The sequence below is a fragment of the Candidatus Methylomirabilota bacterium genome (assembly GCA_036001065.1).
GTDB lineage: Bacteria > Methylomirabilota > Methylomirabilia > Rokubacteriales > CSP1-6 > MNEF01.
This window is the reverse complement of sequence record DASYUQ010000033.1, coordinates 1-57,671: the sequence shown is the minus strand read 5'-3', so window position 1 is coordinate 57,671 and position 57,671 is coordinate 1. Positions and strand designations below refer to the sequence as shown.

General features: G+C 70.0%; 49 protein-coding genes (1 of these 49 running past the window's edge). 10 read left to right on the top strand and 39 right to left on the bottom strand.

What is annotated here, in order from left to right:
* Positions 1-818, bottom strand: the 5' end (the start) of a protein-coding gene (locus tag VGV13_02920) for a valine--tRNA ligase (protein HEV8640031.1). The gene continues 1,831 nt to the left of window position 1, outside the view; 818 of the gene's 2,649 nt are visible here — the first part of the coding sequence; it begins with the start codon at positions 816-818; the stop codon falls past the left edge of the window.
* A gap of 10 nt (positions 819-828) precedes the next feature.
* Positions 829-1,878: a hypothetical protein gene (locus VGV13_02915; protein HEV8640030.1), complete on the bottom strand. Its 1,050-nt coding sequence runs from the start codon at positions 1,876-1,878 to the stop codon at positions 829-831.
* Positions 1,879-1,900: 22 nt separating this feature from the next.
* Here VGV13_02915 and VGV13_02910 point away from each other — a divergent pair, with 22 nt between their 5' ends.
* Positions 1,901-4,267: an LptF/LptG family permease gene (locus VGV13_02910; GenBank protein HEV8640029.1), complete on the top strand. Its 2,367-nt coding sequence runs from the start codon at positions 1,901-1,903 to the stop codon at positions 4,265-4,267.
* A 216-nt stretch (positions 4,268-4,483) separates the two neighbouring features.
* On the opposite strand, the gene VGV13_02905 is transcribed toward VGV13_02910, so the two are convergent.
* The 17 genes from VGV13_02905 to murJ form a co-directional block, all read right to left on the bottom strand.
* Positions 4,484-7,198 carry a UPF0182 family protein gene (locus tag VGV13_02905; GenBank protein HEV8640028.1) on the bottom strand — a complete coding sequence of 905 codons (2,715 nt, stop codon included), beginning with the start codon at positions 7,196-7,198 and terminating at the stop codon, positions 4,484-4,486.
* A gap of 17 nt (positions 7,199-7,215) precedes the next feature.
* The gene (ahcY, locus tag VGV13_02900; GenBank protein ID HEV8640027.1) at positions 7,216-8,478 is read right to left on the bottom strand and encodes an adenosylhomocysteinase; all 1,263 of its coding nucleotides are present in this window, start codon (positions 8,476-8,478) and stop codon (positions 7,216-7,218) included.
* A gap of 182 nt (positions 8,479-8,660) precedes the next feature.
* Positions 8,661-9,812, bottom strand: a complete 1,152-nt coding sequence (metK, locus tag VGV13_02895; GenBank protein HEV8640026.1) for a methionine adenosyltransferase — start codon at positions 9,810-9,812, stop codon at positions 8,661-8,663.
* An 86-nt stretch (positions 9,813-9,898) separates the two neighbouring features.
* Positions 9,899-10,951 (bottom strand): bifunctional phosphoglucose/phosphomannose isomerase, encoded by a 1,053-nt coding sequence (locus VGV13_02890; GenBank protein HEV8640025.1) that lies wholly within the window; start codon positions 10,949-10,951, stop codon positions 9,899-9,901.
* Positions 10,948-13,047, bottom strand: coding sequence for an alpha-amylase/4-alpha-glucanotransferase domain-containing protein (locus VGV13_02885; GenBank protein HEV8640024.1), 2,100 nt, complete (start codon positions 13,045-13,047; stop codon positions 10,948-10,950). The genes VGV13_02890 and VGV13_02885 overlap by 4 nt, the downstream gene beginning before the upstream one ends.
* Positions 13,048-13,052: 5 nt before the next feature.
* Positions 13,053-13,928, bottom strand: a complete 876-nt coding sequence (gene rapZ, locus VGV13_02880; protein ID HEV8640023.1) for an RNase adapter RapZ — start codon at positions 13,926-13,928, stop codon at positions 13,053-13,055.
* Positions 13,925-14,449 (bottom strand): ribosome-associated translation inhibitor RaiA, encoded by a 525-nt coding sequence (raiA, locus tag VGV13_02875; GenBank protein ID HEV8640022.1) that lies wholly within the window; start codon positions 14,447-14,449, stop codon positions 13,925-13,927. The genes rapZ and raiA overlap by 4 nt, the downstream gene beginning before the upstream one ends.
* A gap of 14 nt (positions 14,450-14,463) precedes the next feature.
* Complete coding sequence (rpoN, locus tag VGV13_02870; GenBank protein HEV8640021.1) at positions 14,464-15,921, bottom strand: RNA polymerase factor sigma-54; 1,458 nt, start codon at positions 15,919-15,921, stop codon at positions 14,464-14,466.
* A 17-nt stretch (positions 15,922-15,938) separates the two neighbouring features.
* The gene (gene lptB / locus VGV13_02865; GenBank protein HEV8640020.1) at positions 15,939-16,661 is read right to left on the bottom strand and encodes an LPS export ABC transporter ATP-binding protein; all 723 of its coding nucleotides are present in this window, start codon (positions 16,659-16,661) and stop codon (positions 15,939-15,941) included.
* Between the two features lie 4 nt (positions 16,662-16,665).
* Complete coding sequence (gene lptA, locus VGV13_02860; GenBank protein ID HEV8640019.1) at positions 16,666-17,250, bottom strand: lipopolysaccharide transport periplasmic protein LptA; 585 nt, start codon at positions 17,248-17,250, stop codon at positions 16,666-16,668.
* Complete coding sequence (gene lptC / locus VGV13_02855; protein HEV8640018.1) at positions 17,247-17,801, bottom strand: LPS export ABC transporter periplasmic protein LptC; 555 nt, start codon at positions 17,799-17,801, stop codon at positions 17,247-17,249. Before lptC ends, lptA begins: the two co-directional genes overlap by 4 nt.
* A 77-nt stretch (positions 17,802-17,878) precedes the next feature.
* Positions 17,879-18,847 carry a KpsF/GutQ family sugar-phosphate isomerase gene (locus VGV13_02850; GenBank protein HEV8640017.1) on the bottom strand — a complete coding sequence of 323 codons (969 nt, stop codon included), beginning with the start codon at positions 18,845-18,847 and terminating at the stop codon, positions 17,879-17,881.
* Positions 18,844-19,689, bottom strand: coding sequence for a 3-deoxy-8-phosphooctulonate synthase (gene kdsA / locus VGV13_02845; protein ID HEV8640016.1), 846 nt, complete (start codon positions 19,687-19,689; stop codon positions 18,844-18,846). The genes VGV13_02850 and kdsA overlap by 4 nt, the downstream gene beginning before the upstream one ends.
* A gap of 181 nt (positions 19,690-19,870) precedes the next feature.
* Positions 19,871-21,475, bottom strand: coding sequence for a CTP synthase (locus VGV13_02840; protein HEV8640015.1), 1,605 nt, complete (start codon positions 21,473-21,475; stop codon positions 19,871-19,873).
* On the bottom strand, positions 21,451-23,175 hold the full coding sequence (locus VGV13_02835) for a hypothetical protein (GenBank protein HEV8640014.1): 1,725 nt from the start codon (positions 23,173-23,175) through the stop codon (positions 21,451-21,453). Before VGV13_02835 ends, VGV13_02840 begins: the two co-directional genes overlap by 25 nt.
* A 2-nt stretch (positions 23,176-23,177) precedes the next feature.
* Positions 23,178-24,344: a site-specific tyrosine recombinase XerD gene (xerD, locus tag VGV13_02830; GenBank protein HEV8640013.1), complete on the bottom strand. Its 1,167-nt coding sequence runs from the start codon at positions 24,342-24,344 to the stop codon at positions 23,178-23,180.
* Positions 24,345-24,355: 11 nt separating this feature from the next.
* Positions 24,356-25,915, bottom strand: coding sequence for a murein biosynthesis integral membrane protein MurJ (gene murJ, locus VGV13_02825; GenBank protein ID HEV8640012.1), 1,560 nt, complete (start codon positions 25,913-25,915; stop codon positions 24,356-24,358).
* Positions 25,916-26,007: 92 nt separating this feature from the next.
* Here murJ and rpsT point away from each other — a divergent pair, with 92 nt between their 5' ends.
* Positions 26,008-26,268 carry a 30S ribosomal protein S20 gene (rpsT, locus tag VGV13_02820; protein HEV8640011.1) on the top strand — a complete coding sequence of 87 codons (261 nt, stop codon included), beginning with the start codon at positions 26,008-26,010 and terminating at the stop codon, positions 26,266-26,268.
* Positions 26,269-26,270: 2 nt separating this feature from the next.
* On the opposite strand, the gene VGV13_02815 is transcribed toward rpsT, so the two are convergent.
* From VGV13_02815 to VGV13_02740, 16 genes are all read right to left on the bottom strand, one after another.
* The gene (locus tag VGV13_02815; GenBank protein ID HEV8640010.1) at positions 26,271-27,572 is read right to left on the bottom strand and encodes a neutral/alkaline non-lysosomal ceramidase N-terminal domain-containing protein; all 1,302 of its coding nucleotides are present in this window, start codon (positions 27,570-27,572) and stop codon (positions 26,271-26,273) included.
* 40 nt (positions 27,573-27,612) lie between these two features.
* Positions 27,613-28,626 (bottom strand): DNA polymerase III subunit delta, encoded by a 1,014-nt coding sequence (gene holA, locus VGV13_02810; GenBank protein HEV8640009.1) that lies wholly within the window; start codon positions 28,624-28,626, stop codon positions 27,613-27,615.
* 20 nt (positions 28,627-28,646) lie between these two features.
* Positions 28,647-29,171, bottom strand: coding sequence for an LptE family protein (locus VGV13_02805; GenBank protein HEV8640008.1), 525 nt, complete (start codon positions 29,169-29,171; stop codon positions 28,647-28,649).
* Positions 29,168-31,654: a leucine--tRNA ligase gene (gene leuS, locus VGV13_02800; protein HEV8640007.1), complete on the bottom strand. Its 2,487-nt coding sequence runs from the start codon at positions 31,652-31,654 to the stop codon at positions 29,168-29,170. Before leuS ends, VGV13_02805 begins: the two co-directional genes overlap by 4 nt.
* A gap of 92 nt (positions 31,655-31,746) precedes the next feature.
* The gene (locus VGV13_02795) at positions 31,747-32,010 is read right to left on the bottom strand and encodes a hypothetical protein (GenBank protein HEV8640006.1); all 264 of its coding nucleotides are present in this window, start codon (positions 32,008-32,010) and stop codon (positions 31,747-31,749) included.
* Between the two features lie 55 nt (positions 32,011-32,065).
* Entirely contained in the window at positions 32,066-33,901 is a 1,836-nt protein-coding gene (gene uvrC / locus VGV13_02790; GenBank protein HEV8640005.1) for an excinuclease ABC subunit UvrC, read from the bottom strand.
* A 29-nt stretch (positions 33,902-33,930) separates the two neighbouring features.
* Entirely contained in the window at positions 33,931-35,913 is a 1,983-nt protein-coding gene (gene uvrB, locus VGV13_02785; GenBank protein HEV8640004.1) for an excinuclease ABC subunit UvrB, read from the bottom strand.
* Between the two features lie 17 nt (positions 35,914-35,930).
* A complete protein-coding gene (locus VGV13_02780; GenBank protein HEV8640003.1) occupies positions 35,931-36,461 on the bottom strand; it encodes an HNH endonuclease in 531 nt (176 codons plus the stop codon).
* Between the two features lie 52 nt (positions 36,462-36,513).
* A complete protein-coding gene (locus VGV13_02775; protein HEV8640002.1) occupies positions 36,514-37,386 on the bottom strand; it encodes a proline dehydrogenase family protein in 873 nt (290 codons plus the stop codon).
* Positions 37,387-37,471: 85 nt separating this feature from the next.
* Positions 37,472-38,410 carry a Ppx/GppA phosphatase family protein gene (locus tag VGV13_02770; GenBank protein ID HEV8640001.1) on the bottom strand — a complete coding sequence of 313 codons (939 nt, stop codon included), beginning with the start codon at positions 38,408-38,410 and terminating at the stop codon, positions 37,472-37,474.
* A gap of 91 nt (positions 38,411-38,501) precedes the next feature.
* The gene (locus VGV13_02765) at positions 38,502-38,900 is read right to left on the bottom strand and encodes a cytochrome c (protein HEV8640000.1); all 399 of its coding nucleotides are present in this window, start codon (positions 38,898-38,900) and stop codon (positions 38,502-38,504) included.
* A gap of 87 nt (positions 38,901-38,987) precedes the next feature.
* Positions 38,988-40,391 (bottom strand): FAD-dependent oxidoreductase, encoded by a 1,404-nt coding sequence (locus VGV13_02760; GenBank protein ID HEV8639999.1) that lies wholly within the window; start codon positions 40,389-40,391, stop codon positions 38,988-38,990.
* Positions 40,388-40,822 (bottom strand): CBS domain-containing protein, encoded by a 435-nt coding sequence (locus tag VGV13_02755; GenBank protein HEV8639998.1) that lies wholly within the window; start codon positions 40,820-40,822, stop codon positions 40,388-40,390. The genes VGV13_02760 and VGV13_02755 overlap by 4 nt, the downstream gene beginning before the upstream one ends.
* 43 nt (positions 40,823-40,865) lie before the next feature.
* Entirely contained in the window at positions 40,866-42,458 is a 1,593-nt protein-coding gene (locus tag VGV13_02750; protein ID HEV8639997.1) for an MFS transporter, read from the bottom strand.
* Positions 42,383-42,676: a hypothetical protein gene (locus VGV13_02745; protein ID HEV8639996.1), complete on the bottom strand. Its 294-nt coding sequence runs from the start codon at positions 42,674-42,676 to the stop codon at positions 42,383-42,385. Before VGV13_02745 ends, VGV13_02750 begins: the two co-directional genes overlap by 76 nt.
* Positions 42,677-42,776: 100 nt before the next feature.
* Positions 42,777-46,748, bottom strand: coding sequence for a ribonucleotide reductase N-terminal alpha domain-containing protein (locus VGV13_02740; GenBank protein HEV8639995.1), 3,972 nt, complete (start codon positions 46,746-46,748; stop codon positions 42,777-42,779).
* 280 nt (positions 46,749-47,028) lie between these two features.
* Between VGV13_02740 and VGV13_02735 the strand changes: the two genes are divergently transcribed.
* Genes VGV13_02735 through VGV13_02720 form a run of 4 tightly spaced genes read left to right on the top strand, consistent with a single transcriptional unit; the run spans position 47,029 to position 52,023 of the window.
* A complete protein-coding gene (locus tag VGV13_02735) occupies positions 47,029-48,366 on the top strand; it encodes a TolC family protein (GenBank protein HEV8639994.1) in 1,338 nt (445 codons plus the stop codon).
* A 48-nt stretch (positions 48,367-48,414) separates the two neighbouring features.
* Positions 48,415-50,055 carry an efflux RND transporter periplasmic adaptor subunit gene (locus tag VGV13_02730; protein ID HEV8639993.1) on the top strand — a complete coding sequence of 547 codons (1,641 nt, stop codon included), beginning with the start codon at positions 48,415-48,417 and terminating at the stop codon, positions 50,053-50,055.
* A gap of 1 nt (position 50,056) precedes the next feature.
* A complete protein-coding gene (locus VGV13_02725; GenBank protein HEV8639992.1) occupies positions 50,057-50,794 on the top strand; it encodes an ABC transporter ATP-binding protein in 738 nt (245 codons plus the stop codon).
* Positions 50,791-52,023: an ABC transporter permease gene (locus VGV13_02720; protein HEV8639991.1), complete on the top strand. Its 1,233-nt coding sequence runs from the start codon at positions 50,791-50,793 to the stop codon at positions 52,021-52,023. Before VGV13_02725 ends, VGV13_02720 begins: the two co-directional genes overlap by 4 nt.
* A 108-nt stretch (positions 52,024-52,131) precedes the next feature.
* Here VGV13_02720 and VGV13_02715 read toward each other — a convergent pair whose 3' ends face one another.
* Positions 52,132-52,803, bottom strand: coding sequence for a hypothetical protein (locus tag VGV13_02715; protein HEV8639990.1), 672 nt, complete (start codon positions 52,801-52,803; stop codon positions 52,132-52,134).
* A gap of 218 nt (positions 52,804-53,021) precedes the next feature.
* Here VGV13_02715 and VGV13_02710 point away from each other — a divergent pair, with 218 nt between their 5' ends.
* Positions 53,022-53,393 carry a hypothetical protein gene (locus tag VGV13_02710; GenBank protein HEV8639989.1) on the top strand — a complete coding sequence of 124 codons (372 nt, stop codon included), beginning with the start codon at positions 53,022-53,024 and terminating at the stop codon, positions 53,391-53,393.
* Here the strand turns inward: VGV13_02710 and VGV13_02705 are convergent.
* A complete protein-coding gene (locus VGV13_02705) occupies positions 53,365-53,820 on the bottom strand; it encodes a DUF4149 domain-containing protein (GenBank protein HEV8639988.1) in 456 nt (151 codons plus the stop codon). The two genes, VGV13_02710 and VGV13_02705, sit on opposite strands and share 29 nt — an antisense overlap.
* Positions 53,821-54,014: 194 nt before the next feature.
* Here VGV13_02705 and VGV13_02700 point away from each other — a divergent pair, with 194 nt between their 5' ends.
* Together VGV13_02700 and nth are read left to right on the top strand one after the other, a co-directional pair.
* On the top strand, positions 54,015-54,749 hold the full coding sequence (locus VGV13_02700; GenBank protein ID HEV8639987.1) for a tetratricopeptide repeat protein: 735 nt from the start codon (positions 54,015-54,017) through the stop codon (positions 54,747-54,749).
* A gap of 2 nt (positions 54,750-54,751) precedes the next feature.
* Positions 54,752-55,393, top strand: coding sequence for an endonuclease III (gene nth, locus VGV13_02695; protein HEV8639986.1), 642 nt, complete (start codon positions 54,752-54,754; stop codon positions 55,391-55,393).
* On the opposite strand, the gene VGV13_02690 is transcribed toward nth, so the two are convergent.
* Both VGV13_02690 and VGV13_02685 read right to left on the bottom strand, forming a co-directional pair.
* Positions 55,293-56,216, bottom strand: coding sequence for a deoxyribonuclease IV (locus tag VGV13_02690; GenBank protein HEV8639985.1), 924 nt, complete (start codon positions 56,214-56,216; stop codon positions 55,293-55,295). The genes nth and VGV13_02690 overlap by 101 nt on opposite strands.
* A 68-nt stretch (positions 56,217-56,284) precedes the next feature.
* Positions 56,285-56,755, bottom strand: coding sequence for an SRPBCC family protein (locus tag VGV13_02685; GenBank protein ID HEV8639984.1), 471 nt, complete (start codon positions 56,753-56,755; stop codon positions 56,285-56,287).
* A gap of 23 nt (positions 56,756-56,778) precedes the next feature.
* Between VGV13_02685 and VGV13_02680 the strand changes: the two genes are divergently transcribed.
* On the top strand, positions 56,779-57,671 hold an 893-nt coding region (locus tag VGV13_02680; protein ID HEV8639983.1), incomplete at its 3' end, for a DMT family transporter.

Genomic DNA, 57,671 nt, shown 5'->3' with positions numbered 1-57,671 from the left:
TTGATGACGCCGGTGCCGAAGCCCGGGTCCACCGCCTCGTCGGCGACGACTTTCATCCGGATCGTGCCCTCCACCGAGGGGATCTCGAGCTCCTGTCCGACGTACTGCGCGTAGCGCTTGTCCCGGGGGTGGACGGCCAGGCCCGTGTCTCCGAGCTTGGTCTCGGGGCGCACGGTCCCCAGCGTCAGTGGACCGTACTTGATGTAGACGAACTCCGCGTCCTGCTCCTCGCGCTCGACTTCGAGGTCGGACAGCACCGTCTGACACCGGGGGCACCAGTTGACGATGTAGTCATCGCGGTAGACCAGCCCTTCCTCCCAGAGCCGCACGAACACCTCGCGGACGGCACGGGAGAGCCCCGGATCCATGGTAAAGCGCTCGCGCGACCAGTCGCACGAGCAGCCCAGGCGCTTGAGCTGGCGGATGATGGTCCCACCCAACTCCTGCTTCCACCGCCAGACCCGCCCGACGAAGGCTTCGCGCCCCAGGTCCTCCTTCGTCTTGCCCTCGGCGGCGAGCTGGCGCTCGATGACGACCTGCGTCGCGATCCCCGCGTGGTCCGTCCCGGGCACCCAGAGTGTGTTGAAGCCGTCCATCCGCTTCATGCGGACGAGGATGTCCTGGAGCGTATCGTTCAGCGCGTGGCCAATGTGAAGCGATGCGGTCACGTTGGGGGGAGGGATCACGATGCAGTAAGGCTTCTTCGGCGAGGCGGGATCGGCGTGGAAGTAGCCACGCTTCTCCCACTCCGGGTACCAGCGCGCCTCCACGACGGACGGATCGTAACGGTCCGCGATCGGTGGCGGCGGGGAGCTCATGAAGGAGCCGTCATTGTAGCACCGGAGTGGCGGCGGTGAGTCGCCACTGACCGCCGCTCCGATGGAACGTCAACGCCCACGGCCCGAGATCGCCCGCCGACGCGGCCACCGACACCGCCGCGGGATTCGCCCCGTCGGGCGCGTCGCAGGCCAGCTCCCGCTCGAGCCGAGCGGGCAGCTTCTGACGGAGCTGGGCGTCGGGCACCAGGGTCGTCAGCGCGGCGCGATTGCCGGCGGCCAGCGCCTCCAGCAGCCCGGCCACCGAACGGTGCAGCGCGAGGTGCCAGGCGTTGTATTGCCGGCGGGCCACGCGGACGAAGGTGCCGGCGTCGGAGGCCAGGCGATAGACATCCTCCTGCTCCGTTTGTTGATCGCAGCCGGGGATCCAGCCGGGGTAGTGCAGCTCGTAGCGGATCCGGACCTCGCCCCCGCGCACGCGGTACTCGCGGGCCATGAGGCCATCGGGAAAGAGCTCGGCCGTGCTCCAGACGATGGCGATGTCGTCGCCGCGCTGGCGGACGAGGTCGAACCGGAGCGCGCGTGTCCCCCGCCCGGTGAGCAGGCCCTCCCACACGACGAGGAACTGCGGACCGGCGGCCGCCGGGGGCAGCTCGTAGAGACCGGGACGCCCCTCGCGCTGCATCGCGGCGATGAGCTGCGCCTCGCCGCGGGGGGCGCCGTACACGCGCACCGAGCTGCTTCCCGCGCCCTCGCTCACCTGAAAAGCGCCGACGGTGAGGCGGCCGATGCGTGCGATGCGGAGCGAGGCGCCGCCCCACGCTTCCGCGAACGCGTCCAGACGATCCTGAAGGAACGCCGGCGAGGCGAAGACGTCGCCACTGGCGAGGTTTTCGACGACCTCGTCGTCCAGGAGCGCGAAGATCTCGCGGTAGGCCTCGCCGGCGCGCGCGGGATCGGTGACCTCGGCGAGGGTGAGCCGCGTCGCCGCCAGCGTCCGGAAGCGGTCCAGCCGATCGGAGGCGTCGGTGGCCCGCCCCGGCGCGGCGACCAGCACGATGTGCGCGAGAATCGCCAGCGACACCAGCAAGGTCCGTCTCACGGGCCTATGGTACAACAGAGCGGTGAGGCTGCCGCGGCTGGCGGTCCTGGACCGGTACTTCCTGCGCGAGCTGCTGGCGCCCTTCGCGCTCGGCGTCGCCCTCTTCACGTTCTTCCTCATCATCGATCGCATCTACCACCTGACCGAGCTGGTGATCACCAAGGGCGTGCCGTTCCATCTGGTGATCCAGCTCCTCATCTTCATGCTCCCCTCCTTCCTGGCCCATACGCTGCCGATGGCGCTGCTGGTCGCCGTGCTCCTGGCCGGGGGCCGCATGGCGGGAGACCTGGAGATCGTGGCCTTCAAGGCCGCCGGCGTGAGCCTGCTGCGGTTGTTCCGTCCGGCGTTGCTGGCCGCCCTCATCGTCACCCTGACCACCGCCGCCCTGACCCTGGTCCTGAACCCGCTGGCCAATCGCGAGTTCCAGGGGCAACTGTTCAAGATTCTGCAGGCGCGGGCGGTCAGCGGGCTCAAAGAACGGATCTTCAACACGAGCTTCGCGGACCTGACGATCTACGTGGAGGATATCAGCGCCTCCCAGGTCGGGCTGCGCGGCGTGATCGTCTCGGACGAGCGGGACCCGAAGCTCACCCGCATCATCACCGCTCGGGAGGGGCGTCTGCTCACCGACGAGGTCAGCCGCCGGATCACCCTGCGCCTGCTCGACGGCGGCCTCAACGAGGCCGACGTGGATCCGGTCGATCCGCCCAGGGAGATCGTGACGGAGGGGCCGCCACCCGGCGGCGCCGCCGACTCCCGCCGCTACCGGTACACGGCGTTTTCCATCTACGACATGACGCTGGCCCTGGAGTCGCCGCTCAAGGCAGCCGTGCGGCTCGACAAGCCGGAGAAGGATCTGGGGCTCCGCCAGCTGCGTCAGAAGATCGAGGCGCTGCCAGACGACGCCTACACCCGGCGGCCGTACGAGGTCGAGTTCCAGAAGCGCTTCGCATTTCCGGTGGCGGCGCTGGTCTTCTCGGTGCTGGGCTTTCCGCTGGCGGTGCGGTCCCATCGGGGAGGGCGGAGCGTGGCGCTGGTCGGCACGCTCGCCATCCTGGTCACCTATTATCTGATTCTGACCACGCTGGAGGGCCTGGCGCTTCGGGAACGGCTGCCCATCGCGGCAGCGATCTGGACGCCGAACGTCCTCTTCTCGATCCTGGGCGCCGCACTGCTGACAGCCACCGCCCGGGAGTGGCGGGCACCGCGCCTGAGGGCCCTCTGGCGCGCCTTCGATTTCGCCTGGCAGCACCTGCCGCGGCGGCGCGGGCGGCGCGTGGAACGCTTCAGCGGGACCGGGCGCGAGACGACCTACATCGTCGACCGCTACCTGCTCCGGCGGTTGCTGGCCTTCGTCGGCATCGGCCTGGCGGTGGCCGGCGCCCTCTTCGTGGTGGTCGATCTGCTGCAGACTCTCGACCGCTACCTGCGGGTGAAGCCGCCGTTCACCTACATCGTCCAGCACTTTGCCTTCGCGCTGCCGGTAGCGCTCCATCAGGGGCTGCCCATCGTCATGCTGGTGGCGACGATCTTCCTCTTCCTGACCCTCACCCGGTGGCACGAGCTGACGGCGCTGAAGGCCGCCGGCGTCAGCCTGTACCGGGCCAGCGCGCCGGTGCTGCTGTGCGGGCTCGTCGCCGCCGTGGCAGCGGGCCTCTTTCAGGAGTTCCTGCTCCCCATCCTCAACGAGCGGGGCGAGGAGGTGGATCGCGTCAAGATCAGGGGCCAGCTCCCCCGCCACTTGCAGTCGCGCACGCGCCTCTGGCTCCGCAGCTCGGACACCCGGTTCTACCGGGTGGAACTGCTGAACCCGGCGACGCAGGACCTCTACGGGGTGACGGTGCTCGAGATCGACGCCGACTTCCGTCTTGTCAGCCGGCTCGACGCGCGCCAGGCCCACTGGACGCCCACCGGCTGGGAGTTCAGGAACGGCGCGATCCGCGAGATCGACGGGCACGGCCGGGTCACCACGATCCCGTTCGCCCGGACCGCGCTCGGGCTGGAGGAGAGCATTACGGACTTCACCGAGATCCAGAAGCCCCCGTCGGCGATGAGCTACCGGGAGCTGCGCGAGTACGTTGCCCGGCTGGAGTCAGCCGGGTTTCAGGTCAAGAAGTACCTGGTGGACCTGTACTCCAAGCTGTCCGATCCGCTGAAGAACCTGATCATGGTGCTGGTCGCCATTCCCTTCGCGCTCCAGTCGCCGCGCGGCGGACGCGTCTACGCCATCGCCCTGGCGATCGCCATCATGGCGGCCTACATGGTGGTCGACTACTCCGCCCGGGCCTTCGCGCGCGCCGATCTGCTGCCGCCCCTGCTCGCGGCCTGGACGGCCAACGTTATCTTCCTCGGACTCGGCGCCTCCCTCTTCCTCCGCGCCCGCACCTAGTACCGTTCCAACTTGTTGATACTAAATCTGTCCACGAACGACGTACACGGTGCCTTCCTAGGCGCGAATAGTTGGAACGGCACTAGCGGTCTCCGGATTCAGCATCGAGAAGGGTGGTGCGCGCGACGCGGGCTTTTGAGAGCCGGCTCCGCCGGCGCAATCCCTTCCTGGGGGAGGCCTCGGAGGGGGCCGTAACGTCCGCCCCCTCCGACTAATCTAGCGGTTGGCTTCGGTGAGGGCGCGCAGCGTCTCTTCCAGACGCTTCTGCTCCGCGCCGTACTGGGTCCAGTCTCCCCGTCGCAGCGCGTCCTGCGCCCGCTGCCAGATCTCCCAGGCGCGGTGGCCCAGGGCGCGGAGCGGAGGCGCCGGCTCACGCTGCCCACCGGGACCGAGCGCCGGGACAGCGGCCGCGGGGCTGGCGAGCCGCCCGCCGAAGACGCGGGCCAGCGATTGCTCCAGCGTCGGCTCCATCGCGATCTGATTGCCGTAGGCGACGATCACGCGGCGGAGCTCGGGGAGCGCACCCTGCTCGGACGCCGCCAGGTAGAGCGGCTGGACGTAGATCAGCGACTGGTCGATCGGGATGGCCAGCAGCGAGCCGCGGATCACGGTCGAGCCGCGCTGGTTCCAGAGCGACAGCTGCTGGGAGATGACGGGGTCCTGGTCGATGCGCGCGTCGACTTGGCGGGGCCCATAGACGAGCTTCTGCTTGGGGAAGTTGTAGACGACGAGGCGCCCGTAGTTCGGCGGATCCGAGCGACCGGCCAGCCACGCGATCATGTTGTCCCGGCGGGAGGGGTTGAAGAGCGTCAGTAAAATGAACTCTTCCCGCTTCTCGCCGGGCAGCCGCATGATCGTGTAGTAGGGCTCCATCTCGCGGTCGCGGCCGTCGACGGTCCGCCGCGGGACGGCCCAGAGGTCCTCCTTGTTGTAGAAGACCTGGGGCTCCAGCATGTGATAGACGGCGTACTTCCGCGCCTGGATGGCGAAGAAGTCCTCCGGGTAGCGGAGATGCCGGCGCAGGTCGGCGGGCAGCTCCTCCAGCGGGCGGAGGAGACCGGGGAAGGCGCGGGCGTAGGCGCGCACGATGGGGTCGGTCGAGTCGGCCAGGTAGAACCCGACGGCGCCGTGGTAGGCGTCCACCGTGACCTTGACCGAGTTGCGGATGTAGTTGCCGACGTTGCGGACCGGCTCCGAGTACGGGTAGCGGTCGGTAGTGGTGTAGCCGTCGAGCATCCACACCAGGCGTCCGTCGTCGGTGACGACGATGTACGGGTCCCGATCGAAGCGGAAGAACGGCGCGATGAGCCGCACCCGCTCGGCGACCGCCCGGTGCATCAGGACCCGGCTCTCCGCCGTCAGGTCGTGGGAGAGCAGCATCTTGATCTCGCCGAAGCGCGCGGCGAAGAGGGCCTTGCGCAGGAACGACGAGAGCGGGATTCCACCCGTTCCCCGGTAGGTCGTGTACACGTTCTGGTCGCCGGCCGGGTAATCGAGCTCCTGGGAGCGGGTGCGCAGCAGCACGTAGTCGTTGGAGATCTCGCCGAAGTAGATCTCGGGTCGCGTGATCTTGGCGAAGCCGTCGCTCTTGGGAGGAATGTCCTTGACCAGGAGCTCCGGGAGCCCCTCGGACGTGATCCGGTTCACCGGCCCCACGATCACGCCGTAGCCGTGGGTGAACGTCAGGTGCTCGTTGATCCAGCTCCGCGCCCCCTGCAGGTGGGGGTAGGACAGTTCGCGCGGCGACAGCATGAGCTGCCGGTACTCGCCGTTCAGCGTGTAGCGGTCGTTGTCGACGTCCACGAACTTGTAGTAGGTGCGGATCTCCTGGAGCTGCGCGAACGTCCGGAGGAGCGGCCGGTGGTCCCAGAGCCGGATGTTCTTGATCGTCAGCACGTTGCGCTCGAGCGCCCGGGCATCCAGCGTCTCGTCGGCCGGGAACTCGTGCTCCTCGATGCGATCGAGCCCGTAGGCCTGGCGGGTCATCCGGATGTTGTGGACGATGAACGGCCGCTCGGCGACCAGCTCGTTGGGGGCGACCCGAAAGCGCTGCAGGAGCGCGGGATAGATGCCCAGGCCCACCACCCAGACGGCGACCAGCACGAGCACGCCGGCCCCGACGACCCTGAGGCCTGTGCGCGTGAGCTGCAGCAGGCAGGCCAGGGCGCAGAGGACCGCCAGCACCGCCAGCGCCTGGAGCACGGGCAGCGAGGCGTGGACGTCGGTGTAGGCGGCCCCGTAGATGACGCTGCGTGGGGAGTAGACCAGCTCGAACCGGTCCAGCCAGAACCCGACGCCGGCGAGCGCCAGCAGCAGCGCCCCCAGCACCAGCAGATGCGCCCGGGCGCCGGCCGCCAGCCGCGGGCCGCGCGCCGTCAGCACCAGGCTTCGCTGGAGCACGTAGACCAGGACCGTGAGCAGGAGCGTGCCCACGACGAGCGCGGTGGCCCAGCCGCTCAGCAGGCGCCAGAACGGCAGCGTGAAGACGAAGAACGCCAGGTCCCGGCCGAAGAGCGGGTCGGTGGTGTTGAACGGCACCGCGTTGAGGTAGCCGAGGACGGTTTCCCAGTGGGCGCTGGCCCGCAGGCCCGAGGTGAACGAGATGAACGCGAGCACGATGGGCAGGAACCGGCGGAGGAGCGGCTCGATCACCACTCGGCCGGGCAGGCCGAGCTGGTCCTCCAGCTCCCAGAGCACGTCGGGACGCGCCGTGCGGGCGGCGAAGGTCAGGTTCGCGTAAAGGAACACGAGGACGCCGAGGGCGACGGCGGTGAAGAGCGTGCCTCGGTACCAAAGGGTCGTCAGGAAGACCTGGACGTAGCCGACCTCCTGGAACCAGAGCCAATCCGTGTAGAGGGGGACGATCTGCCCGACGAGGCCCAGGACCAGGAGGACCAGGACGAGCAGGACAGCTGTTTGGGATCGTCTCATCGCTGGGCGGCCAGCCGCTAGGTGCCGTGACGCCAGGAGGCCAGGTACGACTCCTGCTGGGCGGTGAGATCGTCGATCTCGACGTTCATGGACGCGAGCTTGAGCCGGGCGATCTCGCGGTCGATCTCGCGCGGCACCACGTAGACCTTCCGCTCGAGCGTCCGCCCGCGCTTGACCATGACCTCGGCGGCCAGCGCCTGGTTGGCGAAGCTCATGTCCATGACCGCGGCCGGATGGCCCTCGGCGGCGGCGAGGTTGATCAGCCGGCCCTCGCCGAGCACGTAGATGCGCCGGCCGCCGGACAGCGTGTGCTCCTCCACGAGGGGGCGCACCTCCCGGCGGTGCTGGGCCAGGGCCGCCAGCGCCGGCAGATCGATCTCGACGTTGAAGTGGCCCGAATTGGCCAGGATCGCGCCGTCCTTCATCCGCGCGAAATGCTCCTTGCCGATGACCGAGGTGTTGCCGGTGACGGTGACGAAGACGTCGCCCGCCTCGGCGGCCTTCAGCATCGGCATCACCGGGAAGCCGTCCATGACCGCCTCCAGCGCGCGCAACGGCTCCACCTCGGTGACGACGACGTGCGCGCCCATGCCCTTGGCCCGGGCGGCCACGCCGCGGCCGCACATGCCGTAACCGGCGACGACGACGGTCCGGCCGGCCAGCAGGATGTTGGTGGCGCGGAGGATCCCGTCGATGGTCGACTGGCCGGTGCCGTAGCGGTTGTCGAAGAGGTGCTTGGTGTCGGCGTCGTTGACGGCGATGACCGGAAAGGCCAGCACGCCCTCTTTCTCCATGGCCCGCAGGCGGAGGACGCCGGTCGTCGTCTCCTCGGTGCCGCCGATGACTTCGCCGACCTGGTGGCTCCCGCCCTCGCCGTGGAGCTGGGAGATGAGGTCCGCCCCGTCGTCCATCGTCACCTGCGGGCGCGTGCCCAGGACCGCCGCCAGGTGACGGTAGTAGGTCGGGTGGTCCTCGCCCTTACGGGCGAAGACGGCCACGTCGTACTCCTTCACGAGCGCCGCGGCGGTCTCGTCCTGCGTGGACAGGGGGTTCGACGCGCACAGCGCCACCTGGCCGCCGCCGGCCTTGAGCGTGAGCATGAGCACGGCAGTCTCCGCCGTCACGTGCAGGCAGGCGCCCAGGCGGATGCCCTGGAGGGGCTTGTCCTTCGCGAACCGCTCGCGCACCTGGCGGAGCACCGGCATCGACTGCTCGGCCCACTCGATCCGGAGGCGCCCGGCCGCGGCCAGGGAGAGATCCTTGACGTCGTGGTCAACCATCGCGCTCTTCGTCCTTTCGTCCTGGCTTCAAGCGAAGATCACGGCCGGGTTCGAATCAACGGCCTCGAGCGCCGGCGAAGCCGGCGCAATCATCCTTTGGGGTGGCTTGGAGGGGTCCGTGAGGCCTCCTCCGACTATGGATCCGGACGGGGCCGCGAGGCCGTGACGTCCGCCCCATCCGATTAGACGCGGACGTCGTCGCGCAGGTCCTTCACCCGATCTGTCCGCTCCCAGGTGAATTCCGGCTCGGACCGGCCAAAGTGCCCGTACGCCGCCGTCTTTTTGTAAATGGGGCGCCGCAGGTTCAGGTACTTGATGATTCCGGCGGGCGTGAAGTCGAAGTGGCGCCGGATCATCTCCTGCAGCCTCGCGTTCGGCACCTTCCCGGTGCCAAAGGTGTCCACCATGATCGAGACCGGATCGGCCACACCGATGGCGTAGGCCACCTGCACCAGCGCCCGCTCGGCCAGGCCGGCGGCCACGATGTTCTTGGCCACATGGCGGGCCATGTAGCAGGCCGAGCGATCGACCTTCGTGGGATCCTTGCCGGAGAAGGCCCCGCCTCCGTGCGGGCAGGAGCCGCCGTAGGTGTCGACGATGATCTTGCGTCCGGTGAGGCCGGTGTCTCCCATCGGGCCGCCGGTCACGAACCGTCCGGTCGGGTTGACGTGGAAGACGCATTGCTTGCGGTCCAGCAGCTCGGCGGGGATCGTCGGCACGATGCACTGCTCGATGACGTCCTCGCGGATCCGCTCGCTCGACACGTCGGGACCGTGCTGGGTCGAGACGACGACCGTCTCCACCGCGCGCGGCTTGCCGTCCACGTAGCGCACGGTGACCTGGGACTTGCCGTCCGGTCGCAGCCAGTCGATGGCGCCGGACTTCCTCAACTGGGCCAGCCTCATCACCAGCTTGTGGGCCAGCGTGATGGGCAGCGGCATGAACTCGGGCGTCTCCGTGCAGGCGAAGCCGAACATCAGCCCCTGATCGCCCGCGCCCAGGCTGTCCACGCCCATGGCGATGTCGGAGGACTGCTCGTCGATGGCCGTGATCACGGCGCACGTGTCGGAATCGAAGCCGTACTTGGCGCGGGTGTAGCCGACCTGCCGGATCGTCTCGCGGGCGATACGCGGGATGTCGACGTAGCACGCGGTGGTGATCTCGCCTGCCACCACCACCAGGCCGGTGGTGAGGAGTGATTCGCAGGCCACCCGTCCTATCGGATCCTGCGCGATGATCGCATCGAGGACCGCGTCGGAGATCTGATCGGCGATCTTGTCGGGATGACCTTCCGTGACCGATTCCGACGTGAACAGGTACTCGTCCCGCGCCATGTTCGTCATCCCTCCTGCAGAAAAATTCGGGTCAGTGTAGCACGCAGCCGCCGGACTTTCGAGTCATTTTCAGGCGCGCGCGTCCCTCAGGGCGCGCCGCCGCGCAAGCGGGCCTTGAGCGCGTCGAGCGTCGGTACCGGCCAGGGATCGACGCCGCGGAGGATGGCCAGGTAGAAGCTCGTCCACTGGCCGAGCGTGATCAGCGACAGCAGCCGCGCCACGGCCCCCGTGCCCCGCGCCCACACTTCGCTGATCCCCCCGGCGGCCGCACCGATGAGCTCGCGCAGGAGCGCGAAGCGGCGGGCGATCTCGGGCGTCTCCTCGTGGTCGCGCAGGAGGACCAGGTGCATCTGGCGCGCGAAGGGGCCGCCCCACGCCTCGATCTCGTTGTGGTTCATCTCGGGCAGCGTGCCGGACGCGGCAAACGTCTTGGCGTTCTCCGCGAGGTCGGTCTTCCACCGGTAGGCGACGGTGCCGGTGACCGGCCCGCCGTAGATCACCGGTAGCCGGCCGCCCAGGGCGAGCGCCAGGCGTTTGGCCTCGTTGTCGGCAGCCGGGCATTCGGGCCGGAGCGCCCCCGCCTGCGCGTCCAGGGCGCCGAGGGCCTCGTCCACTTCGCTGTCCTCCACGACCGTCAGGTCGGCCGATTTCAGGATCGCGAGCAACGGGAAGAAGAGATAGCCCAGGGCCATCCGCGGCATCAGCCCGGTGGGCAGGGCCACGCGCGGCAGGTTCCGCCGCGCCGCCAGCGCGGCCAGGCGGCCGCCCGCGGTGACGGCGACAAGCGCGCAGCCGCGATCGAGCGCCGCTTCCGCCGCCGATACCGTCTCGGCCGTGTCCCCGGAGTACGACACCACGACGACGAGATCGCGCTTGCCGGCGAGCGCCGGAAGGCCGTAGCCCCGGTGGACCAGGACCGGTACGTCGAGGCGCTCGGCGGCGCAGGCGGCGAGCATATCGCCGCCCGCGGCGGAGCCCCCCATGCCGGCGACGATCACCGTGCGAGGCCGGACGAACGCGCCGCCCGGCTCCGGCCGCAACCCGACCGCCGCGCGACACTGGGCCGGGAAGGCCGCCAGCACCTCCCGCGTCCGGTGGGCGTCGCCCCGCGCAATGGCCGCCGGATCGTCGAGCGTCACCGCGCGCTCACGCTCAAGCTGGTCGTCAGCTCCCACCCCTCAGAGGATACGGCCGGCAGCGGCCACACGATGAGAAAAGCGGTGCCCTGGTAGATTCGTTCGAAGCCTCCTTCCGACACCGACACCGTCTCCACGGGTCCCCACGAGAGCTCGGCCGCCGGGCTCCAGCCGAGACGCGCCTCGATGCCGATCCATTCGTCGACCAGCGTGACGCTCGAGACGTCGGCTCGTCGCCCGGCGCCTCGGAGCGGCGGCCGGCCGGGCAGCGCCAAGTACCGGTCGGGCCCGTCGCCCGCGGTGAGCGCGAGATTCCACTGAACCGCCCAGCGGCCCGGGAGAGCCGCCGCCGTCGGCCGGAGCCGGTAGCGGGCTTCGACCGTGGCCGGCCCGATCAGGACGCGCTTTTCGATCCGGAGCGGCGTGTCGTCCCCGGGCTCGAGCGTGAGCACCGCGGCGACGCCGTCCGGCGTCTCTTCGACGCGCGGGCCGAAACGCGCCCGACCGAGCGCCACCCGGGCGGCGCTCCAGGGCGCGACGGGGTCGAGGTCACCGGCGGCGGGGAAGAGGCCGTCGAGCAGGGATCCGCGACGGAACTCGTCGTAGGCCAGCAGCTCGCCGAGTCCGGCCTCCTTGGCGACGGGCGGCTCGTGGATCGTCCGCACCTCGGCGGCCGCGGGGGCGGCGGCGCGGCCCTGCTGCCGGAGCTGGTCGTGGTACGTCTCGGGCCGGCGTGCCAGCACGTCCGCCAGATCGAGCGCGCGCCCGAGATGGCTCAGCTCCGTGAGGGTGCCGCCCGCCTCGGGATTGAGCGTCACCACGAGCTCGCGCGTGCGGACGTGGATCTCTTCGCGCCCGTCGCCGTTGCCATCGGCGCGTGTCCACGCCACCTCGGGCGCGCCCACCGCACGGGCCAGCAGGCGCTCGGCCTCGAGCAGTGACTGCTTGACGGCTCGCCGGAGATGCGGCAGATAGCAGCCGCCGAAGACGCCGTGCCAGTACGCGTCGTTGGCCTGGCCGCGCCAGAGCGCGGTCCTGGCCTGGGCGATCCGGGCGTCGTCCGGGCGCCGAGCCGCTTCGTGGTGGATCGCCTGCGACAGCCGGAGCATCTTCCAGTAGACGTCCGCGACCTCGGGATATTTCACCAGGAAGGCGCGCCAGAAGCCGCCGCGCAGCAGCGTCTGCAGCCGCGCCCCGTCGGCGAGCGTGCCCACGTCGCGCTTGGCGATCTCCAGCTGGCGCCCGGCCGCCGGCAGCAGGGCCCATTCGCCCATCTCTCGGTAGGAGGCGGTGGGCAGGTAGACGCGACCGGCGGCGCGGAACCGGTCGACGACGTCGGCGAACGTGGTCAGCTCGAGCCACGGGAGCGCGAGGAGGCGGTCGAAGAAGCGGTCGAGCCACTGCCGTTCATAGACCAGCGCGTAGGTGCCCGGCCACACCCCGAACTTCTCGCCGTCGTCGACCATCGTCAGCGTTTCCACCCGCGACCGCCGACTCTCGAGGTACTCGACCGTGGCCTCGACCTCGGCGAACGGGATCAGGTAGCGCAGGCGCTGGTTGATGGGAAAGACGCCGACCACGGCGCCCTGGTCCTCGGTGAGGTAGTAGCCACCCAGCGTATCGGGATCGAAGCCGGCCAGGGCGAAGTGGCTGTCGTCGACGAGCACGTACTCGACGCCCGCGTCCCGGATGGTCCGGGGCAGCTGGGGCTCCCACACGCGCTCGGCCAGCCACATGCCGCGGGGGCGGACGCCGAAGTGCGACTTGATGAAGTCGGTGAGGAGCTCGATCTGGCCGACCTTGTCCTGGTCGGGCAGGATCGCCAGGATCGGCTCGTAGAACCCCCCGGTGAGCAGCTCGACCTGGCCGCGGCCGACCAGGGTGGCGAGCAGATCGAACGTGGCCGGCGAGCGCTCGCGCAGCCACTCCAGAAGGCTTCCCGTCCAGTGCGCGGTCAGGCGGACTTCGGGGTGGGCGTGCAGGCGCTCGAGGAAGGGCCGGTACGCCCGGGCCGTGGCCTCCTCGAGAACGTGATCGAACTGGCCGACAGGCTGGTGATTGTGGACGCCAAAGCCGAGCGCCAGCCGCCCACCGCTCACGAGCCCTACTCGCGATCCAGATCCCGGTGCACGACGCTCGGCGCGAGACCGAGCTCGTCGAGGAACGGCTTGAGTTCCTCCACGACGGCGACCGAGCGGTGGCGCCCGCCGGTGCAGCCGACGGCGATCGTCAGGTACGCCTTGCCCTCCCGCTCGTAGGCGGGCAGGAGGAAGCGCAGCAGATCTTGAAGTCGCGCCAGCAGCTCCCGGCTCTCGGGATGGCGCATGATGAACTCCCGCACGCGCGCGTCCCGGCCGTCCAGGGCCCGGAGATTGTCGACGAAATGGGGATTGGCCAGGAAGCGGACGTCGAAGACCAGGTCGGCATCGATCGGGATGCCGTGCTTGAAGCCGAAGGAGATCAGCATCGTCGCCAGCCCCGCCCGCGCCTTCGGCGCCCCGTAGAGCTCGACGAGGAGATCCCGGAACTGGTGGACGGTCAACGCCGAGGTATCGACGATCCGATCGGCGATCTCGCGCATGTGGGCCAGCGCCTTGCGCTCGGCCCGGATCGCGTCCAGCACGTGGCCGTCGCCGGCCAGCGGGTGGCGTCGGCGCGTCTCGTGGTAGCGGCGGACGAGCGCCTCGTCGCCGGCCTCGATGAAGAGGACCTCCACCGCGTGGCGGCGCGCCTTGAGCGCCTGGAGCGCGTCGAGGAGGTGCGAGAGGTACTCCCCTTCCCGCACGTCCACGCCCAGCGCGACGCGGCGGATCTTCTGCATCGAGCGGGCCACCAAGTCCGAGAAGGTGGGGATCAGCGTGGTCGGCAGGTTGTCGACACAGAAGTAGCCCATGTCCTCGAAGCACTTGATGGCGAAGCTCTTGCCGGCCCCGCTCATGCCGGTGATGACGACGAACCCGATCGACTCGGCCGCCGTCACGCCACTGGCTCGATGAGGCCCAGGCCGCCGTTGCGGCGGCGGTACAGCACGTTGACGTCGCTGGTCTCGGCGTTGCGGAAGACGAGGAACTGGCCGTCGCGGAGGCCGAGCTGCATCACTGCCTCCTCCACCGACATGGGCTTGGCGACCAGGCGGCGCGGGACCAGGTCCGGCCCCGCTCCCGCGTCGGGGCCGGTCGGCGGACGGCTCGGCAGGCGCGCCTGCCCGGCTCGTCCCCGGTGCTGGCGGCGGTCCTTGTCCTCGCGGACCTGCCGGCCCAGGGCCTCGAGCGCGTCGTCCACCGCCGCCACGAGGTCGCCGGCCGTCGCCTCGCTCGAGAAGGTCCGCCGCCGGGCCCGTAGCGTGAACCGGGCCGTCCGGCGGAACTTCTCGGCCGCGCACACGACCCGGGCGTCGAGGATCTTCGGGAGCACGCGGGCGACCTTCGTCACCTTGCGTTCGATTAGCGCCTTGAACCCCGGCGTGAGCATGACGCCGCGGCCGCTGATGATCACCTGCATCGGGGCCGCCGCACCTACCGCCGCTTGGGCGCGAGGCGGCGCTGATGGGAGGGCAGGATCCCCAGCTCCTCCCGGTACTTGGCTACCGTACGCCGCGCGATCACGAGCCCCCGGCCCTTCAGGATCTGGGCCACTTCCTGGTCGGAGAGCGGCTTGGAGGGATCCTCGTTGGCCAGCAGGTCCTGGATCATCTTCTTGACGGACACGGACGAGACCATGTCGCCGCCGTCCGAAGCGATGCCGCTGTGGAAGAAGAACTTCAGCTCGAAGAGCCCTTGAGGCGTCTCCACGTACTTGTTCGTGGTCACCCGGCTGATGGTGGACTCGTGCATGCCGATATCTTCGCCGACGTCGCGCAGGGACAGCGGCCGCAGGTACGGCAGTCCTTTGTCGAGGAACTCCCGCTGGAACTTGACGATCGACTGGGTCACCTTCCGCAGCGTCCGCTGCCGCTGATCCACGCTCTTGATCAGCCACACCGCCGAGCGGAGCTTCTGCTCGACGTACTGGCGCGCTTCGTCGCCGGCGGTGCGGAGCAGCGACCGGTAGAGCGAGTTGACCCGCAGGCGCGGAATGCCGTCCTCGTTGAGGACGACGACGTAGTCGCTGCCCATCTTGTGGACGACGACGTCGGGCACGATGTAGCGCGAGTCGTTGCCCCCGAAGCGGCGGCCCGGCTTCGGCTCCAGGCCCATGATCTCTTCCACCGACTCCATCACGCGGTCCAGGGGCAGCTTGAGCGCCCGCGCGATGTCGGGGTACCGGCGGCGCGAGAGGTCCTCGAAGTGCTGCTCCACGATCTCGACCGAGACCGGATCCGGGTTGGGGTCGCTCTTGAGCTGGATCAGCAGGCACTCCTGGACGGAGCGGGCGGCTACGCCGGGTGGGTCGAAGCCCTGCACCATCGCCACCACGCGCTCGGCCTCCTCCACGGAGACGTCGCAGCGCTGGGCGATCTCGCTGGGCTCCGCGCGCAGGTAGCCGTCGTCGTCCAGGTTGCCGATGATCTCGTTGCCGATCCGGCGGATCACGGGGTCCGTGGTGGAGAAGCGGAGCTGCTCCTCCAGGTGATCGGTGAGCGACGACTCGGAGCGCACCATGTTCTCGAAGGGCAGGTCGTCGCGTTCCTCCTGGGCGACGAGCGAGCGCTCCTGGTGGTCGTCGTCGAACATCACCGCGGGCAGGTCGAACGGCAGGTCGTCGGTGGCCCGCTCCTTGTCGACGGGGGACGGCTCGACCGGCTGGGAGGCGGGTGGGGGCGGCTCGGGCGCCTGCGGGCTGTCCGGCGTCTCCGGCGCCTCCGGCGCCTCGGTCGGCACCTCCTCCAGGAGCGGGTTCTCCAGCAGCTCCTTCTGCACCACCTCCTGCAGCTCGAGCGTGGAGAGCTGCAGGAGCTGGATCGCCTGCTGCAGCAGCGGGGTCATGACCACCCGCTGGCTCTGCCGGAGGGAAAGTCGGGTTTCCATCGCCATGGCGGAGCTCTTCCGGGCTAGAGAGAGAACCGCTCGCCCAGGTAGATCTCCCGGGCGGTCGGGTTGTTGGCAATTTCGGTGGCGGTGCCGGAGACCAGCACCTTGCCACCGTACAGGATGTAGGCGCGGTCGGTGATCGACAACGTCTCCCGGACGTTGTGGTCGGTGATGAGGATCCCGATGCCGCGATCGCGAAGCCGCGCGATGATCTCCTGGATGTCACCGATGGCGATCGGATCGATGCCGGTGAACGGCTCGTCCAGGAGCAGGTACTGCGGCGAGGTCACCAGCGCCCGCGTGATCTCGAGCCGGCGCCGCTCGCCGCCCGAGAGCGTGTCGGCGGGATAGGGCGCCAGCGGGGTGAGGTCCAGCTCGGCCAGGAGCTCATGGCAGCGCTCGCGCCGCTCGGCGGCCGTGAGATCCAGCGTCTCCAGGATCGCCAGGAGGTTCTCCTCGACGGTCAGCTTCCGGAACACCGACGATTCCTGCGGGAGATAGCCGAGCCCCATCCGGCACCGGCGGTACATGGGCAGCGCGCTGATCTCCTCACCCTCCAGGAAGATGCGGCCACGGTCCGTCGGCAGGAGCCCGACCATCATGTAGAAGGACGTCGTCTTGCCGGCGCCGTTGGGGCCGAGCAGGCCGACCACCTCGCCCCGCTGGATGTCGAGCGACACGTGATCGACGACCTTGCGGTGCTTGAACCACTTCGTGAGCTCGAGAGCGACGAGGCCTTCCATCGGCTCAGTTCTGGCAGCCCGGCTGGGGTTTCGACGCCGCCGCGGTCGTGGTCGAGTCGGCCGGCTTGGCCTGCTCCTTCTGGTAGAAGACCGCCTTGACCCGCTCCTGGCGTCCCCCTTGGACGATGCTGCGGTCCTGGGAGAGGAAGATGGTGATCGTGTCGCCGCTCACCACGTTGTCCTCTTGCCAGACGCGGGCGTTGCCGATCAACACCATGCGCTGCTCGAGGTCGAAGTACTCCGCGCGCTTGGCCGTGCCCGTCCGGCAGTCCTTGGTGACGATGCGCACGTTCCCGCTTGATACGGTGCGCAAGATCCGGTCGCCCTTCTCGTCGAGATAGACCTCCATGCGGTCGGCGTACTGCACGGAGTTGTTCTGGCGCGCCACGACGTTTCCGATGAAGATGACGAGGCTCTCCTTGCCGAAGCGCTCCATCCTGTCGGCGTCGACGGTCACGGGTTGATTCCGGTCCTCGACGGACCGGGGCGGCGTCGCCGGCGGAGGTGGCCCCGTCTGCGCCAGCGCGGCCGCGGCGGCCCCCAGCGCGGCGGCGAGCAACCCGAGCCCGATCAGGGCGCGCCTCCTCACTGCCCCTGCCCGCGCCCGAACGTCGCCCGCACCGGGCCCTTGACCGTGGTGGCCTCGTCGGCCATCCGTACGTCGAGCGCAGTGCCGTCGATGACCGTCCCCTCGCGGACGAGTTTGACCGGTGCGTCCGTCCACATCCGGCGCTCGGTGCCCTGCCAGCGGAGCACGCTCGTCTCGAGCCGGAGCCCGTCGTCGGACGTCAGCACCACGTTCCGGCGGAGCTCGAGGTTCTTCGTGTCCTTGAAGAAGTCCCCCTCCTCGCCGACGATCGTCCAGGCCCGATCCCGGTCCTGGACATGCACCGTGACCCTGCGCAAAGCCGTCCGCCCCTCCTGGTCGAACACCGAGACCTGATCCGCCACGAGCTGCCACCGCCCGCCACCCGCGGACTCCTCCTGAAGCTGGACTTCTTTGAGGCTTATGTCCGCGCTCGATGGCCGGGGTCCGAGCGCTTCGATGCTGGCCGTCCGGCTCCTGGCGACGAGGATGCCCGCCACGATCAGGACGAACAGGGCGACGACGACTAGGATGCGGCGCGCTAGACGATCCATGTTGGCACCCTGCAATTTCGATACCAGCCTATCACATGGCTGGAGAGCGTGGAAGGGGAAAGCGCCTGGCGCCGCAATTACATGTCGATCTTGGCGCGGAGGATGTCGTGGAGGTGGATGACACCCATCGGTCGCCGCTCTTCGTCGACGATGACGAGACTGGTGATCGCGAAGGTCTCCATCACCTCCAGCGCCTTGGCGGCCAGATCCTCGGCGGCGATTGTCTTGGGCGTGCGCGAGGCGACCTCGCCAGCGCGGAGGTTGGCGACCGGCTCCGGACGGAGATGCATCCGGCGCAAATCGCCGTCGGTGATCACGCCGAGCAGACGACCGTCCGTATCCACCACCGTCGTCATGCCCAGGCGCTTGTGCGTCATCTCGACGATGACGTCCTTCATGAGCGCCTCCGCCCGAACGACGGGCACCTCGTCGCCGGTGTGCATGAGATCCGCGATGCGGAAGAGCGTGCGCCAGCCCAGGCTGCCCCGCGGATGTAGCGCGGCGAAGTCCTCCGGTCTCAGGCCGCGCAGCTCCAGCAGCACCATGGCGATCGCGTCGCCCACGGCGAGGGCCGCCGTCGTGCTCGAGGTGGGCGCGAGATTCATGGGGCACGCCTCCTCGGCCACGGCGACGTCCAGGATGACCTCGCACTGGCGGGCGAGCGTGGACTGCGGGTTGCCCGTGAGGAGCACGATGGGCACGCCGAGCCGCTTGAGCGGCGGGAGGATCGCCAGGACCTCGTCGGTCTCGCCGGAGTTCGACAGCGCGAGCATGACGTCCCCGCGGGCGACCATGCCGAGGTCGCCGTGCACGCCCTCCGCCGGATGGAGGAAATACGCGGGGGTGCCCGTCGACGCCAGGGTGGCGGCGATCTTCCGCCCGATGAGCCCGGACTTGCCCATGCCGGTGACGATCACGCGGCCGGTGCAGCGGAAGAGCAGGTCGACCGCCCGGTCGAAGCGCTCGTCCAGGCGGGGAATGAGGGCGAGGATTGCCTCGGCCTCCAATCGTAAGACCCGCTCGGCCAGGCGGCGCGGCTTGCTCATCGCAGCGCGGCCCGGATCGCGCACACTTCATCGAGCACCCGAGGCAGGTCGTCGATGCGCAGCATGTTCGGCCCGTCCGACAGCGGGCGCCCGTCTGATAGCGTGCGGTTGGGGTCCTCGTGCATCTCCATGAAGAGCGCATCCACGCCCACGGCGATGGCCGCGCGCGCGAGCGCGGGCACGTACTGGCGCTCGCCGCCCGAGCGCGTGCCCCCGGCACCGGGCCGCTGCACGGAGTGGGTGGCGTCGAAGACGACGGGAAAACCGAGCTCTCGCATCTGGATGAGCCCGCGCATGTCGACGACGAGGTTGTGATAGCCGAAGGTCGTGCCGCGCTCGGTCAGCAGCACGCTCTGATTGCCCGTCGACACCACCTTGTCCACGATGTTCTTCATGTCTTGGGGCGCCAGGAACTGGCCCTTCTTGACGTTGACCGGCTTCCCCGTACGGGCCGCGGCCAGGACCAGGTCCGTCTGCCGGCACAGGAAGGCGGGAATCTGGAGCACGTCGAGGACTTCGGCGGCAGGCGCCACCTCCTCTACCTGGTGCACGTCGGAGAGCACCGGCACGCCCACCCCGTCCCGGACGCGGCGAAGGATGCGCAGGCCCTCCTGCAGGCCGGGCCCGCGATAGCCGTCCGCCGACGAGCGATTGGCCTTGTCATAGGAGGACTTGTAGATGAAGGGGACCCGGCGGTCGGCGGCGATGGTGGCGAGGCGCTCGGCGGTCATGAGTGCGTGCTTTTCGTTCTCGATGGCGCAGGGGCCGCCGATGAGGACCAGCGGATGACCCCCGCCGATCGGGATCGAGCCGACCCGCACCTCCCGGGTGGACGCGCTCATAGGTCGGAGGGGGCGCCTTCACAGGCGCGCCCACAGGGCGCGACGGCCCCGTCCGAGACCCCAAGTCGGAGGGGGCCGCGCGGCCCCCTCCGAACCTCCCCAAAGGATTGCGCCGGCAAAACCGGCGCTCGAAGGAGCGCGCTCTGGACGCGATACCACTCTTCGATAAACATAGGACGGCTCATGCCAGGCCCGCGTGCGCCAGGGCCGCGTGCACGAAGCCGGCGAAGAGCGGGTGCGGGTCCCACGGGCGCGAGCGGAACTCGGGGTGGAACTGTCCGGCCACGAAGTAAGGGTGCTCGGGCAGCTCGATCATCTCCACGACCTGCTTCTCGGCCCAGACGCCCGATACGCGGAGGCCGTTCTTCTCGAGCTGCTGTAGATACTCGTTGTTCACTTCGTACCGGTGCCGGTGGCGCTCGTGGATGATGGACCGGCCGTAGAGCTGCGCCGCCAGACTCCCCTCGGCGAGCACGATCGGATAGAGGCCCAGGCGCATGGTCCCGCCCTTGGCGGCGATGGCCCGCTGCTCCGGCAGCAGGTCGATGACCGGATGGGGGGAGCCGGGATCGAACTCCGAGGAGTTCGCGCCGGCCAGGGTGCAGACGTTGCGGGCGAACTCGATGATCGCGCACTGCATGCCCAGGCAGATCCCGAAGTATGGCACGCCCCGCTCGCGCGCATAGCGGACCGCGGTGATCTTGCCCTCGATGCCCCGGTCGCCGAAGCCGCCGGGCACCAGGATGCCGTGGATGTCCGCGAAGTGCGTGGCCGGGCCGTCCCGCTCGATCTGCTCGGCGTCCACCCAGGCGACCTCCACCCGGGCCTCGTTGGCGATGCCGCCGTGGGCGAGCGCCTCGACCAGGCTTTTGTAGGAGTCCTTCAGGTCGATGTACTTGCCGACCACCGCGATGCGCGTGGTGGCGCGGGGCGATTTCACCCGCTTCACCACGTCCTCCCAGCGCCGGAGATCGCTGGGGCGCGGGTCGAGCCCGAGGAGCTTGACGATGATGGCGTCCAGCCCCTCCCGGTGAAAGACGAGCGGCACCTCGTAGACGGTATCGACGTCCTTGGCGGTGATGACGGCCTCTTCCTCGACGTCGCAGAAGAGCGCGATCTTGGATTTGATGCCCGGGGGCAGATAGCGATCGGTGCGGCAGAGCAGGACGTCCGGCTGGATCCCGATGGCCCGCAGTTCCTTCACCGAGTGCTGGGTCGCCTTCGTCTTCAGCTCCTGGGCCGCCTGCATGAACGGCACCAGCGTCAGGTGGATGTAGATGACGTTGTCCTTCCCGACGTCCTTCTTGAGCTGCCGGATGGCTTCCAGGAAGGGCAGGCTCTCGATGTCGCCCACGGTGCCCCCGACCTCCACGATGACGACGTCGACGTCGGCGGCGATCCCGCGGATGGAGGCCTTGATCTCGTCGGTGATGTGAGGGATCACCTGCACGGTGCGGCCCAGATAGTCGCCGCGGCGCTCCTTCTGAATCACCGAGAAATACACCTTGCCCGTGGTGACGTTGTGGTCCCGGCTGACCCGCACCGAAGTGAACCGCTCGTAGTGGCCGAGATCCAGATCGGTCTCGCCGCCGTCGTCGGTGACGAAGACCTCGCCGTGTTGATAGGGGCTCATCGTTCCCGCGTCGATGTTGATGTAGGGGTCCATCTTCTGAAGCGTCACGCGGTAGCCGCGGGCCTCCAGGAGCGCCCCGATCGAGGCGGCCGCCAGCCCTTTGCCCAGCGACGACACGACGCCACCGGTCACGAAGATGAATTTCGGAGCCAACCCATCCCTCCTTTCTGATCGGTCATGCCTCCGTCGATCCAGTCTCGCACAGACGCTGCTTCCCCGTCCCGGTCGTTGATCGTTCCGTCCAGCCGGGCGTCCCGCAACGCCGCCAGCACGCGCGCGACGTCACCCCCGCGCTCCACCCCGAGCGCGACGATGTCGGCCCCACCCAGCGCGGGCCGCACGCCCCGCGCCCGCGCCACGAACCACTCGATCGCCGCGCGCAGGGGGGGCTCGTCGCTCAGCCAGAGCCAGGCGAGCTCCAGGTCGGCCCGATCCCACAGCGACCGGGCGCGCTCGCTGGGACGGGTGGCTGCGGCCAGCCGCCGGGTCAGGGCGGGGGCGCCGTCGAGCGCGCGCGCCGCGCGCGCCAGGGGCTCGCCGCTCAGGCCGAGCCGTATCAGTGCGCTCATGGCGACCTCGCGCGGCTGATCGCCCAGCACGGCCAGCGCTCCCAGCTCGAGCGGGGCTACGCGCAGGCCGTGGCGGCCGGCCCAGTCCAGTGCCGCCCCCAGCACGCTCACGCGGGCGGCCGTCGTCGGCCGGAAGCGATACCGCGCGTCGAGCAGGCGAAAGGCCCCCACCCTTCCGAGACGGCGCAGCGCTACGTCGGGGTGGGCATCGCCGAGGATCAGCTCCAGCTCGGCCGCGATGCGTTGCCCCGAGAGCGCCGGGTACGGCGCCAGGCTCAGCGCCAGCGCCTGAGCCCTCGAGGTCCAGCCGTCGGGCGAGAAACCCAGGCGCGCGGCGTAGCGCGCCGCCCGGAAGATGCGCGTGGGATCTTCTACGAACGAGAGCGGGTGCAAGACGCGCAGTCGCCGCCGGGCCAGGTCGCTCCGGCCGCCGAAAGGATCGAGCAGCTCGAAGGTGCCAGACGCGAGCCCGACCGCCATTGCGTTGATCGCGAAGTCGCGCCGGGCGAGATCCTGGCCGATGGTGGATGGCATCACGCGCGGCAGCGCCCCGCGCGTTTCGTAGCGTTCCGATCGGGCCGTGGCGATGTCGATGCGCCCGACCGCGGGCACGGTGAGTGACGCGGTGAGGAAGCGGACGTGCTCGACGAGCGCGCCGGTGGTCGGGACGCCGAGCACGCCGGCGAGCGCCCGCGCCAGGGCCAGCCCGTCGCCCTCGACGACGATGTCGATATCGCCGCCGCTGCCCAGGCCGCCGGGGTCGGTCGCGGGCTCACGAATCGCGTCGCGAACGGTGCCCCCGGCCAGGAAGGTGCGCATCCCGTGCGCGACTGCGAGGCGGCCGATCGCCACCAGCGCCTCCCGCGTCGCCTCGGACAGGCGCCGAGCAAAGCGGGGGCCGAGGGCCGCACCGACATCGGGGCGGCCGGGCGCCGGCGCCACCGCGCCCACGGGGCCCCGGCGATCACGCACGATGACCAGGGCGGCGCCCGCGGCGAGCAGGCGCCGCACCCTGACCTCGGTCTGGCCAGCCTCGACGGAGGGCAACGGCCGAGCCAGGGCCGCGGCGGGCAGATCCTCCAGGCTGAGGCGTGCGCCCCGCGCGAGGTCCTCTCGCAGCACCCACGTGGTGCCGCCCGGAGTCACCACGCCGGCGTTGCGGGCGCGAGCGACCTTGAGCGCGTCGGCCACCCGGGCTCCTGCCGGCACCCGCGCGATGGCCATGTTGACGAGCCCCTCCGCGCCTGGATCAACTTGGGGATAGACGTGCGCCCGCTTCGCCATCCTCATCGCTCGGAAGGGGGCTTGGCCCCCCTGCCGAATCCAGGGTTGGAGGTGGCCTGGCGGCCCCCTTCGGATCCGTAGTTGGAGGAGGTCTCACGGCCCCCTCCGGATCCATAGTCAGAGAGGGCCTCACGGCCCCCTCCGAACCTCCCCAAAGGTGGCGCCGGCAGAGCGGGCGCTCGAACCGCGTCACCTGAGCCGGGGATCATCTCGGCTCTCGGGTGAAACCTGTCGTACATCCGCCGCACGGTGGCAGACGGCAGGTGGGTGTAGATCTGCGTCGTCGCGATGTCGGCGTGCCCGAGCATCACCTGCACCGATCGGAGGTCGGCGCCGTTCTCGAGGAGGTGGCTGGCGAAGGAGTGGCGCAGGACATGGGGAGAGACGCAGTATCGCAGCCCGGCGGCGGCGGCGGCCCGGCGGACGATCGTCCACAGCGACTGTCGCGAGAGCGGGCTGCCCCGCGGGTTGACGAACAGGCGCCCGCAGTCACGCCGGCGCGTGGCGAGTGGGCGCGCCGCGGCGAGGTAGCGCTGGAGCCACGTCACCGCTTCGGCGCCGAGCGGCACCAGGCGCTGCTTGCGTCCCTTGCCCGTGCAGACCGCATAGCCGGCGGTCAGGTTGACGTCTTCCAGGCGCAGACCGAGGCACTCGGACGCCCGCATTCCGGTGGCGTAGAGCAGCTCCAGGAGCGCCCGGTCACGGAGGCCGCGGACCCCCGTCACATCTGGGCTTTCGACCAGCGACGCCGCCGCCCGGGGCGAGAGCGTGTGGGGCAACGGTCGGGATCCGCGGGGAAGCTCGATGTGCTCGGTCGGGTCCCGGCGCAGCGCGCCTTCGCGCAGGAGGTGGCGGATGAACCCGCGGAGCGCCGACAGTCGCCGGGCGATGCTCGCTGGCTTGAGGCCGTTGGCGCGGAGCCGCTCCACGTAGGTCACGACGTCGTCGGCGCGCGCGGCGGCCAGCCTGCGCCCCCGGCCCTCAAGGAAGCCGAGGAAGTCCTGCAGGTCGCGGCGGTAGGCGGCCAGCGTGTGCGGGGAGGCGCTGCGCTCGGCCTGGAGAACCTCGAGGAATTCGACGACGGGATCCCTTCCGGACTCGGGCCGGCGGCTGGCTGCCGGCCTCCGGCGCTCGCGCAACCTGCGGCGCGGGCTGAACGGAATGGGCACAGCGGATTATATCAACGCGGTCCCCGGAACGGCAAGGTTCCCCGGAGCGCGCGGTACTCGGGCGTGGCCAGGACGCGACTGGTGCCCAGGAAGATCACCGCGCCCATGCCAACCCCCAGCGCCAGCCAGGCGGCGTCGAGCCAGCCGCTCCCGCCCCGCGGCCACACCCAGAGCCAGAGCGCGCACCACGCCGCCAGCGGCGTGGAGGCCAGAAGCGTGCGCGCCAGGCTCTCCAGGAGTGCGCGGCCGCCGAGCCCACCGAAGCGGCGGCGCGCGACCCACAGCAGGAGGACCACGTTGACATAGGCGCCGATCGATGACGCGAGCGCCAGCCCGCCATGGGCGAGCGGTCCCATCAGCACGAGCGCGGCCAGCACGTTGGCGGCGACCGAGAGCAGCCCCAGTCTGACGGCGGTGCCCGCCTCGCCGACGGCGTAGAAGGCCTGGGCGGCGATGCGGGCGCCGGAGAACCCGACCAGTCCTACCGCGTACCAGGCCAGCGCCTGGGCCGTGGCCAGCGTGTCGGTGGGTCCGAACTGGCCCCGCTCGAAGAGCACGCGAATGATCGGCGTGCGGAGGATGACGAGCCCGACGGTGGCGGGGACGGCGATGTAGAAGCCGAGCCTCAGGGTGAAGTTGAGCGTCGCGGCGACTCCACGCGTGTCCCCGGCCGCCGCCTGCCGCGCCATGGCCGGGAGCGACGCGGAGGCCAGCGCGATGCCGAACACGCCGAGCGGGAACTCCATCACCCGGTCCGCGTAGTTCAGGAACGAGATGCTGCCCGCCGGCAGCAGGGAGGCCAGGAGCGTGTTCACGAACACGGTGACCTGCACCGCCGCCAGACCGAACACCGCGGGCAGCAGCAGCCGGACGACGCGCCCCAGCGCGGGATGGTTCAGCTCCGCCGAGGGGCTGACGAGCAAGCCGCAGCGGCGCAGGCTCGGGACCTGTACCAGGAACTGGCCGACCCCGCCGGCGAGCAGGCCCAGGGCCAGGGCGAGGATGGGAGGCTCGATGCGCGTGGCCAGGGTCAGCACCGCGCCGATCATGCCCAGATTCAGCACGGCGGGGCCGAGGGCGGCGGCGAAGAAGCGCCCGTGCGCGTTGAGGGCTCCCATGGCCAGCGCCGCCAGGCCGACCAGCAAGAGGTACGGGAACATCACGCGCGTGAGGAACACCGCCAGCGCCATCTGCCCGGGGTCGCTGGCGAACCCGGGGGCGATCACGCGGAGGATCCCCGGCGCCGCCGCGATGCCGAGGAGCGTGGTGGCGCCGAGCGCGAGGAGGGCGCCGGCGATCACCGCCCGCAGCATTCTCGAGAACTCGGCCGGGGTCCGGGTCGCGCAGTACTCGCTGAACACCGGCACGATCGCAGTCGACAGTGCCCCCTCGGCCAGCAACCGGCGCAGCATGTTGGGGATGCGGAAGGCGACGAAGAAGGCGTCCGTGACCGGCCCGGCGCCGAAGGTCAGCGCGACGATCATGTCGCGGACGAAGCCGAGGACACGGCTGCCCAGCGTAGCGGTACCGATGCTGCCGAGGGCTGCAACGACCTGACGCTCGACGGTCATGCCGCCCCGGGCCCCGCCGGGATTCCGCTGGCAATTCGCCGGCGGTTGCGGCAGAATTCGACGCGAACCCGATCGTGCAAGGAGGCGTTCCGTTGGCGAACATAAAATCGGCAATCAAGCGGATGCGTCAGAACGAGAAGCGCCGCGCGCGCAACCGCATGGTCCGCTCCAAGGTCCGCACCGCCGTGAAGTCCGCCCGTACGGCGCTCACCGCGGGTGCCGCGGACGGGCGGGCGGCGGCGCTCGAGGCCATCCGCGCCCTCGACAAGGCGGTCACCAAGGGTGTCGTTCACCCCAACACCGCCGCCCGCAAGAAGTCCGCGCTCGCCCGTCGCCTCGCCGCCCGCGTGTAAGCTCACCGGCCCTCCCCGACCAGCCCGCCCAGCAGCTCGCTGGCGGCCCGCGTGAGCGTCTCGCCCGCCTCCGGCCCGTAGAGGCTCGCGCAAGCGACGTACGTCACGCGCGCATAATCCGCGGCAGTGAGGAAGTAGCCCAGGTAGTCATTGGACACCCCCGCCACGAAGGCCTGGCCCCACGTCGACGGCACACTGCGCTTGATGGCTTGGCCGAGGCTCGACTGGAGCTCCCCTGGAATCGCCACCCAGGCGGCGTCGCCGAGCGCCCCGCCGACCAGTTCGGTCTCGCGCGGTAGCGCCTGGCCGAGAGGAACCGTAAGCCAGCGGGGAATCCAGGCGCCGCCGCAGTTCCGCAGCGACAGATGCGGGGCCGGCAGGGCGACGCGTGCGGTGCGGATGGCCACCGCGCCGTGCCGCCCAGCGTGGGCGTGGGTCCAGACGGCGCGAACCGCGGCGGCCAGCTCCCTTCCTGCCGCCTGGGCCTCGGTGGAGCCGTGACGCTGCGGGCTCACGTCGCCCACGGCGCCGTTCACGAACAGGGTCGGGACGCCGAGACGGCGCTCCAGCTCGCGCGTGGCCACGCCCATGACGTCACCCGAGAGTCGGAGGTTCCGAGGGCCGAGCATCGTGCCGTGGATCGCGAAGTTCCAGAGTGCGGCGATGGGCGCGCCCGTCGCGGCCAGGATTTTCACGACCACGATCTCCGAGTCGACCGGACGGCCGAGGCGGCCCGTCGTGAGCCCGGACGCCGCGCCGCTGGCCGAGCCCACGCGGGCGGCAACCCTGTGGGCGTCGGCGCGGCGGATCGCCTCGACGACGCTCTCGACGAGCGCTTCGTGCACCGCCTCGTCGCGACGGTCGACGCTGAGTGCGCCCAGCAACGCCGAATCGAAGAACGCGCCAGGCCCCGAATGCGTATGGGAAGCGGAGAGAATCACCGTCGCCGACGGCACGCCGGACTCGCGGAGGCGTTGGGCGACCCGGGCCGTGAACGCGCGATCGACCGCGATCAGATCGGCGGACACCCAGGCCAGGCGGGCGCCGGCGCCTTCCACGACCAGGGCGCGGGCCCCCAGCGGGTCCAGCTCCCCCTCGCTCGGCTTGAACCAGAAAGCGTGCGGGTGGCGTCCGAACAGGTCGGGAACGGGGAGCCGCCGGGCAAAGCTCCCGTAGCCGGCGAGGGGCGCGCCGCGCGGGATGCGGAGCGCGACGGACGCCGCGCCGGCCGTGAGGCACCCGTCGCAACGCTCGGCGGCGGCGACCCGCGGCGCCAGGGCCAGCAGAGCGGCGAGCAGGAACACCGGGGATCGCCCGGCCTGGGCAGGCCCGGCCCGGCTCGCGCTACCCCGCACCACAGAGCTCCGCCACCAGCACCGCCATCTCGGCCCGGGCCTCACCGCCCGACTTCAAGCGCTGTTCGGCCCGCCAGCAGCGGATCAGCTTTCCCGCCAGGACGTCTGCCGGCTGCGCGGTGGCCGCGGCGACGAGCGCCTCGACGGCCCCGGGCGGGCGGCGGAGCATGCGGGCGATCTGGTCGACCGACTGGCCGCGCTCGCGCCAGGCGCGGGCCATCCAGGCCGTCCGCACGTCGCGCGTCAGGGCCGCCAGGACGAAGACCGCGTCCTCGCTGGCGAGCAGCCGCTCGAGCGTCTTCAGGGCCCGACCGACCTCGCGGCGCTCGATCGCCCGGGTGAGCTCGAAGATGGCGCTGACCCGGTGCTCGCCGACGACGGCGGTGACCTCGGTGACGCCGACCGCCCGGTTGTCGCTCCCTCCGGCCAGCGCCGCCTTGCGGGCCTCGCCGAGCAGCGCCGCGCTGTCCTCCCCCACCCACTGCACGAGCAGCCGGGCCGCCTCTTCGCTCACGCTGAGGCCCTCGGCCAGCGCGCGCTGACGCAGCCATTCCTCCAGCGCTCGACCCCGCCGGGGCAGGAGCTCGACGACGGCGGTCGCCGGCAGCACGCCCAGCAGCCAATGCGGGCTCCGGCGGTCGCGCGAGACGCCCAGGGGCTCGTCGGCGAGCAGGAGGACCGCGGCCGCGGGGTTGGGACGGGCGAGGTAGCGCGCCAGCGTCTCGGTGCCCCTCGGCGGCAGCGCCTGGGCGTGGCGCACCACCACCAACCGCAGGGCGGCCTGCACCGGCAGCGTGAGCGCCGCGTTGACGACCGCCTCGACCTCCGCCTCGCGAGCGTCGAACGCGTCGCGGTCGAAGACGGCCAGGGAGGGGTCCGGAAACAGGGCGCGGGCGACGACGGCCAGCGCATCGTCCAGGAGCTGCGGGTCGGCGCCGTGGAGGAGCGCGACCGGGGGAAGCTGGCCGCGCTCGGCGTTCCGGAGAAAGGCGGCGTAGTCCACGAGGTCGCCGCTGGGACCGGTCAGAAGCGCTCGACGGTGGAGCTCACCACGGCGCGTCCGATGTCCACCGCGGCCGTGCGGAGCGCCGCCGCCTCGCGCACGATCGTCTCGGAGACGGCGGCGGGCACGCGGAAATCGGCGCGTTCCTGGTACCCGTTGCGCTCGTACAGGACCTTGTTCTCGCGCACGTCGCGGAAGCGGAGATTCATCGTGACCGTGAGGCGGTACTGGCGGACGTTCGCGCTGGCATCGAACGCCACCGAGTCCACCTGGTACCCGGTGATCTCGCCCTCCAGGATCGCGTCCGCCTCCTCCGGCTTCACCACGCGCAGCCGTCCATTCGTCGAGAAGGCCTCGACGATGGCGCGGGTGATGGAGTTTTCGACGGCCGGCTCCGAGGTGCGGTTCTTGAAGACCGGCACCGCGACGGTTTTGATGTGGGCCGGCAGCGTGCCGCGGAGCGTGTAGCCGCAGCCGGCGACCAGGAGACCGGCCGCGAGGAGGAGGGGCACCGCCGGGACGCAGTAGCGAGGTCCGTCAGTCATGAGCGGGTGACGATGTTGACGAGCCGGTTGGGGACGACGACGACCCGCTCGACCCGCCGGGCGGCGAGCCAGGCCTTGACCTTGTCGTCCGCCAGCGCCCGGCGCTGAACGTCCGCCTCGGGCGTACCGGCCTCGACGGTCAGGCGGCTGCGCACCTTGCCGTCGACCTGGACCACGACGGTGACCTCGTCTCGCTCAAGCGCGGCCGGATCGGGCTCCGGCCACCGCCGCGCGAATACGCTCTCGCTATGGCCGAGCCGGGTCCACAGCTCCTCGGCGATGTGGGGGCAGAAGGGGGCGAGCAGGAGCAGCATCGCCTCCACCGCCTCCCGGAGCAGCGCCGTGCGCTCGCCCGGCGGGACGCGCTCCGGCGGCGCCGGCTCGAAGGTCTGGAGCGCGTTGACCAGCTCCATGATCGCGCTCACCGCCGTATTGAAATGGACATCGCGCTCGATATCGTCGGTCACCCGCCTGACGGTCTCGTGGATCGCGCGGCGGAACGTGCGGCCGTCCTCGGAGACCGGCGCCACCCGCGGGCCCTCGGCCTGGCGCAACTCCTCGAGATGCCCGGCGACGAAGCGCCACACGCGGTTGAGGAAGCGGAACGCGCCCTCGACGCCGTGGTCGTTCCAGTCGAGATCCTTCTCCGGCGGCGCCGCGAAGAGCGAGAAGAGGCGGGCGGTGTCCGCGCCATACTTGCGCACCTGCTCGTCGGGATCCACGATGTTGCCCTTCGACTTCGACATCTTGGCGCCGTCCTTGATGACCATTCCCTGGCTCAGCAGCGCGGTGAACGGCTCGTCCACCTTGGTGAGCCCGAGGTCGCGCAGCACCTTGGTGTAGAACCGCGCGTAGAGGAGATGGAGGACGGCGTGCTCGATGCCGCCGATGTACTGGTCGACGGGCATCCAGTAGTCGGCGGCCTGGGGGTCGAACATTCCCCCTTCGTAGCGGGGCGAGCAGTACCGCAGGAAGTACCACGACGACTCGACGAAGGTGTCCATCGTGTCGGTCTCGCGGCGGGCTCGGCCGCCGCAGCGCGGGCAGCGGGCGTTGACGAAGGTGGCGACATCGGCGAGCGGCGAGCCTCCTTTGCCGCTCATCTGGACGTCGCGCGGGAGCACCACCGGCAGGTTCACCTCCCTCTCCGGCACCATGCCGCAGGCGTCGCAGTAGAGGATCGGAATGGGGGCGCCCCAGTACCGCTGGCGGCTGATCCCCCAGTCGCGCAGGCGGTAGTTCACCTTCGCCTCCCCGAGGCCGCGCTGGACCAGCCAGTCGATCGCCCTGCGCTTGGCTTCGGCGACCGTCAGGCCGTCGAGGAAGCCCGAGTTGATCTTGATCCCGGCGCCCGGGTAGGCCTCGCCGACCCAGCCGGGGGGGCGCTCCACGGTCTCGATGATGGGCAGGTTGTGCTGCTTGGCGAAGTCCCAGTCCCGCTGGTCCTCGCCGGGCACCGCCATGACGGCGCCGGTGCCGTAGCCCATGAGGACGTAGTCTGCGATGAACAGCGGGATCTCGACGCCGCTGAAGGGATTCACCACGCGCGCCGATAGCCGGAGGCCCCGCTTGGGCCGGTCCACCGCCAGCCGCTCGATCTCCGACTGGCGCGCCACCTCGGCCCGGAAGGCCGCCACCGTCGCCCGCTCGGCCTCGCCGGCGCCGAGCCGATCCACCAGCGGATGCTCCGGGGCCAGCACGGCGTAGGTCATACCGAAGGCGGTGTCGGGGCGCGTGGTGAAGACGCGGATCTTGAGCTCGGGCCGACCCGCGACGGGCAGGTCGAACTCCGCGCCCTCGCTCCGCCCGATCCAGTGCCGCTGCATCGTGAGCACGCGCTCGGGCCAGCCCGGCAGCCGGTCGCACCAGGCGAGCAGCTCGTCGGCGTAGGCCGTGATCTTGAAGAACCAGCCCTCGATCTCGCGCAGCGTCACCTCCGAATCGCACCGCCAGCACCGGCCCGCCTCCACCTGCTCGTTGGCCAGCACCGTCTTGCACGAGGGGCACCAGTTCACAGCCGAGCGACGGCGGTAGGCGAGCCCCTGCTCGAACATCTTGATGAAGATGAGCTGCTCCCACTTGTAGTAGGCGGGGTCGCAGGTGGTCACCTCGCGGTCCCAGTCGTAGGAGGTTCCCAGCCTCTTGAGCTGCGAGCGCATGGAGTCGATGTTCTCGTAGGTCCAGATGGCCGGATGCACGCCGTGCTCGATCGCCGCGTTCTCGGCGGGCAGGCCGAAGGCGTCCCAGCCCATCGGGTGGAGCACGTTGAAGCCGCGCATCCGCTTGTAGCGGGCCAGGAGATCGCCGATGGCGTACACGCGGACGTGACCCATGTGAATGCGCCCCGACGGGTACGGAAACATCTCGAGGCAATAGAACTTCGGGCGGCTCGGATCCTCGGCGGCGCGAAACTGCTTCCGTTCCTCCCAGATCCGCTGCCACTTGGCCTCGATCTCACGGACGGGGTAGCGGTCGCTGGACATGATTATGCTTGATTTCTACCAGACTTAGCGAGCAGAGGCAAGGCATGACCCGCGGCGCGTGTCGTCACGCGCCGCGGGTCCAGAGGCGATGACTACATCTTCTTGTGCTCGAGCTTGATGCCGGCCGCCTTGGCTGCCTCGTCGGCCTTCTTCACCGACTCCGCGTGCTTGCCGGTATCGTGCAGCTTCTGGGCCTCGGCAATCATCTTCTCGACGTCGGCCTTCTTCTTCGAGTCCGACACCTTGGCCACGCCGTCCTTGAGCTGCTTGATCAGCAGCGGGCACTCCGAGGCGGAGGCGACGCTCACGAATGCGAACGCCACCACCACTGCCACCAACGCCATGAGCTTCTTCATCGGCTGTCACCTCCCCCCGAGCCAAGCCCGCGCTCGTCAACGGAACGCTGGGCGTTCAGTTCCGGTTCCCCGCCGGGTCGGCGGCGCCGGCCTCGGACGGGTGAAAGTAGTCGAAAATCCGCTGGGCCAGCTTGGGGGTCACCTTCGGCACCCCAGCCAACTCGGCGACGGTGGATTCTCTCACGCGCCGGGCCGATCCCAAAGTCTTCAGAAGGCTCGTCCGGATGGTCGGACCGACCCCCGGGATGGCGTCGAGGACCGACTGGATCGTCCGCTTCGTCCGGAGCTTCTTGTGGTAGCTGATGGCGAACCGGTGCGCCTCGTCACGGATCTTCTGCAGCGTGTGCAGCGCGGGCGAGGTCGGGTCGAGAACCAGCGGCTCCAGGCTGTCGCCCCGGTAGACTTCCTCCCGCTGCTTGGCCAGGGCCACGACCGGGATGTAGTCCAGCCCCAACTCCTGCAGCACGTTCAGGCCGATGTTGAGCTGGCCCCGGCCCCCGTCGATCAGCACCAGGTCCGGCAGCGGCGTGCCCTGCTCCAGCGACTTCGAGAACCGCCGCCGCAGCATCTCCTCGAGCGAGGCGAAATCGTCCGCGCCGGCGACGGTCTTGATCCGGAAGCGCTTGTAATCGTCCTTCTTCAGCGCGCCATTTTCCCACACCACCATCGCCCCCACCTGCTCCGAGCCCTGGATGGAGGAGACATCATAGCCCTCGATCCGGTTGGGCAGGCCGGGCAGGGTCAGCGCCCGCTGCAGCTCCTCGACGATCAGCTGCTGCCGGTTCTCGCGGGACAGCAAGTGATTCTGCAGCGCGATCGCTGCGTTGGCCTCGGCCATCGCCACGAACTCCCGCTTGGCGCCGCGCTGGGGGACCAGGAGCTGCACCCGCCGCTTGCGGAGGCCGCTCAGCCACTCCGCCACCAACTCGGCCTCCGGGACCTCCTCGGATATTAAGATTTCGGAGGCGGGGGTCACGTGCTTGCCGTAGAACTGCCGGAGGAACGCCGAGAGGACCTCGCCGTCCTTCCAGCCGGCCACCCGGTCGAAGAAGAAGGCCTCCTGCCCCATCAGGCGGCCCTGGCGCACGAAGAACAGCTCCACGCACGCGTCGCCGCCCTGCCGCACGACCCCGATGACGTCCTGGTCCACCAGGTCCGTCGAGATGATCTTCTGGCGCTCGCGGACCTTGTTGAGCGACTGGATCTGGTCGCGGAGCGCCGCCGCCCGCTCGAACTTCTCCTCGGCCGCGGCGGTCTCCATCTCCCGGGTCAGCTTCGCGACCAGGTCCTCGTCCTTGCCCTCCAGGAAGGCCTGCACGTCGCGGACGGTCCGGGCATAGCCCTCCCGCGTCTCCCAGCCGGTGCAGGGCGCGTTGCACCGATGGATGTAGTACTGGATACAGGGGCGCTCGAGGCGGCCGTCGATCTTGATGGAGCACGTGCGGAGCGGGAAGAGCTGCCGCGCCAGCCGGAGTGTCTCGCGCATCGCCGTCGCCGGATAGAACGGCCCGTAGTAGACGGCGCCGTCGTCCTGGACCCGGCGGGCCACCAGCAGCCGCGGGAAGTCCTCGTTGGTCGTGAGCTTGAGGAACGGATAGTGCTTGTCGTCGCGCAGGATGATGTTGTAGCGCGGCCGGTGCTTGCGGACCAGGTTGGCCTCGAGCATCAGCGCCTCGAGCTCGTTGTCGGTGACGATGTACTCGAGGTCGCCGATCTGTCGCACCAGCGCGTCGGTCTTGGCGTCGCGCGGACGCGACTCCTGGAAGTACGACCGGACCCGGCCCCGGAGCGACGCCGCCTTGCCGACGTAGAGCGCCTGCCCTTTGGCGTCCCGGTAGAGGTAGACCCCGGGGCGGTCGGGCAGCGTGGCGAGCTTCTCTTCCAGCTTCATCGGTGTATTGTAGCGAGGACCGCGAGCCCTCAGACCGTCTGCAGCTTCCTCAGGGCCCGGACGCGGTCGCGCAGCTCGGTGGCCTGCTCGAAGTCGAGCCGGCGCGCCGCCTCCTTCATCCGCGTCTCCAGCTCGACGATACGCCGCTCGAGCGCGGCCGGCGACTCGAACCTCTCCTGGGCGGGCGCTTCCACCTCGACCGTGTAGTAGTCGCGCTCGTAGACCGTCTGCAGCAGCTCCCGTATCGAGGAGCGGATAGACTCCGGGGTGATGCCGTGCTCGACATTGTAGGCCGCCTGGAGTTGCCGCCGCCGCTCCGTCTCCCGGATCGTGGCCGCCATGGAGTCGGTCACCTGATCGGCGTACATGATCACCTCGCCGTTGACGTTCCGGGCCGTCCGCCCGGCCGTCTGGATCAGCGAGGTCTTCGACCGGAGGTAGCCCTCCTTGTCGGCATCGAGGATGGCCACCAGCGAGACCTCGGGGATGTCGAGCCCCTCGCGCAGCAGGTTGATGCCGATGAGGGCGTCGAACTTCCCGAGCCGGAGGTCGCGGATCACCGCCACCCGATCGAGCGTGTCGATGTCGGAGTGCAAGTACCGGACGCGCAGCCCCGCCTGCAGGTAGTACTCGGTGAGGTCCTCGGCCATGCGCTTGGTCAGCGTGGTGACCAGCACGCGCTCGTTCCGCTCGGCGTGGGCCCGGATCTCGTGCAGGAGGTCGTCGACCTGATCGCGGGCCGGGCGCACCGTGATCTTGGGGTCCATGAGCCCGGTGGGGCGGATGACCTGCTCGGCCACGGCGTCCCCTGCCATCTCCAGCTCGTAGGCCCCGGGCGTCGCCGAGACATACACCGTCTGGCCGGTCAGGCGCGTGAACTCCTCGAAGGTCAGGGGCCGGTTGTCGAACGCCGACGGCAGGCGGAACCCGTACTCGACCAGCGCCTCCTTGCGGGAGCGATCGCCGTAGTACATCCCCCGGAGCTGAGGGACGGCCACGTGGCTTTCGTCGACGATGATGAGGGCGTCGGAGGGCAGATACTCGATCAGCACGGGCGGCGGCTCGCCGGGGCGTCGTCCGGTCAGGTGGCGCGAGTAGTTCTCGATGCCGTGGCAGTACCCCAGCTCCCGCAGCATCTCGATGTCGAAGAGCGTGCGCTGCTCCAGACGCTGCGCCTCCAGCAGTCGGTTGCGTGTCCGCAGGAAGGCCAGGCGCTCCTGCAGCTCCTCGTGGATGGTCCCCAGCGCGCGCTCGAGCTGGGCCGCCGGAGTCACGTAGTGGCTGGCCGGATAGATGCCAACGGCCGGCAGCCGCTCCAGCACCGCCCCCCGGAGCGGATCGATGCGATGGAGGGCGTCCACGACGTCGCCGAACAGCTCGATGCGGAGGGCGAAGGTCTCCTCATTGGCGGGAAACACCTCGACGATGTCGCCCCGCACGCGGAAGGTGCCCCGGTGGAAGTCGTAGTCGTTGCGCTCGTACTGGACGCTGACGAGCCGCCGGATGATCTCGTCGCGGTCGATCCGCTCACCCTGGCCCAGCGCCAGATGCATCTCCTGGTAGGTCTCGGGCGCGCCGATGCCGTAGATACACGACACCGACGCCACCACGATCACGTCCCGGCGCTCCATGAGGGACCGCGTCGCCGAGTGGCGCATCCGGTCGATCTCGTCGTTGATGAGGGCGTCCTTCTCGATGTAGGTGTCGCTCTGGGGAATGTAGGCCTCGGGCTGATAGTAGTCGTAGTACGATACGAAGTACTCGACCGCGTTGTCGGGGAAGAAGGCCTTGAACTCGCTGAAGAGCTGGGCGGCCAGCGTCTTGTTCGGCGAGATCACCAGCGTCGGTCGCCCCACCTCCGCGATGACGTTGGCCATGGTGTAGGTCTTTCCGGAACCCGTCACGCCCCGCAGGACGACGTGGCGGCGTCGGGCGCGGATCATCTCGATGAGGCGCGCGATGGCCCGCGGCTGATCGCCGCGAGGCGGGTACTCTGACGTTAGCCGGAACACTGCCCGCGGGCGGGCGCTTAGGACGGCGCCGGGACGGCGATCAGGTACTTGCGCCAGGAGTCCAGCAGCGAGTGGGCGTGGGGATGCTTGAGCAGGTGCGTCGAGAAGACGAACTTCGGGTGCACCGGCTCGCGCAGCAGGCGCAGGCCGGCCTCTTCGAGCAGGCGGTTGCCTTTCTTGAGATTGCAGCGCAGGCAGGCGGCCACCACGTTGGTCCACGTCGTCTCGCCGCCGCGCGAGCGCGGAAAGACATGGTCCACGGTCAGCCGCTCGCCCCGCCGGTTGCAGTACTGGCACGTGTAGCCGTCCCGCCGGAGGATGTTCTTCTTGTTGAACGCTACCCGGTCGAGGAACGGCTTGCGGATGTAGATGGCGAGACGGATCACCGCGGGCAGCGCAAAGGCCACCGACGGCGAGCGGACGACACGAGGGGACGCCTCCACGGCTTCGGCCTTGCCGGCCAGGAGCAGCGTGATGGCGCGGCGGGCGTTGGTGAAATGCAGCGGCTCGTAGGTGTAGTTCAGCACCAGGACCGCGATTTCATCCATGATCGTGCGTCAAGCATAGACGGCGGCTCGACAGGTGTCAAATGGGCGCCCCTCAGCCCCGCCCGAGATTGCGCAGCAGGAATAGTAGATTGGCCGGACGCTCCGCCAGTCGGCGCATGAAGTAGCCGTACCAGTCCTCACCGAACGGCACCAGCACTCGCACGGCCAGCCCCTGGGCCCGCAGCGCGGCGCCGAGGTCGGGACGGATCCCGTAGAGCATCTGGATCTCGAAGCGATCCGGTCCGATGCGCCGCTCGGCGACCCGGTCGCGGACGCCCGCGATCAGGCGTTCGTCGTGCGTCGCGAAGCCCGGATAGACGCCCCGGCCCAGCGCGTCGGGGGCCAGCAGCCGGTCGATCAGTCGCGCGTAGGCTTGATCGACATCGCGCTTGTCGGGGTACGCGATCTCGCGCGGCTCGCGATAGGCGCCCTTGCAGAGTCTGACGGTGGCGCCGAGCTCGACGAGTCGCTCGACGTCGGCGGGCGTGCGCCGCAGATAGGCCTGCACCACGCACGCGCAGTTCGCATAGGTCGGGCGGAGCCGGGCGTAGAGAGCCAGCGTGCGCTCGGTGTAGGCCGACGACTCCATGTCGATCCACACCCGCGTCCCCGTCGCCCGCCCCCGCTCGAGCACCCGGGTCAGGTTGGCCCGGCACACCGGCTCGCCGAGGTCGAGACCGAGATGGGTGAGCTTGAGCGACGGCAGCGCGAGGAGGTTCCGTCGCTTGATCTCGTCGAGGAATTGTAAGTAGACCTCGGTGGCGTGCTCGGCCTCGGCCGGCGTGCGGACATTTTCGCCGAGGTAGGTGACCGCCCCCTGCAGGCCGCGGGCGTTGAGGTCGGCGATGACGGCCAGCGCGTCGTCGGCGGACGTACCCGCCACGAAGCGACGTACGAAGCGTCGCGTGACCGGCAGTCGATTCATCCACTCGCCGATCCGGGGTCGCGTCGACAGCGCGAGGAGCAACGCGCGCAGGATCATACGTCGGGGGGCGAAGGCACGAGGTCGATCATCGCCATGCTTCGATCGCTTCCGCCATGATACCCTCCCGCAACCCCCAGTCGCTGACGACGAGGGCGGGGACGCCGGTGGCCTCCAGCGTGGCCAGCACGATGGCCACGCCGGGAATGATGAGGTCGGCGCGCCCGGGCTCGAGGCACGGAAGCGCCGCTCGGTCGGCCAGGCTGAGGCTCCCGAGCCGATCGCGCAGGCGCTCGACAGCTCCCCGGCTCAGCCGGTGGCCGTGCACGCGCTCCGCGTCGTACTCGGTGAGGCCCTGATCGAGGGCGCCCAGCGTCGTCACGGTCCCGGCGGTGCCGACCACATGGCCCACGCCGGGCGCGCGGATGGGCGGCGGCAGCTCGGCCAGGAGCTGACGGCGAATCTCGTCCTCCATCTCGCGGTAGCGGTCCCGGTCCACGCGGTTCGGGAACGGATAGCGTTCGGCCAGCGGGACGACGCCGAGCTTCAGGCTGACCGCGGCCGCCACCTGGCCATCGCGCGCCAGGACGAACTCCGTGCTCCCTCCGCCGATGTCGAAGGCGAGCAACGGGCCCGCGCTCGAGCGCAGCCCTTTGAGAATGCCACGGATCGTGAGGCGGGCCTCGTCCTGGCCGCTGACCACCTGCACCGGCCGGCCGGTCGTACGCTGGACCGCCGCCGCGAACTCCTGGCCGTTGGCCGCCTCGCGCACGGCGCTGGTGGCGATGATGTGCGTCTCGCTGGCGCCGGCGCGGACCGCGCGGTCGACGTACTCGGCGACGACCGCGCCCGTTCTGGCCATCGGCGTCTCGCCCAGGCGGCCGCGGGCGGCCAGCCCCTCGCCCAGACGGGTGATGCGCTGGTCCTGGTCGATGACGCGCCACGGCCCCGTCGCGTCCACCTCGACGACCAGCAGCCGTACGGTGTTGGTGCCCAGGTCGATGCTGGCCAGTCGCCGCGGCGTCATGGCCGGCGAGGGTGGAGACACGGACGCCCCGCCGGCGACGGGCACGGGGAGCCGCCGCCGATGGGGCGGGTCGATGCGGGCGTCGGGCTGACTACTTGCCCTTCAGTGTGCGGATGTAATTGACGATCTCCCAGCGCTCCTTCTCCGGCAGGTGTTTCCAGGGGGGCATCGCGCCGCGCCCGTTGGAAATCTTCCAAAAGAGCTCGCCCTCCGTCTGGCTCTGGACCCGCGCCGAGGTCCAGTCGGCCGGCTTGGGCGGAGGCAGCGCGACGGCCGCGGGGCCGTCGCCCTTGCCCGAGGCACCATGGCACGAGATGCAGTTGGTCTCGACGGACTTCTTGGCGTTACCGGCGCCCTTCACGGGGTTCTTGACGTTCTTGGCCTCGGCGGGAGCCTTCCATTCGCCCTGCGCCGAGACGATGGCTGCGCTCGCGGCGGCGACGAGCGTGGCCGCCAGAGCGACCGCCAGTGATTTCCGGGACCTGCTCATGATGCCTCCTCCGATCGGATCGTGATGACGTTCACAATCGTACCGGCCCATTAGACACTCGTCGGACGGAGGGGGTCAAGGCGGTGTTCAACGCCCGAGCGCGGCCATCATCTCCTTGACCCGCGTGAACTTGACCCGTGGCCGGCCCCCGGCCCGCCCCCGGGCGACTTCCAGCGCGTCCAGCTTCTGCCAGTCGGCGTAGGAGACGATGTGGGGCTGGCGCTCGCGGACGACCCGCTGGGCGGCTGCGGCATCGGGCTCGGCGGGCTGGAGCACCTGGCCCTGGGCCGCGTCTTCGATCATGCAGGCGACGGTCTCCGCCGCGTCGGGCTTGTTGGTGCCGATGACGCCCGTGGGCCCGCGCTTGATCCAGCCCGCCGTGTACTCGCCCACCCGCGGCTGCCGCGTGGCCGGGTCGAGCACGCGTCCCTTTTCGTTGAGGATCACGCCCCAACTCTCGTTGAACGGCACCTCCGAGAGCGGCACGCCCTTGTAGCCGACGGAGCGGAAGACGAGGCCGACCTGCAGCTCTTCGAACTCGTTGGTGGGTTTCGCCTGGAGGGTCCCCGTCTCGGTGGCGTAGAGCTGGTTGCGAACGAGGCGCAGTTCCACCACCTGCCCGGCTTCGTCGCCCATCACCTCGACCGGCGACACCAGGAAGCGCAGGATCAGGCGGCGGGGCTTGCCGGTCGGCGTGCGCCGCGCCGCCTCCTGGAGGATCTCCACCTTCTTCATTGTCGCCCGGTCCTGGCTGCGCTCGAGGGCCGCGCGGCTCAGCACGTCGAGCTCGGCCTCCTCCGGCAGTACGATGAGGTCGGCGCCGGGCAGCTCGCTGAGCTCCTTGATCTCCGGGTTCGTGAAGGCCGCCTGCGCGGGGCCGCGGCGACCGAGCAGGTAGACCTCCTTGAGGCGGCTCTGCCTGAGCGCCTCCAGCGCGTGGTCGGCGATGTCGGTCTTGGCCAGCTCCTCCGGCGTGCGGCAGAGAATCCGCGCGACGTCCACCGCGACGTTGCCGACGCCGACGATCGCCGCGCGCGCGTGGGAGAGGTCGAACTGGCAGTCGCGGTAATCGGGGTGGCCGTTGTACCAGGCGACGAACTCGGTCGCGGGATAGCTGCCGCGCAGGTCCTCACCCGGGATGCCCATCCGCCGGTCAGTCTGGGCGCCCGTGGAGTAGAGGATCTGGTGGTAGTGCCGGCGCAAGTCATCGACCGTGAGGTCCCGCCCGAGCTCCACGCCCCCGTAAAACCTGAACCGCGGGTTGGCGGCGACCTTGTCGAAGACGGCCGTCACGCTCTTGATCTTCTGGTGGTCGGGCGCCACTCCCAGGCGCACCAGGCCGTAGGGCGTCGGCAGGCGGTCGAACAGATCGACCTCGATCACCAGTCCCTCCTGGCGGAGGAGATGATCGGCGGCGTAGTACCCGGCGGGTCCGGCTCCGACGATGGCGACGCGCAGGGGCCGATCCGCCGTCCCCAGGCGTGCCCTCACGCCTGATCCTTGAGGAGCTGGAGCTGCAGGGTGTCGACTTCCCCCTGGTACTGATCGCGCTGCACCTTCAGGATGTCGCCGATCGACACGATCCCCACGAGCTTGCCGCGTTCCATCACGGGCAAGTGGCGGATGCGCCTTTCGGTCATCGTGTGCCCTGCGGCGGCCAGGTCGTCCTGGGGCGACCCGATGATGACCTCCTTGGTCATGATCCGGCTGATCGACCACTGGAAGACCGCCTCGGTTTTCGCCAGGGCCCGCACGATGTCGCGCTCGGAAACGATGCCCACCGGTTTCTGTGTCTCGTCCACGACGACGAGCGCGCCGATGTTGTGCTCGGCGAGAAGCGCCAGCGCCTCGCGGATCGTCTGCTCAGGCTGGACGGTGACGACCTTGACACCCTTGCTGGCGAGCACGGTTGCGATGTTCATGCGCCTCCTCCTTGACTCCGGTGTGGGGCCGGTCGCCTCGATCTTACCGATGATGCCTGGCCGCCGCCAGCCAGCTGAGGGCCGCGGCGACGCCGTAGGCGCCCGCCACCTGGCCCGTCACCGGCGCCGGGGCGGCCCACGGCCAGAACACCGCGCCGCTGGGGAGTGGCGAGTGGATGACGCCGCAGATCGTGGCCAGGCTGGCCGCCGCGAAGAGCAGGGCCGCCATGGCGTGGCGTCGGTCGAGAATCGACACCAGCGCCCAGCCCCAGACCAGCGCCGTCAGGATGAACCCGTTGCCCAGGACCAGTAGGGCCTGCCAGGTGGCCCCGGCCTCGCCGCTGAGGTCGACCGGCGTCTTGCCCAGCGCGCCGATCAAGCTTGCCGACTGAATGAGCACGACGGCGGCGGCGACGGGAAGGAAGGTCAGCGCGACCGCGGCCCCGTGGCGATCCGGCGAGGCGAGGAACGCCTGCGCCGTGATCTCGAGGCCGATGAAGATGAGGATCGGCGCCACCGCCGCCTCCGGGAGCAGCGGGACGATGAACCCGAGCGCGCCCAGCGCCGCCCCCACGCCGATGACGAGCCCGGTGGCGAGCGTGTAGCCCCCGCGGGCGCCCATGGCCTTGTAGGCAGGATGACCGATGTAGGGCGTGTTCTGGATGACGCCCCCGCAGACGCCGGCGGCGATGGTGGCCAGGGCCTCGGTGAGCAGGATGTCGCGCGTCCGGTACTCGTCCCCGGCCGCCGCGGCGGATTCCGTGTTGTCGATGCCTCCGATGACCGTCACCAGCGCGAAGGGCAGCGCGATGCTGAGGTAGGGCAGCATCTGGGGAAGCGCGTCGAGCCACGCCAGCGTCGGCCAGGGAATCGCCAGGCGAAGCGCCGTGGTCGGCAGAGCGTGCTCGGGGCCGGGGCCTCCCAGGGCCGCCCGCAGCCAGAAGATGCCGGTCCCCGCGAGGACAGCGGCCAGCGCGCCGGGCATGCCGAGCGGCATCCTGACGCCGCCCAGGAGCGCCAGCAGCAGGACCACCAGGGCCACGAGGCCGACCAACGGATCGCGAAAGATCTTCAGCGCGGGCAGGAAGGCGATGAGCAGCACCGCGACGCCGGCGATCGAGCCGAGCAACGCCGCCCGCGGCACGATTCGCCGCGTCCAGTCCCCCGCGAACGCCAGCGCGGTCTTAGCGGCGCCGATCGCGATGGTGATCCCCATCCCGACCTTCCAGGCCAGGTACGGATCGCCGGTGGCGAGCTTCACCGGCCCCAGCACGCCGAAGACCATCGCGAAGAGCGTGGGGGTGTCGATGCCGAACGGCATCGCGGTGACGTCGTCGCGCCCGGAGCGCTGCGCGAGGCGGACGGCGAACCAGGTGTAGGCCAGGTCCCCGAGCAGGACGCCCAGCGCCGTGCCGGGCACCATGCGGTAGAGGACGAGATCGCTGGGGAACTGGAAGACGCCGATCAGCAGGCTCGCCAGGATGACGAGGTTCGTCGTGTTGTCGAGAGCGAGGCCGAGAAAGCCGTTGAGGTCGCCGGAGCGGATCCAGCGCGCCGGGGTCAGGATGGCTGGCCGACGCCTCCGAGCATCTCGCGCGCGCGCGTGCGGGTCAGCTCGGCCATGGCCCGGCACCACGCCAGGCCGCCACGGTTGTCGGCGACTTCCTTGAAATCGAACTCGAACACCGGCGACAGACGATCGCCCAGGCGCAGCCGGGCGCCGTACGACTTGCCTTCCCGCTCGTCACCGGCGTCCAGCAGCACCTCGAAGCGCGGATGCTCGCGCTTGGCGTGCGACGTGAGGAAATTCCAGAGCCAGCGCGCGACCTCGTCGTACGAACCACCGGAAAACATGACGGTAGTGTAGCACCGGACGCGATCGCGGCCCCGGCCGACGCCCGCGGGCGGCGGGGCGAATCGGGGGGACCACGGCGGTCCCCCCGAGCCGGTCACCTCAGCACTCGTTGAACCCGCACGACAGGCACTTCTTGCAACCTTCCTCGTAGATGAAGGTCGCCTGGCCGCATTCCTTGCAGAGATCGCCGATGGTCTTCCGGCCCGTCGCGGCCGCCGCGAAGTCGTTGGCGGGCTTGAGCTGGCCGATGTGCTCGGCCAGGGTGCGGGCGATCGCATCGGGGAGCGACAGGATCTTGGCAAGGCCGAAGCCAGTCGGCTGGCCACCTCCGATTCGGCTGAGCTGGCTGATGACCTCTTCGAGCCGTCGCTGAGCCGATAGCGGCGAAGGCAGCCTCAGAACGAGCGAAATCAGCCGTCCAAGAGCCTCGGCGACCGCCATGGTGTCCGAGCCCGCTTTGCCTACCTGGACGAAGACCTCGAAGGGCTCGCGGTCGGGAGTTTCGTTGACGGTGATGAACGCCGTGCCGATCGGCGTCTCGGTGCGGTACGTCGTGCCGCTCAGGCTGTGTGGCCGCGGCTTGATGACGACCGGACCCGCCGACGCGGGGGCGACCGCCTTGTCCTTCTTGATGCCGACGTTCAGGACCTGCTCGCCCTTGCAGCCGTCGCGGAAGACGGTGATGCCCAGGCAGCCGAGCTGCCAGGCCAGACGATAGGCACTGGCGACGTCTTCCTCGGTGGCGTTGTTGGGCAGGTTGATGGTCTTGCTGACGCCGTTGTCGGTGTAGCGCTGGAAGGCCGCCTGATGGCGCACGTGCCACTCGTAGCCGATCTCGTGCGAGGTCTTGAACACGCGCGCCGCGTCCTCCGGCAGCCCCGGGATGCCGTGCAGCGAGCCCCGGTGCGCGATCTCCTGCATGAGCGCATCGGAGTAGATCCCCTGCTCCTTGGCCAGCCACTCGAAGGTCTCGTTGACGAACGTCAGCACGCGCTCCCCGTCCGGCTGCTTGACGCGATGCTCGAAGGCCAGCGCGAAGATCGGCTCGATGCCCGACGAGCAGCCGGCGATCATCGAGATCGTCCCGGTGGGGGCGATCGTGGTGACCGTCGAGTTCCGCATAGGCCCCACGTTCCGGTAGATAGAGTCTCCCCAGTTCGGGAAGGGCCCGCGCTCCTCGGCCAGCTTGGCGGACTGGTCGTGGGCCTTGTCCTTCACGAACGACATCAGGCGCTCGGCGAGGTTGATCGCCTCCTGGCTGTCGTACGGGATGCCGAGGATGAAGAGCAGGTCGGCCCAGCCCATGATACCCAGGCCGATGCGGCGGTTGGCCTTCACGGTGGCATCGATCGCGGGCAGCGGGTACGGGTTCATCTCGATGACGTCGTCGAGGAACCGGACGGCCAGCCGGATGACGCGCTCCATCTCCTCCCAGTCGACGGACCACTCCCCATCGGCTCCCCGCCGCGCGAACTTCGACACGTTGAGCGAGCCGAGGTTGCAGGCCTCGTTCGGCAGGAGCGGTTGCTCCCCGCACCCCCGGGAGATGTACCCCTCGGTGATCCACGTGTCTGTTTCCGGCTCGTAGAGGTCGTACGTCGTGGCGACGCCGACCGCTTCGATGCGCAGGATCTTGGCCGCCCCGAACACCCCGGCGTGGAGCGTCTGGACCTCGTCGCCGACATGACACCGGTCCAGGCGGGTCGGGAGGAACCCGGCGCCCTGCCGGTAGACGTGGAATTGATGGCTGGCGGTGACCCGAAGGCCGCCGCCGTCCGAGAAGTCGACCCGGAAGATCGGAGTATTCGGATTGATCTCCACGCGCTCGACAGGCCGAGGACCGTCGACGGTGAGGATGAGGCCGCCCGCGCGAACGGCGTCGGCTCGACGCCACCCTTCGGGCGTGGCCACCCGCGTGTCGCCCGTGACGCAGGGATTGGTCGCCTCGATCATCCCGATCTCGGGCGTGGGGTTCGCCGGGCTGGCGTTGATCCGGTCGATGAAGACCATGCCCGGATCGCCCGTGCGCCAGGCGGCCGCGACGACGCGCCGGAACACCTCCGGGGCCGAGAGGCGCCCGATCGGCTTGCCGTTGCGCGGGTTGATGAGGTCGTAGTCCTCGCCCTTCTCCAGGGCCTCCATGAAGGCGTTGGTGGCGGCGACGGAGATGTTGAAGTTGGTGATGCCCCCGTCCAGCTTGCACTCGATGAACTCGAGGATGTCGGGGTGATCGACCCTCAGGATCCCCATGTTAGCGCCGCGACGGGTGCCGCCCTGCTTCACGGCCTCCGTCGCGCCGTTGAACACGCGGAGGAAGGACACCGGCCCGGAGGCCCGTCCACCGGTGGAGGTGACGATGTCGTCTTTCGGGCGCAGGCGAGAGAACGCAAAGCCCGTGCCCCCCCCGCTATTGTGCGCCGCAAACCCGTTTGCGATATAAGCGTGCTTCTCGGGAACGGTCAGATCGTAGACGCGACGAATGCCGGCCGGACGGATCGCCGTGACGCGGACGAAAAAGAAGTCATCCTTCGCCAACTCCTCGAAGAACGACGGGAATGGCCCCGAGCCCTTCAAGGCGGCCGTAATCCGCTGCCGGCTCAGTTCCCTGGGGGCTGTGACTCGATTGAGCAGGTCGTCGAACAGCCTCTTTGCCTGCCGCCGCTGGTCCGCCGGAAGTCCGTCATACCACGTGCGGAGTCTGCGCCGCTGATTCGGGATCGTTTCACCCTTCACGAAGATCGCGTCCTCATCGACGGCCGCCAGGCGTGCCGCTTTGCGTCCAGCGATGAATCCGATCTTCCGCCGGAACATCCGGAATCCTGCCTTGGTGCAGACGGAGACCTGGTAGACCTCATAGCCCGAGGCCCAGACGTCTTTGCGCAGGTGCGTCGGCACGCCGAGGGCCAGCAACAGGCTCTGAAGGTCTTCGGCCAGTCGCGGTGAGATCGTCGTCAGAGTGATGTGGCCGTTCTTGCGGACACATCCGTCGGCCGTGAAGAGCCCACGCACGAAAGCACAGGCCACTTCTTCGGTGCTCCGGAGGATGATCGGCGGGATCTGGGCCTCGCGGGCCGAGGCCTTCGTCACGCCAAGGAAGTCGAACCATGCCTTGATCTGGGTACTCAAGATTGCGACTTCAAACGTGTGCTTCCGGGCATCGTAACTGATCGAAGCCCGCTTGCCGAACAGCGCGAAGCTGGTCTCTTCGATCCTCCGGACGACCTCGGGACACTCCCGGCTGACCGTGACGCGGATGCCGTCGCGATGGTTCGAGCCATCACCGATGTAGAGACCGATGAGTTCCGCCAGGGCGGGCGTCAACTCCCTGGGCAAGCGGTATTCCGTGGCTCTGAAGCTGGTGCAGTTTCCGCCCCGCTTCTGAGCGAATTCGAACTCCGGGAGCTTCGTCTCACCGCAGATCCAGGGCCCTGGCTTCATGACGAGCCAGTCGCCTCCGCGGAGCTCGCCGATCTTCCGCCAGCCATAGGAACCGTCGTCAGCGACGACCAGCAACCGGTGTTCGGCGGTCCCGACGATCCGGTAGCCCCGGTTCGTCCGGACCTCGAAGACGGGCTGCTCGCCGTTGTCGTGCCACGCGCTGACATGGAAGGGACCCTCGTCGGTCATGACCAGGGCGCCGTCTGGGACCTCGCTTAGACGGGTCAGCCCATTGCTCATGACCCAGGTGTCGGCGACAAGGCACTTGTGGATGATCGCCGCCGCCTTCACCGAGTCGAAGATCTCCTCCATCGAGTCGCCGACCGGGAGCACGTAACACGCGGAGTACTGCAGGCCGTTGCCCTTTCCGGCGTTCATGAGCGTGGGAGAGTTCGGCAGGAAGTAGCCGTCCACCATCATGTCGTAGAAGGCCTCGGCGATCTCCCGCACGGCCGCCGGGCTGCGCCCGTAGCGCGCCTCACCGGCGGCAATGGACTGGGCCACCCGCCAGCACATCTCCTCCGGGGTCTCGACCACCTCCCCATCCCTGCGCGTGAGGTAGCGCTCGCGGAGTACGCGGAGAGCGGGTTCCGTCCACTTGCCGACCTTCGCCGGGCGGCTTTCCGACAGCATGCTCCTTTCCTCCTTTCGCTCGAACACCCTGGAATGGTCGCGCCGCTGACCCTGCCGGCGGACCCTGAGCAGACCCCCTCCTATAACTATATCTTGTGGTGTCCGAAATCTAGCACGCAGAATGTAGCGTCCGTCAAGAAAAAAGGTGTCCACCAACCATCCACAGCTCATCCACTGTCTGTCCCCCGGTGGGCCCCGCCCCCCGGAGACGCCCGCGGCCGCCGTGATATCCTCACGCCCGGACTCGCGTGTTCACGAGCGCGGTCGGAGGAGCGCCCGCATGAGGATGGCCTTCGTCGTCGCGGCCGTGGTCGGGGCCGCGCTCGTGCTCTGCACTCCGACGGCTCCGGCGAAGGCGCAGACGCCGGGCGGTCCCCCCGCCCCGGCTCAGGTCGCGGGTCGGTTGCTGACGCTGGACGAGGCGGTGGCCATCGCGCTGGAGTCCCAGCCCCAGATCCAGGCGCGCCTGTTCGACTACGCGGCGGCCCGCTTCCGCGTCGACCAGGCGCTGGCGCCGCTGCTCCCCCAGCTCACGGGCTCGGTGACCGCCACGAAGAGTCAGAGCGTCACTCTCTCCAACAATCAGGCCACACTCAACGCCCCGGTCTTCGTCTCCCGTGAGATGAGCGACACCCTCCTGGCTCAGGTTGCCCTCTCCCAGCTTCTCTTCGACTTCGGAAAGAACATGGCCGCGACCGAGGCCGCCAAGAAGCTCGCCGCCGTCGCGCTGGAGGACATCGAGCTGCAGCGTCAGCTCATCGCGCTGGCCGTCAAGGAGGCGTACACGAACATACTCTTCGCCCAGCGCCTCATCCGCGTGAACCAGCAGGCCGTGGACCGCGCCCAGTTGAACCTCAAATCGGCGCGGGGCTTCTTCGAGGTCGGGACCCGGCCCAAGTCCGACGTGGCCCGCGCCGAGGTGGACGTCGCTAACAGTCGCGTCGACCTCATCCGGGCCCGCAACGCCGAGCGCTTGGCGCGGGTGGCGCTGAACACGGCGATGGGCATCGAAGTGGATACGCCGACGCAGGTCCAGGACAACCTGGTGTACGAGCTGGTCACGCTCGACCGCATCGCGATCCGCGACGAGGCGCTGCGCCAGCGACCCGAGTACCGCCAGGCCAGGCTTCGGGTGGAGGCGGCGGAGGCGTCGGAGCGCCAGGCCTTCCGCAACTTCTTCCCCGACATCAGCGGCAGCGGCACCTACGGCGGCACCCGGACGGACCTCAACGAGAGCTGGACGCTGGGGCTGTCTCTCTCTTGGTCGCTGTTCGACGGGGGGAGCCGCATCGCCCGGTACCGTGAGGCCAAGGCCAACCTCGAAGCCTCCCGCGCCCGGGTGCGCGCCACCGAGCTGGACCTCTCGCGCGAGCTGGAGCAGGCGCAGATCTTGGTGGAGGAGGCCCAGGAGCGGATCCAGGCCGCGCAGACGGCGGTGGTCTCCGCCCAGGAGAACTTCCGACTGGCCCAGGGACGGTTCGATGCCGGCGTGGGCACCATCCTCGAGCTCACCGACGCCCAGCTCGCGCTGACCCAGACCCAGAACACCGAGACGCAGGCCCTGGCCGACTTCCGGATCGCGCTCTACCGGCTCGATCGCGCCCGCGGACGGCGGTAAGCTGAACGTAGGAGTAAACACGGCCCGGCTGCAGCCGTCTTATATTTGATGAAGCGTCTCCTCTGGCTCGGGCTCGTCGTGCTGGTCGTCGCCACCGGCGTCTGGGGATACTTCTACGTCCAGAGCCGGGGCAGCGCCCAGCAGTACCGGCTGGCCCGCATCGAGCGCGGGCCCCTGACCGCTGCGGTGTCCGCCACCGGCAACCTCAACGCGGTGATCACCGTGCAGGTGGGCAGCCAGGTCTCCGGCCAGATCAAGGAGCTTCTGGTCGACTTCAATTCCGTCGTCCGCAAGGGTCAGGTCATCGCGCGCATCGATCCCGAAACGTTCGAGGCCAAGGTGAATCAGGCGCGCGCCGAGTTGGAGTCGGCCCGAGCGGCCGTGGTCAACCAGCAGGCCCAGGTCGAGCGGGCTCGGGCCGACGTCGAGAACGCGCGCGCCGCCCAGGCCGAGGCCCGGGCGCAGACAGCACGGGCCCAGGTCGCGGTGGTGGACACCAAGCGCGATCTCGGCCGCAAGGGCGAGCTGTCCCGGCGTGAGCTGATCGCCCGGAGCGATTTGGACTCGGCCCAGGCGGCGTACGACTCGGCCGAGGCCACCCTGGACGCCGCCCGCGCGAAGGAGCAGTCCGCCGCCGCGGGCGTCGGCTCCGCCCAGGCGCAGCTCCGCGTCGCCGACGCCCAGCTGGAGTCGGCGCGCGCCCAGGTCAAGCAGAAGGAGGCCGCGCTCCGCCAGGCCCAGGTCGACCTCGACCATACGACGATCCGCGCCCCGGTCGACGGCGTCGTGGTCTCGCGCCAGGTCGACGTCGGGCAAACGGTCGCCGCCAGCCTGCAGGCGCCTGTGCTCTTCACGATCGCCCAGGACCTCACCAAGATGCAGGTGGAGACGAGCGTCGACGAAGCGGACATCGGGCGGATTCACCTGGATGGCCCGGCCACCTTCACGGTCGATGCGTTCCCCGGCGACACCTTCAGCGGACGCGTCGTCCAGATCCGCAAGGCGGCGCAGATCGTGCAGAACGTCGTCACCTACACCGTGGTCGTCGCCGTGGGCAATCCGGAGGGGCGACTGCTGCCGGGCATGACGGCCAACGTGAAGGTGGTCGTGGCGGAGAAGCCGAACGTCCTCAAGGTCCCGAACGCCGCGCTGCGGTTCCGGCCGGCGGGCACGGAGGCCGGCGGGCTGCCGGCGCCGGGGGGCGGGGCCCCGCCGCGGGGAAGCGGCGGGGGGCCGCAGTCGGGCGAGCAGATGCGCGAGCGTCTCGTCAAGGGGCTCGGCCTCACGGCCGATCAGCAGACCAAGCTCGACGCCATCCTTCAGGATGGCCGCCAGCAGATGGCCGCCCTCTCGGGGGCTTCGCTCGGGGCCGAGGAGCGCCAGGCGCGCGCTCAGCAGATCCGCGAGGCCACGCGGGTCAGGATCGGCGAGATCCTCACCCCGGAGCAGCGCGCGCGCTACGAGCAGCTCGCGGGCGACGGGCGCAGCGGGCTCGCCGGGCGGGCCTTCGTTCCGGGCCCCGACGGCAAGCCGAAGGCGGTCGCCCTCACGCTCGGCATCACCGACGGCACCGCGACCGAGGTCCTGAGGGGCGACCTCAAAGAGGGCCAGGAAGTGATCGTCGGCGCCGTCGGCAGCTCGGGGACGCCCAGCCGCCCCGGCGGCGGCAGTCCGCGGCTCAGGCTCTGACATGGCGCTGATCGCGACCGAGCACCTCACCAAGGACTACCGACTCGGTCCGCACACGGTCCACGCCCTGCGCGGCGTCAGCATGGCCGTTGAGCCCGGCGAGTTCGTGGCCATCATGGGACCGTCGGGCTCGGGCAAATCCACCTTCATGAACATCCTGGGCTGCCTCGACGCGCCCACCGCCGGGCACTACTGGCTCGACGGCGTGGACGTCGGCGGGCTCGGCCGCGACGATCTGGCGGCGATCCGCAACGCCAAGGTGGGGTTCGTCTTCCAGCAGTTCAACCTCCTTCCCCGCACCAGCGCGCTCGAGAACGTCGAGCTGCCGCTCCTCTACGCCGGGCTCCCGGCCCGCGTCCGCCGCCAGCGAGCGCGCGAGAAGCTCGCGGCCGTCGGACTGGCCGACCGGGCGACGCACCATCCCAGCCAGCTCTCCGGCGGCCAGCAACAGCGGGTGGCGATCGCCCGGTCGCTCGTCAACGAGCCCGCCGTCCTGTTGGCCGACGAGCCCACCGGCAACCTCGACACGCGCACCAGCGTCGAGATCCTGGCGCTGATCCAGCGGCTCAACCGGAGCGGCATCACGATCGTGCTGGTCACCCACGAGCGGGACATCGCCACGTACGCCAGCCGCGTCCTCACCTTCCGCGACGGCCGGCTGCTTGGCGACGAGCGCGTCGCCGTCCCGCGGGACGCGGCGGCGGCGCTGGCGGCGCTGCCCGAGGAGGTGCCGGCGTGAACGTCCTGCAGTCCGCCCGGATCGCGCTGCGCGCGCTCCGTGTGAACAAGCTGAGGAGCGCGCTCACCATGCTCGGCATCATCATCGGCGTCGGCGCGGTGATCGCCATGGTCAGCGTTGGCGCCGGCGCGCAGGCCCGCGTGGCCGAGCAGATCCAGAGCCTGGGTTCGAACCTCATCATCGTCCTCTCGGGCAGCGTCACCTCGGGCGGTCTGCGGCTCGGCCAGGGCAGCCAGCTCACCATCACCGAGGAGGACGCCGCCGCCATCGCCCGCGAGGTGCCCGCCGTGCAGGTCGCGGCGCCGTCGACCCGGGGGTCGGCACAGGTCGTCTACGGCAACCTCAACTGGTCCACGATCGTCCAGGGCGTCACCGCCGATTACTTCGAAGCGCGCGACTGGCCGGTCGTCCTGGGACGGGCGGTCCTGCCCGAGGACGTCGAGGGCGCCACGAAAGTCGCCCTGCTCGGGCAGACGACGGCGCTCAACCTCTTCGGCGACGCCGATCCGCTCGGCCAGATCATCCGCATCAAGAAGGTGCCGTTCACCGCGGTCGGCGTGCTCAGCCGCAAGGGCCAGAGCTCGTGGGGCCAGGACCAGGACGACGTCATCCTCATCCCGATCTCGACCTCCAAGAAGAAGGTGCTGGGCGCCCCTGCGTCCAATCCCCGCGCGGTCGGCTCCATTTCGGTGAAGATCCGACCTGGCGAGGACATGGTCGAGGCGGAAGAGCAGATCCGCGCGCTGCTCCGCCAGCGCCACCGCCTGCAACCCTACCAGGACGACGACTTCTGGCTGCGCAACTTGGCCGACGTGCTCCAGACCCAGGAGGAGTCGTCCAAGGTCATGACGTACCTGCTGGCCGCCATCGCCTCGGTGTCCCTACTGGTCGGCGGCATCGGCATCATGAACATCATGCTCGTGTCGGTCACGGAGCGGACGCGGGAGATCGGCCTGCGCATGGCCGTCGGCGCCCGTGGGCGCGACATCCTCCTGCAGTTCCTGGTCGAGGCCATCACCCTCTCCCTGATCGGCGGCGTGATCGGGATCGCGCTCGGGCTCGCCGGCTCCCGCGCCATCAGCTACCTCGCCGACTGGCGCACCCTGGTCGCTCCCGAGGCCATCGCGCTGGCCTTCGGGTTCGCTGCCACGATCGGAATCTTCTTCGGCTTCTATCCCGCGCGCAAAGCCGCGCGGCTCGACCCGATCGAGGCGCTGCGATACGAGTAACGGGCCGGAGCAGGCTCTCCGGCTTCGAAAAACAACTCGCCGGCAGAACCTGCCCCGGCCCGTCCCTCACGCGTCATGCCTCGATCGGGGCGGACGCGCGATCATCGACTACGACTGGATCTGCATACCGCCGTGATCGATGTCCGCCTCGTATCCGGCCCACTTCGAGTCCCACGACAGCGAGCTGCCGGTCCCCGAATCCCTGAAGCCCGAGTTGAGCAGGGCGTAGCGGCCGTTGCGGTAGACGACCGGATTAGCCGCGCTGATGGTCACTCGTGCGCCCGGCTCGAGCGCGGTGAGATGGACCGGCCGGCCATCGACGAGGATGACGGTCTTCGGACCGATCAGCACCGTGCGCCCGTCGCTGAGAACCACCATGCTGGCCGGCGCGTCCACGCCCGACACCGTCCCCGTGACGACGCCCTCCGTCAGGACGATCGGCGCCGGTGGCGGCGGCGGAGTCACGATGGTCGCGGTGGTCGACGGAGCCAGGCCCGGCTGGGTGATCACGACGTACTGACCGTCGCGGTACTCGACCGGCTGGCCGGAGCGGATGACCACTCTCGCTCCGGGCTTGATCTCCCGCAGTTCCATCGTTCGGATGTCTACCAGCACGGCGTCGCCATCGGCGACCCGGTACATCCGCGCGTCGTCGAGCACGATCACTCCCGCGTTCTCATCCACGCGGACAACCGTGCCGGTGATGACTTCGTCGGCGCCCGCCGCCAGGGTCAACCCCAGAACGAGCGCGCACGCTGTCAGGCTGATGCGTCGAATCATCGGATTCCTCCTTGTTGTAACTCTGACGTTGGGGGCTTGGCCCCACGCTCCTTTCTGGTGCAAGGCGACTGCCACCTGAGCGCGTCGACCCTTGCTATGGTTGAGCGGTCATGGCTTCAAAGCGCGGCGGGAAGGCCCGGCGTGCGTCGCCTCCATCCCGCGCCGCCGCGGCCCGACCGAGCGGACCACCCGGTCCGGAGGAGGCGCGGCTGCTCCGCGTGGCGCGCGAGTTGGCGGCGCTCGCGCGCGGAGGCCGCGCGCCCGGTGAGGCGCTCGGCGAAGCGCTGGCGCGTCTGAGCTACGTCGAGCCGCCGCGCGAGACGCGATCTCCGCGCGGGTCGCGTCGCGGCGGCGAAAAGGGGCGCGCGCTGGCGCTGGGGTGGGCGCGGGAGCAGGTGCGCCTGGCGCTCGGCGATGTGCTGGAGCGCGCGGCGAAGATGAGGGCGGCGCGCAGCGACATCCCCACGGACACGCTGGCCTGGCTCGCCCTCGCTGCCTGCGAGGCGCTGGCCCACGAGCCGGCGGAGGCAGTTCCGGATCGTCTGGCCGCGCTGATGGCGTTCATTCGTGCCCCCGGGCGGACCGGGTGAACGCCTCGAGCGCGACGAGGCCCGCCCCGCAGAGCATCGTCAGGAGATTGAGAAGCACGGCGCTCCGGTGCGTGGCGGCGAAGCGCGCGGCGTCCCCCGCGCGGCGGGCGTCTTCGGCGGACGGCAGCGTCACCGTGAGCGCCCAGGTGAGGAGCGCGACCATGGCCCCGGCCAGCCCGGCCGCCGCCAGATGGCGGCGGTGCCCGCCGCGCGTCCCCAGGGCCAGCGGCAGCAGGGCCACCAGTGCCAGGACGCAAAGCGTGATGCCCCAGCGGTAATAGTGCGGCAGGAGTGCGGCGATCACCTGCCCCGCGCTCGCGCGCTCGATCGTGCGGAAGAGGAGCGGCGCCGCGGCGAAGGAAAAGAACGCCATGACGCCCAGCCACGCCGCCACGCAGGCGACGGCGAGCGTCGCCAGTGCTCTCATGAGTCCAGGGTCATCGTGATCCCTGGTACTCCCGCGCTCCTGCGAGGTCGACGGGAGACCGTAGGATGTTCACCGCCCAGGACCGATCGCCGCCCGCCAGCACGAGCCGAGCATCGGCAAAGCGCGGGCGGGTGTCAACTCGGGCCGCCGCTCTCGATTGACACCCCTGAGAGCGGGCGGTAGAGTGCGCGGCGATGTCCAAGCGTCTCGCGGGGCTCGGCCTCGCGCTCTGTCTGGCCACGCCGGCCGCGGCGGAGACACCGCTGGAGGGGGGGCGCGCGCTGATCGCGCGCTACCACGAAGACCCCGCCGGCATCGACCGCGCCCGCGATCTCCTGGAGGAGGCGCTCGGGCGCGAGCGGCGGGCCGAGACGCTGACCCTGCTCTCCCGTATCTACTTCCTCTACGGCGACATCCGGGCCACGACCGGCGACGACAAGCTGGCCGCCTACGCCCGCGGCCGCGAGCTGGCCCAGCGGGCCGTGGAGCTGGCGCCCCGGAGCGAGGAAGCCCACGTGTGGTACGCGATCAACACCGGACGCTGGGGTCAGACGAAGGGCGTCATGCGGTCGCTCTTCCTCCTGCCCACGCTCCGGGAGGAGCTGGACATCATCTTCGGCCTCAACCCGCGCTCGGTCCGGGGGCACGCGCTGGCCGGCAACGTCTTCTTCGAGGTGCCCGCGCTCTTCGGCGGAGACCGCAAGAAGGCGGAGGAGCACTACCGCAAGGGGCTGGCTGTCGATCCCAGGTTCACCGTCATCCGAAACGACTTGGCCCGCCTCCTGATCGCGACGGGTCGCCACGCGGAGGCGCGCCGAGAGCTCGAGCGGGTGATCGGCGAGAAGGCGCCCACCAGCATCGCCGACTGGACCGTCAAGGACCTGCCCCGCGCCCGCGCGCTCCTCGAGTCCATCAAGGACACGCGGTGAAGATCGGCGCGGTCATCGGCCGGCTCGAGCGGACCAAGCCCGGCTGGAACCCGACCGCGCTGGCCCTCGTCGCCGACCGGACGCGCGACCCCTTCCGCGTCCTCATCGCCTGCATCCTGTCGCTCCGCACCCAGGACACGACCACGGGACCCGCCGCCGAGCGGCTGTTCGCCCTGGCCGACACCCCGGAGGCGATGCTCCGTCTCACGACGGCGCGGATCGAGCGCGCCATCTACCCCGTCGGCTTCTACCGCACCAAGGCCCGCGTCATCCGCGCGATCTGCCGCGACCTCCTGGGGCGCTTCGGCGGGCGCGTGCCCGACGAGATCGACGAGCTCCTGGCGCTCAAGGGGGTGGGCCGGAAGACCGCCAACCTGGTGGTGACCATGGGCTACGGCAAACCGGGGATCTGCGTCGACACGCACGTCCATCGGATCTCGAACCGGCTGGGCTACGTGAAGACCCGGACCCCCGAGAAGACGGAGATGGCGCTGCGGGCGAAGCTCCCGCACCGGTACTGGATCGGCTACAACGATCTGCTCGTCAGCTTCGGCCAGAACGTCTGCACGCCCATTTCCCCCCGCTGCTCGCTGTGCCCGGTGCGGCTCCTCTGCCGGCGGGTGGGCGTGACGACGTCGCGCTAGCCCGGAGCGCGCGCAGCCGCGCGAGGTTCCGGCGGTCCGCCTGGGGCTCGGGCTCCTTGGGCGTCTCCAGCACCTTGGGAATCCGGGCGAACCGCCGATCCTGGAGCAGCCGCCGGAAGGCGCCGCGGCCGAGAAAACCCTCGCCGATGTGCTGGTGACGGTCGAGCCCGGAGCCGCGCGGAGCCCCCGCGTCGTTGAGGTGGAAGGCGAGGATCCGGTCCAGGCCGACCGTCCGGGCGCACTCCGTGATCGCTGCCTGGTAGCCTGAGTCTCGACCGATGTCGTAGCCGGCGGCGAAGAGGTGACAGGTGTCGATGCAGATGCCGAGCCGCTCGGGCCGCGCGGCCCCCGCCAGCAGCGCGCCCAGCTCGGCGAACGTCCGCCCGAGCGTGTGGCCGCTGCCGGCCGTGTTCTCGAGCCCGATGCGGATGCGGTAGCCCGCCGTCCGGCGCGTGACCTCGTCGAGGGCCGCGACGACGCGGGCCAGCCCGGCTGCAGTCCCCCGCCCCATGTGAGAGCCGGGGTGGATGACGACGCAGCTGAGCCCCAGCGCCTCGCCTCGCTCCAGCTCGTCGGCGAAGGCGTCGACCGCCTGCGCCCACTGGGCCTGATCGGGCGCCGCCAGGTTGATGAGGTAGCTGCCGTGGGCGAAGACGGGACGAATGCCGGTCCGGTGCCGGGCGGCCGCGAAGGCGCGCACATCCTCGTCCCTGAGCGGCGGGGCGGCCCACTGGCGCTGGTTCTTGAGGAAGATCTGCACCGTGCCGCAACCGACCTCGCGACCGCGCTCCAGCGCGCGGTAGAGGCCGCCGGCGATGGACATGTGCGCGCCCAGGTCGTCTCGTCGGACGGGGCCTCGACGGCCGGCGCTCGAACCAGCGCGAGGATTCGTCACGGGGCGGCGTCCAGCGCGGGCGCCACCAGCTCGCCGATCTTCCGTCGCCGGTACGCCCAGATCGCCGCGAGCTGGCGACTGACCACCAGTCCGTGGGCAGCGCGCCCCAGCGATCCCAGCGGCAGCCGGTACGTCACACGATCCTCCACCCCGGTGCCGCCACGCTCTTCGAGAAAAAGATGACGATGCTCCCAGCGGTCGTACGGTCCGCGGACCTGCACGTCCACGAAGCGGGCGGGCGGGTCGTACTCGCGGACGAACGCCCGCCAGGAGAGCGGCAGACCGAGCCAGCGGATCCGGTACTCCAGGATGGCCCAGCGGGCCATCGCCGTCCCCGGCGTGAGGAGACGGAAGCCGAGCCAGGACGGCGTGATCAGGGCGAGGTTGGCGGGCTCGGCGAAGAAGGCGAAGACCTCGGCGCGCGGCTTCGGCAGCCACACGCGCGACTCGAGGATGTAATCGGGCATGACGCGCGCGCTATCATAGGCAGGTGTCCGGACCCAGTCAAACGCGCGCCTATCTGGCGCTGCTCCTCATCGTCACGCTCTGGGGGAGCTATCCGGCGACTGCGAAGCTCGCGCTCCAGGATTTCCCGCCCTTCTTCCTCGCCGCCGTCCGCTGCACGATCGCCTCGGCGTTCCTGCTCGTGCTGCTGGCGCGCGCGGGGGCCGACGCCGTCCGCGGACTGGGGCCCGGCGCCGTCGGCGCGTTCATGATCCTGGCCATCGCCGGCATCTGGGGCTCGACCCAGTTCAGCTACCTGGCGATCTACTACACGACCGCGTCCAACGCCGTCATCCTGCAGGCCGCCACGCCGGTCATCGTAGCCGTCGCCGCGCGCCTGTACCTCGGCGAGCGGCTGGCGCCGGGCCAATGGCTCGGGGTAGCGGTCTCCGCCTTCGGCGTGCTGCTGATCATCACCAGCGGCCGGCTGACGGCGCTCCGGCCCGAGGAGCTGCGGGCCGGGGACTTCATCAACCTCGCGTCGCTGATCGGATGGAGCGCCTACACCGTGTACGGCAAGCGCGTCCTGACCGCCTATTCGCCGGCGCTGGCGACGACGGCCGCATACGTGCTGGGCACGCTCCTCATCATCCCGACGATGGCCGCCACCGCGCCCTTCTTCCCCCCTCCGCGCCTGGGCTCGGGCCTGGCGTGGTCGGTGGTGCTGTACCAGGGGCTGCTCGGCGCCGTCGCTCACGTCTGGTGGTACAAGGCGGTGCAGGTGGTGGGACCCAGCCGGTCGGCGATCTTCATGAACCTGCAGCCCGTCGTCGGCGTGGTACTGGCCACGGCGCTGCTCGCCGAGCGGGTCGGCCTGTGGCAGATCGTGGGAGGCACGCTGGTCCTCGCCGGCGTGGCCCTCACCACCACCCGCCGCCC

Coding starts and splice junctions, on each gene's coding strand:
- VGV13_02905 (HEV8640028.1), bottom strand. CDS start 7,198: ATGAGACGATCCCAAACAGCTGTCCTGCTCGTCCTGGTCCTCCTGGTC.
- ahcY (HEV8640027.1), bottom strand. CDS start 8,478: ATGGTTGACCACGACGTCAAGGATCTCTCCCTGGCCGCGGCCGGGCGC.
- metK (HEV8640026.1), bottom strand. CDS start 9,812: ATGGCGCGGGACGAGTACCTGTTCACGTCGGAATCGGTCACGGAAGGT.
- raiA (HEV8640022.1), bottom strand. CDS start 14,449: ATGCAGGTGATCATCAGCGGCCGCGGCGTCATGCTCACGCCGGGGTTC.
- rpoN (HEV8640021.1), bottom strand. CDS start 15,921: ATGGCGATGGAAACCCGACTTTCCCTCCGGCAGAGCCAGCGGGTGGTC.
- lptB (HEV8640020.1), bottom strand. CDS start 16,661: ATGGAAGGCCTCGTCGCTCTCGAGCTCACGAAGTGGTTCAAGCACCGC.
- lptC (HEV8640018.1), bottom strand. CDS start 17,801: ATGGATCGTCTAGCGCGCCGCATCCTAGTCGTCGTCGCCCTGTTCGTC.
- VGV13_02850 (HEV8640017.1), bottom strand. CDS start 18,847: ATGAGCAAGCCGCGCCGCCTGGCCGAGCGGGTCTTACGATTGGAGGCC.
- kdsA (HEV8640016.1), bottom strand. CDS start 19,689: ATGAGCGCGTCCACCCGGGAGGTGCGGGTCGGCTCGATCCCGATCGGC.
- VGV13_02835 (HEV8640014.1), bottom strand. CDS start 23,175: ATGGCGAAGCGGGCGCACGTCTATCCCCAAGTTGATCCAGGCGCGGAG.
- murJ (HEV8640012.1), bottom strand. CDS start 25,915: ATGACCGTCGAGCGTCAGGTCGTTGCAGCCCTCGGCAGCATCGGTACC.
- VGV13_02805 (HEV8640008.1), bottom strand. CDS start 29,171: ATGACTGACGGACCTCGCTACTGCGTCCCGGCGGTGCCCCTCCTCCTC.
- leuS (HEV8640007.1), bottom strand. CDS start 31,654: ATGTCCAGCGACCGCTACCCCGTCCGTGAGATCGAGGCCAAGTGGCAG.
- VGV13_02795 (HEV8640006.1), bottom strand. CDS start 32,010: ATGAAGAAGCTCATGGCGTTGGTGGCAGTGGTGGTGGCGTTCGCATTC.
- uvrC (HEV8640005.1), bottom strand. CDS start 33,901: ATGAAGCTGGAAGAGAAGCTCGCCACGCTGCCCGACCGCCCCGGGGTC.
- VGV13_02780 (HEV8640003.1), bottom strand. CDS start 36,461: ATGGATGAAATCGCGGTCCTGGTGCTGAACTACACCTACGAGCCGCTG.
- VGV13_02775 (HEV8640002.1), bottom strand. CDS start 37,386: ATGAATCGACTGCCGGTCACGCGACGCTTCGTACGTCGCTTCGTGGCG.
- VGV13_02770 (HEV8640001.1), bottom strand. CDS start 38,410: ATGACGCCGCGGCGACTGGCCAGCATCGACCTGGGCACCAACACCGTA.
- VGV13_02765 (HEV8640000.1), bottom strand. CDS start 38,900: ATGAGCAGGTCCCGGAAATCACTGGCGGTCGCTCTGGCGGCCACGCTC.
- VGV13_02755 (HEV8639998.1), bottom strand. CDS start 40,822: ATGAACATCGCAACCGTGCTCGCCAGCAAGGGTGTCAAGGTCGTCACC.
- VGV13_02745 (HEV8639996.1), bottom strand. CDS start 42,676: ATGTTTTCCGGTGGTTCGTACGACGAGGTCGCGCGCTGGCTCTGGAAT.
- VGV13_02740 (HEV8639995.1), bottom strand. CDS start 46,748: ATGCTGTCGGAAAGCCGCCCGGCGAAGGTCGGCAAGTGGACGGAACCC.
- VGV13_02735 (HEV8639994.1), top strand. CDS start 47,029: ATGAGGATGGCCTTCGTCGTCGCGGCCGTGGTCGGGGCCGCGCTCGTG.
- VGV13_02730 (HEV8639993.1), top strand. CDS start 48,415: ATGAAGCGTCTCCTCTGGCTCGGGCTCGTCGTGCTGGTCGTCGCCACC.
- VGV13_02725 (HEV8639992.1), top strand. CDS start 50,057: ATGGCGCTGATCGCGACCGAGCACCTCACCAAGGACTACCGACTCGGT.
- VGV13_02715 (HEV8639990.1), bottom strand. CDS start 52,803: ATGATTCGACGCATCAGCCTGACAGCGTGCGCGCTCGTTCTGGGGTTG.
- VGV13_02705 (HEV8639988.1), bottom strand. CDS start 53,820: ATGAGAGCACTGGCGACGCTCGCCGTCGCCTGCGTGGCGGCGTGGCTG.
- VGV13_02700 (HEV8639987.1), top strand. CDS start 54,015: ATGTCCAAGCGTCTCGCGGGGCTCGGCCTCGCGCTCTGTCTGGCCACG.
- VGV13_02690 (HEV8639985.1), bottom strand. CDS start 56,216: ATGTCCATCGCCGGCGGCCTCTACCGCGCGCTGGAGCGCGGTCGCGAG.
- VGV13_02685 (HEV8639984.1), bottom strand. CDS start 56,755: ATGCCCGATTACATCCTCGAGTCGCGCGTGTGGCTGCCGAAGCCGCGC.